The 55,552-nt window shown below is 60.1% G+C and carries 60 protein-coding genes; 39 read left to right on the forward strand and 21 right to left on the reverse strand.

What is annotated here, in order from left to right; genetic code table 11:
- Positions 1-674: HNH endonuclease family protein (locus FNU79_RS10165; protein WP_143720747.1), on the forward strand; the 674-nt coding region annotated here is incomplete at its 5' end.
- 61 nt (positions 675-735) lie between these two features.
- On the opposite strand, the gene purF is transcribed toward FNU79_RS10165, so the two are convergent.
- The 8 genes from purF to purC form a co-directional block, all read right to left on the reverse strand.
- A complete protein-coding gene (gene purF, locus FNU79_RS10170) occupies positions 736-2,190 on the reverse strand; it encodes an amidophosphoribosyltransferase (RefSeq protein WP_143720748.1) in 1,455 nt (484 codons plus the stop codon).
- 71 nt (positions 2,191-2,261) lie between these two features.
- A complete protein-coding gene (gene purL / locus FNU79_RS10175; RefSeq protein WP_143720749.1) occupies positions 2,262-4,520 on the reverse strand; it encodes a phosphoribosylformylglycinamidine synthase subunit PurL in 2,259 nt (752 codons plus the stop codon).
- A 32-nt stretch (positions 4,521-4,552) separates the two neighbouring features.
- Positions 4,553-5,668, reverse strand: coding sequence for a hypothetical protein (locus tag FNU79_RS10180; protein WP_143720750.1), 1,116 nt, complete (start codon positions 5,666-5,668; stop codon positions 4,553-4,555).
- A gap of 143 nt (positions 5,669-5,811) precedes the next feature.
- Entirely contained in the window at positions 5,812-6,279 is a 468-nt protein-coding gene (locus FNU79_RS10185; protein ID WP_143720751.1) for a DinB family protein, read from the reverse strand.
- The gene (gene purQ / locus FNU79_RS10190) at positions 6,276-6,944 is read right to left on the reverse strand and encodes a phosphoribosylformylglycinamidine synthase subunit PurQ (RefSeq protein WP_143720752.1); all 669 of its coding nucleotides are present in this window, start codon (positions 6,942-6,944) and stop codon (positions 6,276-6,278) included. Before purQ ends, FNU79_RS10185 begins: the two co-directional genes overlap by 4 nt.
- A gap of 10 nt (positions 6,945-6,954) precedes the next feature.
- Positions 6,955-7,341 carry a cupin domain-containing protein gene (locus tag FNU79_RS10195; RefSeq protein WP_143720753.1) on the reverse strand — a complete coding sequence of 129 codons (387 nt, stop codon included), beginning with the start codon at positions 7,339-7,341 and terminating at the stop codon, positions 6,955-6,957.
- A complete protein-coding gene (gene purS, locus FNU79_RS10200) occupies positions 7,338-7,616 on the reverse strand; it encodes a phosphoribosylformylglycinamidine synthase subunit PurS (RefSeq protein WP_124867081.1) in 279 nt (92 codons plus the stop codon). Before purS ends, FNU79_RS10195 begins: the two co-directional genes overlap by 4 nt.
- Positions 7,617-7,693: 77 nt before the next feature.
- On the reverse strand, positions 7,694-8,425 hold the full coding sequence (gene purC / locus FNU79_RS10205; protein ID WP_143720754.1) for a phosphoribosylaminoimidazolesuccinocarboxamide synthase: 732 nt from the start codon (positions 8,423-8,425) through the stop codon (positions 7,694-7,696).
- A 307-nt stretch (positions 8,426-8,732) separates the two neighbouring features.
- Here purC and trhO point away from each other — a divergent pair, with 307 nt between their 5' ends.
- From trhO to FNU79_RS10225, 4 genes are read left to right on the forward strand one after another with little or no spacing between them, the layout of a single operon-like run.
- Positions 8,733-9,707 carry an oxygen-dependent tRNA uridine(34) hydroxylase TrhO gene (gene trhO, locus FNU79_RS10210; RefSeq protein WP_143720755.1) on the forward strand — a complete coding sequence of 325 codons (975 nt, stop codon included), beginning with the start codon at positions 8,733-8,735 and terminating at the stop codon, positions 9,705-9,707.
- Positions 9,708-9,731: 24 nt separating this feature from the next.
- The gene (locus tag FNU79_RS10215; RefSeq protein ID WP_143720756.1) at positions 9,732-10,040 is read left to right on the forward strand and encodes a hypothetical protein; all 309 of its coding nucleotides are present in this window, start codon (positions 9,732-9,734) and stop codon (positions 10,038-10,040) included.
- On the forward strand, positions 10,037-10,876 hold the full coding sequence (locus FNU79_RS10220; RefSeq protein ID WP_124867085.1) for a metallophosphoesterase: 840 nt from the start codon (positions 10,037-10,039) through the stop codon (positions 10,874-10,876). Before FNU79_RS10215 ends, FNU79_RS10220 begins: the two co-directional genes overlap by 4 nt.
- 54 nt (positions 10,877-10,930) lie before the next feature.
- Positions 10,931-11,320 (forward strand): YbaN family protein, encoded by a 390-nt coding sequence (locus FNU79_RS10225; RefSeq protein WP_143720757.1) that lies wholly within the window; start codon positions 10,931-10,933, stop codon positions 11,318-11,320.
- Positions 11,321-11,329: 9 nt separating this feature from the next.
- On the opposite strand, the gene FNU79_RS10230 is transcribed toward FNU79_RS10225, so the two are convergent.
- On the reverse strand, positions 11,330-11,644 hold the full coding sequence (locus tag FNU79_RS10230) for a hypothetical protein (protein ID WP_143720758.1): 315 nt from the start codon (positions 11,642-11,644) through the stop codon (positions 11,330-11,332).
- Positions 11,645-11,736: 92 nt separating this feature from the next.
- On the opposite strand from FNU79_RS10230, the gene FNU79_RS10235 reads away from it, so the two are divergent.
- A complete protein-coding gene (locus FNU79_RS10235; RefSeq protein ID WP_143720759.1) occupies positions 11,737-12,018 on the forward strand; it encodes a hypothetical protein in 282 nt (93 codons plus the stop codon).
- A gap of 167 nt (positions 12,019-12,185) precedes the next feature.
- On the forward strand, positions 12,186-12,329 hold the full coding sequence (locus tag FNU79_RS19115) for a hypothetical protein (protein WP_185974678.1): 144 nt from the start codon (positions 12,186-12,188) through the stop codon (positions 12,327-12,329).
- Positions 12,330-12,332: 3 nt separating this feature from the next.
- Here FNU79_RS19115 and FNU79_RS10240 read toward each other — a convergent pair whose 3' ends face one another.
- The 3 genes from FNU79_RS10240 to FNU79_RS10250 form a co-directional block, all read right to left on the reverse strand.
- Complete coding sequence (locus FNU79_RS10240; RefSeq protein WP_225430013.1) at positions 12,333-12,899, reverse strand: nucleotidyltransferase family protein; 567 nt, start codon at positions 12,897-12,899, stop codon at positions 12,333-12,335.
- Between the two features lie 11 nt (positions 12,900-12,910).
- Entirely contained in the window at positions 12,911-15,079 is a 2,169-nt protein-coding gene (gene pnp / locus FNU79_RS10245; protein ID WP_143720760.1) for a polyribonucleotide nucleotidyltransferase, read from the reverse strand.
- Positions 15,080-15,183: 104 nt separating this feature from the next.
- Complete coding sequence (locus FNU79_RS10250) at positions 15,184-15,432, reverse strand: hypothetical protein (protein WP_143720761.1); 249 nt, start codon at positions 15,430-15,432, stop codon at positions 15,184-15,186.
- A gap of 147 nt (positions 15,433-15,579) precedes the next feature.
- Here FNU79_RS10250 and icd point away from each other — a divergent pair, with 147 nt between their 5' ends.
- The 3 genes from icd (at position 15,580) to FNU79_RS10265 (ending at position 18,869) form a co-directional block, all read left to right on the forward strand.
- Complete coding sequence (gene icd / locus FNU79_RS10255) at positions 15,580-16,827, forward strand: NADP-dependent isocitrate dehydrogenase (protein WP_143720762.1); 1,248 nt, start codon at positions 15,580-15,582, stop codon at positions 16,825-16,827.
- A 106-nt stretch (positions 16,828-16,933) separates the two neighbouring features.
- Positions 16,934-17,641 (forward strand): GNAT family N-acetyltransferase, encoded by a 708-nt coding sequence (locus tag FNU79_RS10260; protein WP_143720763.1) that lies wholly within the window; start codon positions 16,934-16,936, stop codon positions 17,639-17,641.
- A 4-nt stretch (positions 17,642-17,645) separates the two neighbouring features.
- Positions 17,646-18,869, forward strand: a complete 1,224-nt coding sequence (locus FNU79_RS10265) for an alanine--tRNA ligase-related protein (RefSeq protein ID WP_143720764.1) — start codon at positions 17,646-17,648, stop codon at positions 18,867-18,869.
- Between the two features lie 48 nt (positions 18,870-18,917).
- On the opposite strand, the gene FNU79_RS10270 is transcribed toward FNU79_RS10265, so the two are convergent.
- Together FNU79_RS10270 and FNU79_RS10275 are read right to left on the reverse strand one after the other, a co-directional pair.
- On the reverse strand, positions 18,918-19,358 hold the full coding sequence (locus tag FNU79_RS10270; protein WP_143720765.1) for a response regulator: 441 nt from the start codon (positions 19,356-19,358) through the stop codon (positions 18,918-18,920).
- A 47-nt stretch (positions 19,359-19,405) separates the two neighbouring features.
- Complete coding sequence (locus FNU79_RS10275) at positions 19,406-20,029, reverse strand: hypothetical protein (RefSeq protein ID WP_143720766.1); 624 nt, start codon at positions 20,027-20,029, stop codon at positions 19,406-19,408.
- A gap of 298 nt (positions 20,030-20,327) precedes the next feature.
- Here FNU79_RS10275 and FNU79_RS10280 point away from each other — a divergent pair, with 298 nt between their 5' ends.
- The 8 genes from FNU79_RS10280 (at position 20,328) to FNU79_RS10315 (ending at position 27,557) form a co-directional block, all read left to right on the forward strand.
- Positions 20,328-21,434 (forward strand): AI-2E family transporter, encoded by a 1,107-nt coding sequence (locus tag FNU79_RS10280; RefSeq protein WP_143720767.1) that lies wholly within the window; start codon positions 20,328-20,330, stop codon positions 21,432-21,434.
- 65 nt (positions 21,435-21,499) lie between these two features.
- Complete coding sequence (locus tag FNU79_RS10285) at positions 21,500-22,303, forward strand: [LysW]-aminoadipate kinase (RefSeq protein ID WP_143720768.1); 804 nt, start codon at positions 21,500-21,502, stop codon at positions 22,301-22,303.
- A gap of 40 nt (positions 22,304-22,343) precedes the next feature.
- On the forward strand, positions 22,344-22,709 hold the full coding sequence (locus FNU79_RS10290) for a YbjQ family protein (protein WP_225430014.1): 366 nt from the start codon (positions 22,344-22,346) through the stop codon (positions 22,707-22,709).
- Entirely contained in the window at positions 22,693-23,034 is a 342-nt protein-coding gene (locus FNU79_RS10295; RefSeq protein ID WP_318636140.1) for a hypothetical protein, read from the forward strand. The genes FNU79_RS10290 and FNU79_RS10295 overlap by 17 nt, the downstream gene beginning before the upstream one ends.
- A 121-nt stretch (positions 23,035-23,155) precedes the next feature.
- Positions 23,156-23,857 (forward strand): DUF4388 domain-containing protein, encoded by a 702-nt coding sequence (locus FNU79_RS10300; protein ID WP_404825787.1) that lies wholly within the window; start codon positions 23,156-23,158, stop codon positions 23,855-23,857.
- Positions 23,858-24,212: 355 nt separating this feature from the next.
- Entirely contained in the window at positions 24,213-25,079 is an 867-nt protein-coding gene (locus FNU79_RS10305) for a PRC and DUF2382 domain-containing protein (RefSeq protein ID WP_143720769.1), read from the forward strand.
- A 94-nt stretch (positions 25,080-25,173) separates the two neighbouring features.
- Positions 25,174-25,725, forward strand: a complete 552-nt coding sequence (locus FNU79_RS10310) for a YsnF/AvaK domain-containing protein (protein WP_143720770.1) — start codon at positions 25,174-25,176, stop codon at positions 25,723-25,725.
- Positions 25,726-25,970: 245 nt separating this feature from the next.
- Complete coding sequence (locus FNU79_RS10315; protein ID WP_143720771.1) at positions 25,971-27,557, forward strand: 2-isopropylmalate synthase; 1,587 nt, start codon at positions 25,971-25,973, stop codon at positions 27,555-27,557.
- A gap of 167 nt (positions 27,558-27,724) precedes the next feature.
- On the opposite strand, the gene FNU79_RS10320 is transcribed toward FNU79_RS10315, so the two are convergent.
- Both FNU79_RS10320 and FNU79_RS10325 read right to left on the reverse strand, forming a co-directional pair.
- Positions 27,725-28,213, reverse strand: coding sequence for a helix-turn-helix domain-containing protein (locus tag FNU79_RS10320; protein ID WP_143720772.1), 489 nt, complete (start codon positions 28,211-28,213; stop codon positions 27,725-27,727).
- The gene (locus FNU79_RS10325; RefSeq protein ID WP_143720773.1) at positions 28,210-28,521 is read right to left on the reverse strand and encodes a hypothetical protein; all 312 of its coding nucleotides are present in this window, start codon (positions 28,519-28,521) and stop codon (positions 28,210-28,212) included. The genes FNU79_RS10320 and FNU79_RS10325 overlap by 4 nt, the downstream gene beginning before the upstream one ends.
- A gap of 60 nt (positions 28,522-28,581) precedes the next feature.
- Between FNU79_RS10325 and FNU79_RS10330 the strand changes: the two genes are divergently transcribed.
- The 9 genes from FNU79_RS10330 to FNU79_RS10370 all read left to right on the forward strand — a co-directional run bounded on the left by FNU79_RS10330 (position 28,582) and on the right by FNU79_RS10370 (position 33,321).
- A complete protein-coding gene (locus FNU79_RS10330; protein WP_143720774.1) occupies positions 28,582-28,965 on the forward strand; it encodes a hypothetical protein in 384 nt (127 codons plus the stop codon).
- Positions 28,962-29,255 (forward strand): antibiotic biosynthesis monooxygenase family protein, encoded by a 294-nt coding sequence (locus tag FNU79_RS10335; RefSeq protein WP_143720775.1) that lies wholly within the window; start codon positions 28,962-28,964, stop codon positions 29,253-29,255. Before FNU79_RS10330 ends, FNU79_RS10335 begins: the two co-directional genes overlap by 4 nt.
- Before the next feature lie 16 nt (positions 29,256-29,271).
- Entirely contained in the window at positions 29,272-29,652 is a 381-nt protein-coding gene (locus FNU79_RS10340; protein ID WP_143720776.1) for a hypothetical protein, read from the forward strand.
- Positions 29,653-29,837: 185 nt separating this feature from the next.
- Entirely contained in the window at positions 29,838-30,203 is a 366-nt protein-coding gene (locus FNU79_RS10345; RefSeq protein WP_124867105.1) for a hypothetical protein, read from the forward strand.
- An 11-nt stretch (positions 30,204-30,214) separates the two neighbouring features.
- Positions 30,215-30,940, forward strand: a complete 726-nt coding sequence (locus FNU79_RS10350) for a metallophosphoesterase family protein (protein ID WP_143720777.1) — start codon at positions 30,215-30,217, stop codon at positions 30,938-30,940.
- Between the two features lie 8 nt (positions 30,941-30,948).
- Positions 30,949-31,308, forward strand: coding sequence for an arsenate reductase/protein-tyrosine-phosphatase family protein (locus FNU79_RS10355; RefSeq protein WP_185974679.1), 360 nt, complete (start codon positions 30,949-30,951; stop codon positions 31,306-31,308).
- 44 nt (positions 31,309-31,352) lie between these two features.
- Complete coding sequence (locus FNU79_RS10360) at positions 31,353-32,345, forward strand: lipocalin family protein (RefSeq protein WP_143720779.1); 993 nt, start codon at positions 31,353-31,355, stop codon at positions 32,343-32,345.
- 24 nt (positions 32,346-32,369) lie between these two features.
- Complete coding sequence (locus FNU79_RS10365) at positions 32,370-33,062, forward strand: aspartate/glutamate racemase family protein (protein ID WP_143720780.1); 693 nt, start codon at positions 32,370-32,372, stop codon at positions 33,060-33,062.
- Positions 33,063-33,117: 55 nt separating this feature from the next.
- Entirely contained in the window at positions 33,118-33,321 is a 204-nt protein-coding gene (locus FNU79_RS10370; RefSeq protein WP_143720781.1) for a hypothetical protein, read from the forward strand.
- Between the two features lie 89 nt (positions 33,322-33,410).
- On the opposite strand, the gene lysA is transcribed toward FNU79_RS10370, so the two are convergent.
- Positions 33,411-34,544, reverse strand: coding sequence for a diaminopimelate decarboxylase (lysA, locus tag FNU79_RS10375; RefSeq protein ID WP_143720782.1), 1,134 nt, complete (start codon positions 34,542-34,544; stop codon positions 33,411-33,413).
- A gap of 81 nt (positions 34,545-34,625) precedes the next feature.
- Between lysA and mnmA the strand changes: the two genes are divergently transcribed.
- Positions 34,626-35,750 (forward strand): tRNA 2-thiouridine(34) synthase MnmA, encoded by a 1,125-nt coding sequence (gene mnmA / locus FNU79_RS10380; protein ID WP_143720783.1) that lies wholly within the window; start codon positions 34,626-34,628, stop codon positions 35,748-35,750.
- A 679-nt stretch (positions 35,751-36,429) separates the two neighbouring features.
- Here the strand turns inward: mnmA and ftsY are convergent.
- Complete coding sequence (ftsY, locus tag FNU79_RS10385) at positions 36,430-37,419, reverse strand: signal recognition particle-docking protein FtsY (protein WP_143720784.1); 990 nt, start codon at positions 37,417-37,419, stop codon at positions 36,430-36,432.
- Between the two features lie 181 nt (positions 37,420-37,600).
- On the opposite strand from ftsY, the gene FNU79_RS10390 reads away from it, so the two are divergent.
- The 4 genes from FNU79_RS10390 (at position 37,601) to queA (ending at position 41,203) form a co-directional block, all read left to right on the forward strand.
- Positions 37,601-38,446 (forward strand): META domain-containing protein, encoded by an 846-nt coding sequence (locus FNU79_RS10390; RefSeq protein ID WP_143720785.1) that lies wholly within the window; start codon positions 37,601-37,603, stop codon positions 38,444-38,446.
- A gap of 101 nt (positions 38,447-38,547) precedes the next feature.
- Positions 38,548-39,291 (forward strand): AIM24 family protein, encoded by a 744-nt coding sequence (locus FNU79_RS10395; protein WP_206431588.1) that lies wholly within the window; start codon positions 38,548-38,550, stop codon positions 39,289-39,291.
- Between the two features lie 319 nt (positions 39,292-39,610).
- Positions 39,611-40,153: a LabA-like NYN domain-containing protein gene (locus FNU79_RS10400; RefSeq protein WP_143720786.1), complete on the forward strand. Its 543-nt coding sequence runs from the start codon at positions 39,611-39,613 to the stop codon at positions 40,151-40,153.
- A gap of 3 nt (positions 40,154-40,156) precedes the next feature.
- Positions 40,157-41,203, forward strand: coding sequence for a tRNA preQ1(34) S-adenosylmethionine ribosyltransferase-isomerase QueA (queA, locus tag FNU79_RS10405; RefSeq protein WP_225430016.1), 1,047 nt, complete (start codon positions 40,157-40,159; stop codon positions 41,201-41,203).
- 1 nt (position 41,204) lies between these two features.
- On the opposite strand, the gene FNU79_RS10410 is transcribed toward queA, so the two are convergent.
- Together FNU79_RS10410 and FNU79_RS10415 are read right to left on the reverse strand one after the other, a co-directional pair.
- A complete protein-coding gene (locus FNU79_RS10410) occupies positions 41,205-42,188 on the reverse strand; it encodes a GNAT family N-acetyltransferase (RefSeq protein WP_143720788.1) in 984 nt (327 codons plus the stop codon).
- A 67-nt stretch (positions 42,189-42,255) separates the two neighbouring features.
- A complete protein-coding gene (locus tag FNU79_RS10415; protein ID WP_143720789.1) occupies positions 42,256-44,505 on the reverse strand; it encodes an ATP-binding cassette domain-containing protein in 2,250 nt (749 codons plus the stop codon).
- Between the two features lie 155 nt (positions 44,506-44,660).
- Here FNU79_RS10415 and FNU79_RS10420 point away from each other — a divergent pair, with 155 nt between their 5' ends.
- Positions 44,661-46,709: a M3 family metallopeptidase gene (locus FNU79_RS10420; RefSeq protein WP_143720790.1), complete on the forward strand. Its 2,049-nt coding sequence runs from the start codon at positions 44,661-44,663 to the stop codon at positions 46,707-46,709.
- 99 nt (positions 46,710-46,808) lie between these two features.
- Positions 46,809-47,966 carry a sensor histidine kinase gene (locus FNU79_RS10425; protein ID WP_143720791.1) on the forward strand — a complete coding sequence of 386 codons (1,158 nt, stop codon included), beginning with the start codon at positions 46,809-46,811 and terminating at the stop codon, positions 47,964-47,966.
- A 6-nt stretch (positions 47,967-47,972) separates the two neighbouring features.
- Here the strand turns inward: FNU79_RS10425 and FNU79_RS10430 are convergent, their stop codons facing one another.
- Positions 47,973-48,173: a YwbE family protein gene (locus FNU79_RS10430; RefSeq protein WP_143720792.1), complete on the reverse strand. Its 201-nt coding sequence runs from the start codon at positions 48,171-48,173 to the stop codon at positions 47,973-47,975.
- A gap of 214 nt (positions 48,174-48,387) precedes the next feature.
- On the opposite strand from FNU79_RS10430, the gene FNU79_RS10435 reads away from it, so the two are divergent.
- The 5 genes from FNU79_RS10435 (at position 48,388) to FNU79_RS10455 (ending at position 55,506) form a co-directional block, all read left to right on the forward strand.
- Positions 48,388-51,519, forward strand: coding sequence for a DEAD/DEAH box helicase (locus FNU79_RS10435; RefSeq protein WP_143720793.1), 3,132 nt, complete (start codon positions 48,388-48,390; stop codon positions 51,517-51,519).
- 113 nt (positions 51,520-51,632) lie between these two features.
- Complete coding sequence (gene glmU, locus FNU79_RS10440) at positions 51,633-53,108, forward strand: bifunctional UDP-N-acetylglucosamine diphosphorylase/glucosamine-1-phosphate N-acetyltransferase GlmU (RefSeq protein ID WP_143720794.1); 1,476 nt, start codon at positions 51,633-51,635, stop codon at positions 53,106-53,108.
- A gap of 209 nt (positions 53,109-53,317) precedes the next feature.
- Entirely contained in the window at positions 53,318-53,485 is a 168-nt protein-coding gene (gene tatA, locus FNU79_RS10445) for a twin-arginine translocase TatA/TatE family subunit (RefSeq protein WP_404825786.1), read from the forward strand.
- 14 nt (positions 53,486-53,499) lie between these two features.
- Positions 53,500-54,273 (forward strand): twin-arginine translocase subunit TatC, encoded by a 774-nt coding sequence (gene tatC, locus FNU79_RS10450; protein WP_143720796.1) that lies wholly within the window; start codon positions 53,500-53,502, stop codon positions 54,271-54,273.
- Positions 54,274-54,375: 102 nt separating this feature from the next.
- Positions 54,376-55,506: a bifunctional 3-deoxy-7-phosphoheptulonate synthase/chorismate mutase gene (locus tag FNU79_RS10455; protein ID WP_143720797.1), complete on the forward strand. Its 1,131-nt coding sequence runs from the start codon at positions 54,376-54,378 to the stop codon at positions 55,504-55,506.
- Positions 55,507-55,552: the final 46 nt, after the last annotated feature.

Below are 55,552 nucleotides of genomic sequence, written 5' to 3' on the forward strand. Positions count from 1 at the left end.
AAGTCCACCGTGGAAACCGCCCGTCTGCGGGGTCAGGATCCCGTCGACGTCTTGATGTCCTTGCGCTGCTGACCTTCTACAAGCCGCTAATCAGATACATTAGTAAGATAGACGATCTAAGGAAATATCTACGGGGACTACAACTAGAGAATAGGGATCTATTTTACGAAAGGTTTGCTGAGTCCGTATTGAGTTCCAATTTTGGCATCGTTCACAAAACGAAATTGAGATATGTTCTCGGTAAAATGTCTCAATACGTAAATGAGAGTGCATATGGTAGCATAGGATCAGATTCAAAAATTTTTACATTTGTCAACACTGACGTTGAGATAGAACACATTCTCCCCATAAATCCAAGCAGCGTCGCTAGAAGAGAGTTTGGAGATACGAAGCGTATGGAACTTTATCAGCAGAAACTGGGTAATTTGGCACTAATTGAGAAGCCTATCAACGGTCACCTTGGCAATAAGCCATTCTCGAAGAAGAGACCAGTGTATACCGAATCTAAATTTCTCTTGACCAGAATACTTAGCGGTAATCACGATATTGGAAACACTCTTGTAACAAAAGCTCTCGCAGGTTTCAGTACTTTCGATACTTGGGATTCGGACTCTATAGATGAAAGGACAAACGAACTATTCGATTTGGCGAAAAAAGTATGGGAGATGGATTGATTTCTCGTATAATCTTCCTGTGTCCTAGTTCGTTCCTGATATTTGTAACGCTGGATAGTGCCTAGACTTCCAGCGCTAGCTTGTCGGTGTCGTTAAACAGCGGAATGCCCGCCGGATACTCGCCGTTGAAGCAGGCGAGGCACAATCCCGGCCCGCTGACGGCTTCCTTCAGCCCGCGCTCCGAGATGAAACACAGGCTGTCCGCGCCGATCAGCTCACGGATTTGCTCAATGCTGTGGGTACTGGCGACCAGCTCTTTGCGGGCGGCGGTGTCGATGCCGTAAAAGCAGGGGTGCTTGATCGGCGGGCTGCTCACCCGGAAGTGAACCTCGGTGGCTCCGGCCTCGCGCAGCAGATTGACGATCTGGCGGCTGGTGGTGCCGCGCACGATGGAGTCGTCAATCAGCACCACCCGCTTGCCGCGCACGGCGCTGGTGGGGGAGAGCTTCATCTTGACTTTCAGGTCCCGCGCTTCCTGGGTGGGCGCGAGGAAGGTGCGGCCCGCGTAGGGGTTTTTGTAGAGGCCGTAGTCAAAGGGAATACCGCTCTCGCGGGCGTAGCCAATCGCCGCGCCCATGCCCGAATCCGGCACCGGCACCACGATGTCGGCGTCCACCGGAAACTCGCGGGCGAGCTGCTCGCCCATGCGGATGCGGCTGGCGTGGGTGTCTACGCCGTCAAGTTGGCTGTCGCTGCGGGCAAAATAAATCCATTCGAACGAACAGGGCGTCGGGCGGGCCGGATGCACCATCAAGCTGTGCAGGCCGTTGTGATCGATCCAGACCAGTTCGCCGGGCAGTACGTCGCGCAGCAGCCTCGCCCCCACCGCGAACAGAGCGCACGGTTCGGAGGCGATCACGTAAGCGCCGATGCCTTCCGGGTGGTCGCGCTGGCCGATCACCAGAGGCCGCACGCCGTTGGGGTCGCGGAAGCCGATCAGGGCGGTGCGGCTCATCAGCACGCAGGCGTAGCCGCCTTCCAGTTGCTGCATGGCGGCGGCGGTGGCCTCGACCAGATCCATGTGCGATTCGCGGGCGATCAGGTTGAGCATCACCTCGGAGTCGTTGGTGGTGGCAAACAGAGCGCCTTCCATCAGCATCTGGTTGCGAACCTCACGGGCGTTCACGAAATTGCCGTTGTGCGCCAGCCCCAGAATGCCCTTGTTGGTGCGGGTGGTCAGCGGCTGGGCGTTGAAGCGCAGGTTGCTGCCGGTGGTCGAGTAGCGCACGTGCCCGATGCTGACGCGGGCATTGGCGAGTCGCACCGAATCCAGCCGCCGCTCGTCAAAAACTTGCGTGACCAGGCCCAGATCTTTCTCGACGTGGAATTTGTCGCCGTCGCTGACCGCGATGCCCGCCGCTTCCTGCCCCCGGTGCTGGAGGGCGAAGATGCCGAGATAGGTCATCCAGGCCAGGTCGAGCGGCTGAGGCGAGTACATGCCGAAGACGCCGCATTCGTCGTGGGGTTTGTCGTCGCCGTCGTAAAAGGCGAGTTCTGGGGAGTTATACAAAGTCATTCGTCAACTTTCCTTTGAGTGTTCTTCCCCAGAAATAAGGGTGACTCGGGCCAGACCAGAAAGCCCGCCACTCAGGCCAGCACAGCTTTCAGCGGATTTTCGTAGGCATCTCTCAAGTCAGAGAGGGTTGCGCTCAAGTTTACATTTTGCTCGGGGAGCAGAATGGTGACGCTCTCACCACCGCTGATGCCGAGGCGCACAAACGGCACGGCGAGTTCGGACAGCATCTCCTCAGCCTGAACTTGCTGCTCGGCACGGATCGCCACCACCACCCGGCTGTGTGCTTCGCCAAACAGCAGGGCGTCGGCGCGGGCTTCGGGGTGCTTGAGTTCGGCGTGCAGGCCAAGATTGCCAGCCATCGCCATTTCTGCCAAAGTCACGGCCAGCCCGCCCTCAGCACAGTCGTGGGCGGTGTCGGTCAGGCCCGCTCGAATCAGGGCCAGCACCCCGTCGATCACCTTTTGTTCCAGTGCCAAATTCAGTGGCGGCACCTGCCCCGCTTCCAAGCTGTGAATGGTTTCGAGGTATTGGCTGGCCCCGATAGAATCACCCAATTCGCCCAGCAGATACAGCATCTGCCCCTCGCCCTTCAGCCCCAGCGTGGCCCGCTGGCTGATGTCCGGCAGCACGCCCACCATGCCGATGGTCGGGGTGGGGTGGATGGCGACAGTGCGCTGTGTTCCATCTGGATTGGCTTCGACGTACTGGTTATACAGACTGACATTGCCGCCCGTGACCGGCGTATTCAGCGCCCGGCAAGCGTCGCCGATGCCCTGCACCGCCTGCTGCATCTGGTAATACACCTCGGGCCGGTGCGGGTTGCCGAAGTTGAGGTTGTCGGTGATCGCCAGCGGCGTGGCTCCCACGCAAGCCAGGTTGCGGGCGGCCTCGGCCACGGCGGCGGCGGCTCCCACATACGGATCAAGCTGCACAAAACGCGGATTGCAGTCGCTGGTGGCGGCCACGCCCATTGAGGAACCTTTGACGCGCATCACGGCGGCGTCGGCGGCTCCAGGCAGCACGACGGTATTGGTCATGACCTGCTGGTCGTAGCGCTCAAAAATTGGGCGCTTGCTGGCAATCGTGGGGTGCGAGAGCAGCTTGAGCAACACCTGCCCCAGATCGGTGGGCACCGGCACGCTGGTGAGGTCGCGTTCGCGGGCGGCTTTGATCGCTTCTGATTCCACGCCTTCGCGGGTGTATTTGGGCGCTTCGTTGAGCAGGGCCACCGGCAGGTCGCACACCACCTCGCCCTTCCACATCAGGCGGTAATTGTGGTGCTCTTCTACCTGCCCGATCTGCACCACGTCCAGTTCCCACTTGGCCAGCAGGTCATAGAGTTCCTGTTCGCGTCCCGGCACCGGCACCAGAATCATCCGCTCCTGCGACTCGGACAGGCACAGTTCCATCGGCACCATGCCGGTTTCGCGGGTGGGCACGTCGTCGAGGTTCATGGTGATGCCCAGGTTCGCCCGGTAAGCCATTTCGCAGGTCGAACTGACCAGACCCGCCGCGCCCATGTCCTGTACGCCCGCCACCACACCCGCCTCGATGGCCTCCAGCGTGGCTTCCAGCAGCAGTTTTTCCATAAAGGGGTCGCCCACCTGTACGGCGGGGCGGTCAGCTTGCGAGGCGTCACTTAAATCAGCCGAGGCGAACACCGCGCCGCCCAGCCCGTCGCGGCCCGTTTTGGAGCCGACGTAGACGATTACGTTGCCGACCTCGCCCATCGTGCCTTTTGCCAAATCTTCGTGGCGCAGCAGGCCGAGGGCCATCACGTTGACCAGCGGGTTTTCCTGGTAGCTGGGGTGAAAGGTGACCTCGCCGCCCACGGTGGGTACGCCAATGGCGTTGCCGTAGTGGGATATGCCTTCCACCACGCCGTTGACCAGAAACTTGGTGCGGGGGTTTTCGGGGTCGCCGAATCTGAGCGAATCCAGCACCGCGAAAGGCCGAGCGCCCATCGCGAAGATATCGCGCAGGATGCCGCCGACGCCCGTCGCCGCGCCCTGCACAGGTTCTACCGCTGAGGGGTGGTTGTGCGACTCCATCTTGAAGGCCACGCCCCAGCCCTCACCGATGTCCACCACGCCCGCGTTTTCGCCGGGGCCTTGTAGGACTTGCGGGCCAGTGGTGGGGAAGGCGGAAAAGAGGGGGCGCGAGTTTTTATAGCCGCAGTGCTCGCTCCACATCGCCCCGACGATGGCGGCTTCCAAGGCGTTAGGGTGGCGCTCCAGTTGAGAAACGAGCAGGTCGTACTCGCTGTCGGAGAGGCCGAAGGTGGCGGCGCGGGTGCGAAGGGAAGGGTTGGGGGTTTGGGTTTGGGTCATAAAAACTCCTAGCGGCAGAAATTGGGAATATATCAACCCAAGAAACCTTGAAATTCGGGACGACTTTTGTCCTTCATCATCTTTATGGATTGATGATACAAGTTTTGGTTCAGATTGATAATATTTTGCTCGTCTAAATCTACACTAGCCATTTTCTGGAACCATTGGGTCTGTGAAGCAATGAAGGCCAAAATTCTGGAAGATTTAAAGAACTCTTCGGCTAATGTCTCACCCAGAATATTTCCATCAGGAAAAATGGGTAGAATTACCCCGGAAAAATGCATGTATCTCTCTGAGTTTGTGCCGACGTTGTACAAATTTCTTCTAAATATTTCCATCATATGTACGCCATACGCTTGTAGCAATCTGGTACTACCAATAAGCTCTTCAAAATAATTTCTCATTGCCATTCCAGAAACCGACTTGTCTTCTTCCAAGTGGGTATAGATATAAGCTATCCATGCTACTCTGAAATGACTATAAATAGCTTCCTCGACCTCTTTTGAAGGTAGGGTAAAAAATTCTTTCATATTTATAATTGCGTTCGAAGCGAATAAATTGGCTGTAGAAAGCGTACCCCAGAGGATGATTTTTGTACGTGGCGAATCATCAGTTGCTGAGAAGGCCTCATCTTGTGCCAAAAAAAGAGAAAGTGGGGCATTGAAGAATGTTGCTTCGCGCGAAGTTGACTTTTGATTGGCCTGCTCCTGTTTGAACCATTCTTGCATGATATCTTTGTTTAGAATTCCTGCGCTTGCAATCACACCTATGGCATGCTCTATGCGGGCTTGAAATTCAACAGAGTTAACAAAAAACCTGCCGCCTAATGGCCTGTGGAATTCCAAGCTTTTTCTTAAAGAAATCACACTGCTCTCAATACAATAAAAGATGAGTGAATTGGAATCGTCTGTAAAATCTCTCAACTGGATACTAGCTTTCTCTACGTATTCGAGTCCACGAAAAACGAGTTTCGCTGGTTCTGGAGAGCTGGAACCTAGTCTCAAAAAGTAGTCATAATGTTCGCTCCCAAAGGTGTTGAATACAAACACCTTGGTAGAATCAGGTAGGCTGACTTCTTGGAGACCCGCATTTTGTGGATTGTTGGGATTCTCTTGACTTGTCACAAAAATAGCTTTGAGATTTTTCAAGAATGACATGTTGTCTCCGGCATCAGTTTCCCCCTAATTCTCCCAACTATTCATTGAACGTCAGGAACTTGATGGGTGTGGATTGGCGCAGGGCGAGGGCCGAAGCGAGGTGGGGGGCGTCCATCAGATTGGGAAAAGCAAGCTCAAGCCTTCTTCCCCAACTGCACTTGGCCCCGGTGATAGGCGATGTGCCGCAGGTGCATTCCCAGCGCGGCGAGGCGGGGGCGCTCGCCGTTCGGGGCGCTGGGCGAGAAGGCCATGCCGCTCAAATCGGTGTCGCTGGCCCCGCGCAGATAGACCACCGCCTGAGCGCCCACGCTGCCGAGTTGCGCCAGAATCGCCGCCTGATCAGCGTCTTCTTTGACAGGGGCAATTCCGTTCAAGTTTTGCGCCCAGGCCTGATCCTCCCAGCCCAAATAGTTGTAAGTGGGCGTTTTGTCCTCCATCATCGTCAGCCGCAGCCAGTCGGCAATGTGCAGCGCGTGCCAAGCCGGAGAGTGGCCGAGGCGAGCCGTGCTGAACATTTCAGCGGGCACGCTTTCCAAGGCGGCGCGAAAGGCGCTGAGCTCTATATCGTACTGATCGGCCAAAAAGTCTGGGAGGGTGCTCATTTGACCAGCACCGCTTTGAGACTGTGAAACAACCCCTGACCGTCCTCGCTGCCCAAAAGTGCTTCCACCGCCCGCTCGGGGTGCGGCATCATCCCCAGCACGTTGCCTTTTTCGCTGATGATTCCGGCGATGTCGTTCAGCGAGCCGTTGGGGTTGTCCAAGTAACGGAAGATGACCCGGCCTTCACTCTCCAGCCGCTCGATGGTGCCCGCGTCGGCGTAATAGTTGCCCTCACCGTGCGCGATGGGCATTTCTAAGGTCTGGCCCGGTGCATACGCCGAGGTGAAGGCGGTCTGGTTGTTATTTACCTGCAGGTGCACCGGTTTGCACAGAAAATGCAGATCGCGGTTGCGGCTGAGCGCTCCGGGCAGCAGTCCCGATTCGGTCAGCACCTGAAAGCCGTTGCAGATCCCCAGCACGTAGCCGCCGCGTTCGGCGTGCGCCTTGACGGCCCCCATGATCGGGCTGCGGGCAGCCACCGCGCCGCTGCGGAGGTGGTCGCCGTAGCTAAAGCCGCCGGGCAAAATCACCAGATCGGTGCCGCTGGGAAGGCCTTCTTCGGTGTGCCACACGAAACGGGCAGACGGATCGAGATTCATCTGAGCGGCGTGGAGCGCGTCGGCGTCGCAGTTGGAGCCGGGAAACTGAATCACGGCGGTTCTCATAGTAAATACCTCATAAGCGCTGCAACTCCTTCACGGTGCGCCCGCTCACGACGTTGCCGGTGTTGAGGGTGCTGGCTGGTTCAAACATCATGATCCAGGTTTCTTCCGTCTGGGCCACGGGCAAATGCTCCACGCCGCGCGGCACGACGATCAGTTCGCCTTCCTTGACGATCCGCTCGCCGTCTCTGAAGTTGAGTTGCAGCACACCTTTGATTACCATGAACAGCTCGTCTTCGTGCTCGTGGGCGTGCCACTCGAATTCGCCGCTGATGCGGGCAACTTTGACTTGCTGGCCGTTGAGGTCGGCCACCACTCTGGGCGACCAGTGCTCAGTGAACAGCCCGAACTTCTCATGCAAGTTGACAGTCTGGGGTAGTGTCGCGGCGGGCGTGCTCACGCTGGCTCCAGCGCCGCTTCTTCCAGCTCCCAGCGCACATTTTCCATCACCGGATTGCTCAGCACGTTTTCTGCCATGTCTTTTAAGCGGCTTTCCACCTCGCCGCGCTCGCCTTCGAGTTGCAGCTCAATGTATTTGCCGACCCGCACGCCGCTGACCTGCTGACCGAGGTGCGAGAGCGAGCGCTCAACCGTGCGCCCCTGCGGATCAAGGATGCTGGGCTTGAGAGTGACAAAGACTTTGGCTTGGTAGGTTTTGGTTTGATCTTGAGGCATGGAATTCCTTTGAAATGGGCGTGTGGCTTGCGACTTGTAAAAGAGAATGACGGGCCTGTTGCTCACGGCTCAGAGCTTTAACTCAGCACCCGCCGCAGCATCTCGCCATACGCTTCCTCGACCCCGCCCAGATCGCGCCGGAAGCGGTCTTTGTCCATCTTCTCGTTCGTCTCGGCGTCCCAGAAGCGGCAGGTGTCGGGGCTGATCTCGTCGGCCAGCACGATCTGACCGCTGGGCAACTTACCGAACTCCAGCTTGAAATCAATCAAGCGGACGCCGCGTTCCAAGAAAAACGGCGTCAAGAACGCGTTGACTTGCAGCGTCAATTCACGGATACGGGCCATGTCGCCCTCACTGGCCCACCCCAGCGCCACGGCGGTATCGGTGTTGATCAGCGGGTCGCCCAGCGCGTCGGATTTGTAGCAGTATTCCACCACGGGGCGCGAGAGCGGCGTGCCTTCCTCCAGTCCCAGCTTCTTGGCAAAACTGCCCGCCGCGACGTTGCGCGTAATCACTTCCACCGGCACAATCGTCACCGCCTTGACCAGTTGCTCTGTGTCGCTGAGCTTGGCGACAAAGTGGGTGGGAATACCCGCGCCTTCCAATTTCGGATACAGCGCGGCGGCGATAGCGTTGTTGGTGGCTCCTTTGCCCGCCCAACTGCCGCGCTTCTGGGCGTTGAAGGCGGTGGCCTCGTCTTTGTATTCCACCAAATACTGCTCGGGGTCGGCGGTGGCGTAGACCCGCTTGGCCTTGCCTTCGTACTTGAGTTCAGCTTTGGTGGAGGGATGCTGGTCGGGCTGGGTCATGGACGCTCCTGTCAGGACTGTGAATAAAAAACTTTGACTTCAAACTTGCGCCGGAAAATGGGAGCAGCGAGCGCTTCCGACTGGGGAAAGAGGCTCGCTGTATTGGCTGCTGAAGATACTGAATTGTTCGGGACGTTGCTGAATTGAAAACCTCTCAAGCCACTTTTTCAGGCTGGCGAGACGGGGGCCGCTGGAATAAAGGAAGAGCCGAACCAACACCGCTTCGGTATCCAGAGCAAAGCTTAACACCCGCGCGGCGGCTGCAGACGGCCTTGGGCGAGTCGGAGCCTTTATACTGGCGGTGCTTATGGCCTGCTCACCCGATTTTACCCCTCCCACTGCGCCGAAAGCGGACGTGTCGTCTGCCGATTTGGCCGCGCCTGCTTGGGTGGTGGCCGCGCTTTACCAGTTCAAAGCGGTGGAGAATCCCAGCGAATGGCGTCAGCACCTGCTTGGAGTGCTGGAGCCGCTGGGCCTGTGCGGCACGCTGCTGATTGCTCCCGAAGGCGTCAACGGCACGCTGGCCGGAACCCGTCAGGCCGTGACCCAGTTGCGAACCGAGTTGGCCAAGCTTGGCTTTGACGATTTGGAATACAAAGAATCGCTCAGTCAGCACAGGCCCTTTCGCTGCCTTAAGGTGCGTCTCAAGCGCGAAATCGTGACGCTGGGCTTCTACGTTGCGCCGCGTCAGCGGGTGGGCCGCTACGTAGAAGCCCAGGACTGGAACGCCCTGATGGCTGACCCCGACGTGCTGCTGATCGACACCCGCAACACCTACGAAATCAAAGCCGGAACGTTTGAGGGCGCAATTGATCCGCAGCTCAGCAGCTTCGGCGAGTTCCCGGCCTGGGCAGGGCAACACCTTGCCGGACAAGAGGGGCGCAAAATCGCCATGTTCTGCACTGGCGGCATTCGCTGCGAAAAGTCCACCAGTCTGCTGCTGGAACTCGGCTTTGAAGACGTTTATCACCTGAGGGGCGGCATTCTGAGTTACCTCGAACACGTTCCGGAGACAGAGAGCCGCTGGAACGGCGAGTGCTTTGTCTTTGACGAACGGGTCACCGTCGGGCACGGCCTCAAGGTCGGGGCGGGGGAGATGTGCCAGAGCTGCGGCTGGCCGCTGACGCCCCTTGACGCCCAGCACGCCGAGTTTGAGCGCGGGGTGAGCTGCCAGCACTGCTTTAAGCGCACCACTGAGCCGCAAAAAGCCAGCTTCCGGGAGCGTCAGCAGTGGTACGAGCGCCGAGCCGACGAAAACGGAGCAGTTGAAAGGCAGCCGTGAGACCAGGGGCACTACACTGAAGGTATGGTTTCTCTCTCTAATGCCTCACTTTTACTGGTCGTTGACCTGATCGACGAAGACACCGGCCTCGCCGAAGTGGAAGACGATCAGGGGCGCACCTACGCTTTTCCCGCCGCCTGGTTGCCCGAAGTTGCTGACGGCCAGGCCTACCGCGCGGTGGTGTCTGAGAGCGGCCTGACGTTCGTCGCCGAAGCGGGCGGCGCGGCGCTCTTACGCGAAAAAAGCAAGCAGACTTTGCTGGACTTCAGTGATGACTTCAGCGCCGAAAACCCTGACGCTGAAGACTCGACTGTCCCATCGGAACGGCCATGAGCGAAGTCGTCGTGATTCCCGATTTGCACGGGCGGCTCGATCTCCTCAGGGCCGCCGTGCGCGAATTTCCTGAGGCTCACTTTTTATCGCTGGGCGACGCTATAGATAGGGGGCCGCAGAGCTTGGCCACCGTGGATGAGCTGCTCAGGCTTCACGAGCAGGGCCGCGTCACCCTCCTGATGGGCAACCACGAGCGGATGGCCCAAGAGGGTCTGCGCTGGTACACCCAGTACACCGGCACGCACGACATGGGCAATTACCGCAAGGCCATGGAAGGCTACCAGTGGTGGATGCAGGCGGGTGGCGACACCATCCGCAAAGAAATGCCCAGCTACGCCGCCGAGTTTGGCGGCCCCACCTCGCTGACCCTCGAAAAGTTCCCGCCGAATCTGGCCCGCTACCTCGACTTGCTCAAGCGGGTGGTGTACGTCACCGCTGACGGCATCATCCATGATCAGGTGCCGGACGAACCGAGCGTCTTGGTGGCCCACGCCAGCCCGCCGGTCAGCCACCCGCAGTACCCCAACCCCGAGTCGGCGGCGCTGTGGCTGCGCCCTTTTGAAGGCCCGTTTGCGCTGCCGCCGCAGGTGGTCTACAGCGTTCACGGCCACACCCCCGTGCGCGTGCCCACCCGCATGGGCCGCCACCTCTACCTCGACATGGGCGCTTACGAAACGGGGCGGCTGGCGCTGCTTCCGCTGCAAGTCCACCAGGTCAAAGCGGTGACGGTGCTCAGCGGGCGCGGCGATCCGCTGCGGGCCAGCCGTTATCCGGCTTTCGGTGAAGCGCTGCCGACCCGCGTCGTGACGCTGGACAATGCGCCCACACGGCGCTGAGGAAAAGAGTGAGGGGACGGATTGCCGCTTCCCTTTGCGGTATGCTGGCAAGCCATGAAGCTCAGGCCGCCCCCCATCACCCGCCACCTGTGGCTCGGCCTGGGGTTTATCTTCACTGCTGTGGGCCTTGTCGGCACCGTCTTGCCGCTGCTGCCCGGCACCGGATTTCTGGTGCTGGCGGCCTGGTGTTTTTCGCGCAGCAGCCCCAAGTTTGAAGCGTGGCTGCTCGATTTGCCGCTGGCCGGTCAACTCATCCGCGATTACCGTGACGGCTTGGGCATGCCGCTGCGGGCTAAAATCGTGGCTTGCCTCAGCATCCTGCTGGCGGTGAGCCTGAGTCTGGGACGCATTCCGGTGCTGGTCGGTCAGGTGACTTGGGTGCTGATTGGCCTTTTCGGCATGTGGTACATCATCTGGCGGGTGCCGCTGCGGCGCGTGCCCTGATCATTTTCCTCACAGCACCGCTTCCATTCCCGACAAGCACTCCTGAGCAATGGCGCGGGCCAGCGGATCGCGGGTCGAGCGGGCGTAACTGACGCCAAGGTGCAGGTGCTCGTCGGCGGCGTCTGCGCCGATGATGGCCAGCGTTTGAAAAAAAGCCAGATGCACGTGAGAAAGCAGCACGTCGCGGGTGCGCTCCGGCGGCAGTACCCTCAAGGTCCCGAGCGCTTCGCTGAGCAGCTCCAGAGCCGCCTTGCTCTCACCTTCAATGGCCGCTTCCCGCCCCAATTGCAAGGAACGGGCTGCACTGAGATAAGCCGGACGCATGCTCGGCAGTCTAGCGCGGCCTGATGAAGTTGACACCGTATTGGCCGAACGTAAGATTTGCGTGAGGAGGTACGCGTTACCTTTGCCTCGGCATGAACAGTACGGTCACGATTTCTCTCCTGAGCAGTTTGACCCTTTTTCTGGGCTTGACCGCCTTGGCCCGTTGGCGGGTTTTGGGCCGCCGCCGTAACCTTGTCGGCGCAGCGTTGGCGCTGATCGGGGTGCTGGGCGCAGGCTGGCTGATGTTCAACGGCGCTGCCAACCTCGCGGTTCCCGCCGCCCTGATCGGCGTACTGGGCTACTTTTTTGGGCATGTCACCACGCCGCGCCCCACCGATCCTTCAAAAAGTAGCCCCTCGTCTCAACTTCCCTGAGGTTTGACGTTATTTCTGGAGTTTAAGCCATGCTCTCGACACCCCTCCTCGTTCTTCTGACTCTGGCAGGAATCACCGCGACCTTCACGAGCGGTTATCTGATCTTTTGACGCATCACATTCGGCCCAGACAGCCGCATTGATCCGGGGCTGATTCTCTGGCCGTTTATGGCAGTGGTTCTGGGAGACGTTGGAGCCGGTGCACTTCTTTTTGTCGTTCAAGCGCTGCTGTGGATGCCGATCAGTGTATTCGCCGCCGGTTATGTGGGCGTACAACTGGCTTTGCTGCGCCGCCGCTCCCGGCCCGGCTGAGCCTCAGCCCTCGGCCAGCCGCAGCCAGGGCCAGCGCCGCTGATAATCCGCCACTTTCGCCGCGTAGAGTTCGGGCGTGTGGTTGAGCGGATTGGGCCGCAAAATCCCCGCGCTGAGGTCGTCAAAGCCGTAGGGAGCGTACACTCCGCCTTCCGCGTCCATGCCCACGCAAGTGCAAAGCACCAAAAACTGCTTGATGCCCTCTCTTGCACTGCTAATGGGTGGGCGCGGGTGGCCGTACTTATCGCCAAACCACAGATGCACGCGGGCTTGGTTGCGTACTTCGATCAGCACGCCCAAGTCGGCATACAGCGCCTCGGCGCGGCGAATTACGGCGTCCTCGGCTTCGTAGCTGGTGTCTTCATCCCAGTAGAAGATGTCGTAATCGCGCAGCCCCTCGGCGGGCGGGCGGTTTGAGCGCACATTCCAAACCGTTTGAAACAGGCAGCCCGCCACCAAAAAGAGCTGCGGCACCGCCAACTCGCCCAGCCGCTCCAGTAGAGCGGCGTTGACCGGGTTGCTTAGCGCCGCCGCCTTAAATTCGGCCTCACCCATGTGAGTCGGGTTCATGCCGGTTGAGTTTAGCGTCTGGGTGGCCCGCGCCGTTCGCCGCCTTCGCGGGGCGCTCGGGCCTCACGCGGAGCAATTTTGCCTTCGAGTTCGGGGCGGATCAAATCGATCTTGCCCCGGTCGTCGATGCTCACGATCTTGACCCGCAATTTGTCGCCCACGTTCAGCGCGTCCTCGACGGCATTGATGCGCTCCTCGCTGATCTGCGAGATGTGCAGCATCCCGTCCTGGCCTGCGAATAAGTTGACGAACGCTCCGAACGGCGCGGTCTTGACTACGGTGCCGTCGAATTCCTCGCCGACTTTGGCGCTGCGGGTCACGGCCTCTATCTTTTCCTGCACCGCTTTGGCCGCTGCGCCGTCGCTGCTGAAAATGCGAATGGTGCCGTCTTCCTCGATGGTGACTTGTGCGCCCATCGCTTCGAGTTCGCGCACCTGTTTGCCGCCCGGCCCGATGACTTTGCCGATGAGTTCAGGATTGATCTTGATGCTGATGATGCGCGGCGCGGTGGGTGAGAGTTCGGGGCGTGGCGCCGCCAGCACTTCGGCCATCTTGCCCAGGATGTGCAGGCGGGCGTCTTTGGCCTGACTCAGCGCCTCACGCATGATCTGCGGGGTGATGCCCTGAATCTTGATGTCCATTTGTAAAGCGGTCACGCCCTGAGCGCTGCCGCAAACCTTGAAATCCATATCCCCCAGCGCGTCTTCCGAGCCGAGGATGTCGGTCAAGATCTTGTAGTTGCCGTCTTCCATGACCAAACCCATCGCCACGCCCGCCACCGGAGCGCTGATCGGCACGCCCGCGTCCATCAGCGCTAAGGTGCCCGCGCAGACGGTGGCCATGCTGCTGGAGCCGTTGCTTTCCAGCACCTCGCCCACCAAGCGGATCACGTAGGGGAAGGTCTCGAAACTGGGCAGCACCGCCCGAATGGCCCGCTTGGCGAGGTTGCCGTGGCCGATCTCGCGCCGCGACTGTCCGCCCATCCGCTTGACTTCGCCAGTGGAGTACGGCGGGAAGTTGTAGTGCAGCATGAACTTGTCGCCGGTTTCGGGAGTCAGATCATCAATGAGAATCTCGTCGCGCTCGGTGCCGAGGGTGGCCACGCCCAAGACTTGCGTTTCACCGCGTGTAAAAATAGCCGAGCCGTGAGCGCGGGGGAGAGGACGGGCCTCGATCCAGATGGGCCGGACGGTGCGGGTATTGCGTCCGTCGGCGCGGAGGTCTTCTTCCAGAATCAGGCGGCGGAGTTCCTGCTTTTCGACTTTGTAAAAGGCGTTTTTGAGGGCGGTAACCAGCGTGGCGGCTCCCTCAGCGGTGGCGTCGGGCACGCGGGCAGCGATCAGGCCATCTCGCAGCGCCTTGATCTTGGTGCCGCGCTCTTTTTTGCCGTTGGTCAGCAGGGCGTCGCGCAGGCCAGCGGCTTTGGCGTCGGCGGCCAGCGCGGGCAGCATCTCAGCGGCGGGGTCGGCGTCGGCGGTGAAGCTGAACTTCTCCTGACCCAGTTCGGTTCGCATCTGCTCGATCAGCGCAATCACCGGCTGCATCTGGGCGTGGGCGAACTCGATGGCCGACACCAGCACGTCCTCGTCCACGGTTTTTGCTCCGGCTTCGACCATCAAAATGGCGTCTTTGGTTCCGGCCACTACCAAGTCCATCGGGCTGTGCTCGAGCTGGCTGAGCGTCGGGTTGATGACGAACTGGCCGTCGATCTGTCCGACCCGCACGCAGGCGGTGGGGCCTTCCCAGGGAATATCCGAGATGCTCAGTGCCGCAGAAGCGCCGATTGGCCCCAGCACATCGGGGGTATTTTCACCGTCTGCCGAGATCACCGTGATGATGACTTGGGTCTCCTGGCGGTAGTTTTTGGGAAACAGCGGGCGAATCTGGCGGTCAGTGATGCGGGCCGACAAAATGGCTTTCTCGCCGGGCCGACCTTCGCGGCGGTGAAACGAGCCGGGAATCTTGCCCACGGCGTAGTGGCGCTCTTCAAATTCCACCGTCAGCGGCAAAAAGTCCAGCGTGCTGCGCTCGTCTCTGGCCTGCGCCGTGACCAGCAAGATGGTGTCGCCGTAGCGCACAGTGACCGAGCCGCTGACCAATTTGGCGAGCTTGCCGGTTTCAATGCTCAGTTCTTTGTCGCCGAGCATGGTGGTAAATGTTCTGGGGGTTTTAGAAGTCATTGCTTTAAGTCTAGCGCGGTGAGACTGGAAAAATGAGACGCTGAACGGGGAATAAAAAAAGCCGCCCCTCACTGCGGAGAAGCGGCTTAAAGATGCAGAACGTTTTAGTGCCCGTCGCCGTCGGTGCTTTCGCGTTTGCCTTCGTTGTAGTTGGCGTGCGCTTCGGCGTTGTGGACTTCAGCTTTGGCCCGGTCTTCCATGGCCTTGGCTTTGTCACCGGCGTTGTCCAAGGTGCTTCCACCTACGTGGCTGGCAGCTTCATGTCCGGCGGCGCGTAAACGGTCAGCGCCCTCGTTGACTTTGGCCTTGGCGGAATCTAAAAAGTTCTCGGCGGCAGATTTATCATCACTCATCGTTGAGTACCTCCTGCGAAGTTGGATTCCCTAAAATTTGGGTGATCTTCACTTTGCCACTCGGCGCTCCCGTTCGTATGAGGGGGCCGTAAGGACAGCTTGAACAAGCGGGGGACGGCCGCAGACTGCGCTAAGGTGGGGAGCGATATGACACAAAATACACACGTAAAGCGGCCCACCCAAGGCGAGAAGATTTCGATGCAAGGCGGAAAACTGATCGTACCCGATCAGCCGATCATTCCCTTCGTGGAAGGCGACGGCACCGGCCCCGACATCTGGCGGGCCAGCGTGCGGGTGCTGGACGCCGCCGTAGAGAAGGCTTACGGCGCTCAGCGCAAGATCGAGTGGATGGAAGTCTACGCCGGAGAAAAAGCCGTTAACACTTACGGTGAAGGCGTCTGGCTTCCCGAAGAAACGCTAGAGATGTTCCGCGAATATCTGTTCGGCATCAAAGGCCCATTGACCACGCCGGTGGGCGGCGGCATTCGCAGCATCAACGTGGCGCTGCGCCAGGAACTCGACCTCTACGCCTGCGTGCGCCCCGTTCAGTACTTCAAAGGCGTGCCCAGCCCGGTCAAGCGCCCCGAAGACGTGGACATGATCATCTTCCGCGAGAACACCGAGGACATCTACGCCGGTATCGAGTACAAAGACGGCACCCCTGAGCGCGACAAGCTCCTCAAATTCCTGCTCGAAGAAATGGGCGTCACCGCCATCCGCTTCCCCGACACGGTGGGCCTCGGCATCAAGCCGGTGTCGCGTGAAGGCACTGAGCGCCTCGTTCGCGCCGCCATCCAGTACGCCATTGACAACGACAAAAAGAGCGTGGCGCTGGTTCACAAGGGCAACATCATGAAGTTCACTGAGGGAGCCTTCCGCGATTGGGGCTACGACCTCGCCAAGCGCGAATTTGGCGGCGTGGAAATCGACGGTGGGCCTTGGCAGAAATTGCCCGGCGGCATCATCATCAAAGACGTGATCGCTGACAACTTTCTCCAGCAGATTTTGCTGCGCCCCACTGACTATGACGTGATTGCCACCCTGAACCTCAACGGCGATTACCTCAGTGACGCGCTGGCCGCGCAGGTCGGCGGCATCGGCATCGCGCCGGGAGCCAACATCAATTACGAAACCGGCCACGCCATCTTCGAGGCGACTCACGGCACCGCGCCCAAGTACGCCGGAAAAGACGTCATCAACCCCAGCTCAGTGATCTTGTCGGGCGAAATGATGCTGCGCTACATGGGCTGGACCGAAGCCGCTGACTTGATTCTCAACTCGCTGACCAAAACCATCGGTGAGAAGACCGTGACCTACGACTTTGCCCGCAACCTGGAAGGCGCGAACGAAGTCAAGACCAGCGCCTTTGCCGACGCTTTGATCGCCAATATGTAAGTTTCTGAATCCCAAGAAAGCCGGGGCCAAGCGCTCCGGCTTTCTTGTTGCTTGAGTGTGTAGTCAAGGCTTGTCCTCAGCTTGGGTTCGCCGTAAGGTGTGCGGCGTGAAAGCCGCCGAGTCACCAGACAAGCACCCGCTGGACAACCCGGTTTGGCACGCCCTGACCGGGCCGCAAAAAGGTTTTGCCCTTCAAGCTGGCCCGATGCGCTGGTATCCGCCGGACGTCGCGCCCTTCTGCGCTTTTGAGGAGCGCAATGAAGCGGCGCTCGAACTGGCTTTGGCCGATCCGCAGCTGGCTTCTCGTTCCGTGGTGCTGTTCCGGCCCCAGCTTGAACCGGCCCCTCTCGGTTGGACGCTGACGCATCACAGCAGCGCCGTGCAGATGATCTGCCCCGACGATTCACGCTTGATCAGTCCTGACATTCAGACCGCCACACTCACCTCCGCCGATGTCCCCGACATCTTGGCGCTGGTCAAGCTGACTAAGCCCGGCCCGTTTAGATCGCGCACCACCGAGCTGGGGGAGTATTTCGGCGTGCGGGAAGCGGGGCAACTGGTGGCGCTGAGCGGCGAACGGCTGCGGCTGGGCGGCTTTACTGAGGTCAGCGCGGTGTCGACCCACCCCGACTGGCGCGGGCGCGGCTTTGCGGGCGCGTTGGTCAGTCAGGTGGCCCGCAAAGCCTTCAGCGAAGGTCAAACGCCGTTTTTGCATGTGATGGAAGGCAACGCCGGAGCCATCCGCCTGTATCAGTCGCTGGGCTTCGTGGAACGCGCCCGCATTCACCTGTCGGTGTGGGCCGCTCTAAACTAGCGCCATGATTTTGCCGATTCCCACCCAGCCGCTGTATTACGCTTCTCCCAGCCAACTGCACTTCAGCGCCCTCGTCACCGAAGTGAAGGGGCAGCAGGTGGCCCTGTCTGCCACCGCATTTTACCCCGAAGGCGGCGGGCAAAATGCCGACACCGGCTGGCTGGCGTGGAACGGCGGCGAAGCGCAGATTCTGGACACCCAGAAAGACAAAGCCGACAAAACCAGCGGCGTGATTTGGCACACCTTCAGCGGAGATACGCCGCCGGTCGGCGCGGAAGTGCGCGGCGAGGTGGACGCCCAGTCGCGCTGGCGCAGTATGCAGCGCCACAGCGCCGAGCATCTGCTGGCGCAGGCGTTTTTTCGGCTCGATCTCAGCTTCGCAGTGGCGGCGGTCAGCATGCGGAGCGCCGAATGCACCATCGATTTGCAGGGCCAGCCCACCGAAACCGACGCACGGGCAGCTGAAACGCTGCTGCGAGAAACGTTGGGCCGACGCCAACTCCAGCTGCGCAATATCGAAGTGCCGGAAGCCGAACTGGGGGACTATCCGCTGCGCCGCACCACTAAAGTGAGTGGCAAAGTGCGCCTGGTCATCTTTGAAGACGCTCCCCTTGAGGGCGAAGTGGGTCAGTTTTTTGACGTGAGCGCTTGCGGCGGCCTGCATGTGCCCTGGGCGGCGATGGCCTTGCCGGTGGCGATCTTGCGAACCGAGCGCATCAAAGGTGACCTGACCCGCGTGGTGTTCGTGGCGGGCGAGGAAGCCGCCGAATTTCTGGGCCGCACCTACCAAGCGTCTAAGGCGTTGGCTGCTACCTTCAGTGCTGGCCCGAGTGATCTCACCGACCGAGTGGAAGCGCTGCGCCGCGCCGCTCAGGAGCAAAGTGTTCAGCTCGCCGCCGCGCAAACGGCCTTGATCGGCCATGACGTTGCCGCTGCGCCCGCTGAGCAAATTGGAGCTGTGATTTTGCGCGTTTTGAACATCACCGATCCGGCCCTGATTCCAATGGCGCTGAGCGCCACCCCCAGCGGTGAAGTCCTGTTGGTGACAACGCCAAGTGGAAGAGTAGGCCTCGGCAGCGCTTCTGGCGTCCACGTGGGCGAGCTGCTGCGCTCAGCTTTTGTCAAAGTCGGCGGCAAGGGCGGAGGCAAACCCGGAGCCGCTCAGGGCCAGACCGAAAACGTGGCGGGCGTGGTGGCAGCGGTGCGGGAGCTGCTGAGCCAAGCGTAAGGTGGTGGCCCAGTGACGGCGGCTCAGTAGCAGCAGTTCAGCGCTTATTCAGCGTGGCGGCAGCCGAACCGTGTTGAGCATGTACTGACCGAGCGCCCGAATCGCGCTGTAAAACTCATCAAACTCCACCGGCTTGACGATGTAACTGCTGGCGTGGCTCTGGTAACTCCGCATGATGTCTTCCTCGGCCTGCGAGGTGGTCAGCACCACCACCGGAATAGTTCGCAGGTCAGGGTCGGCTTTAAGTTCGGCCAGCACTTCGAGGCCGTTTTTGCGCGGCATATTGATGTCCAGCAAAATCACGTCGGGGCGCGGCATGTCGGCGTAGTGCTGCTCACGGCGCAGCATTTGCAAAGCCTCCACGCCGTCGCGGGCGACATGCAGCTCGGTGGGCAGTTGCGCTTCCCAGAAGGCTTCCTGAGTCAGCAGCACGTCCGGTTCGTTGTCCTCAACCAGTAAAATTTGAATGGGAGTAGTATGAGGAGGCATCTTCACACAGTCTAAAGGTTTTAAGCTTCCCGTAGTGAAGGGCTTACTCACGGGGTCGCCCCACCTTGAAATGGCAGAGAGCGCAAAGCCAGTTGAAGCGGCGCAGCACGGTAAGCACCGGCGAGGGCGGCGATCTCAAGGCCGCGTGAACTGGGCTGCGGTTCGGCATGGACGCCCGCTTTTCCCGTCAGGCCCAAGCTGTAGAGCGTGCCCAAGATTTCTGGGCGGCACGACAAATCAACGCCGCTGGCTTGCCAGTGATCCAGCGTTTGGCGCAGTCTGGCGGCCACCAGATACGGCGCGGCCAGCGGGTCGAGCAAAAAGCGAATCTGCTCTTGCTGGCCGGCGGGCAAAGGGAGGAAGCCGCTACGGGCCACTTCCTGCAAGGTGCCGAGCTTCATCTGGGCTAGCCCCAGGCTGTGGGTGGTCAGCGGGCGGCGGGTCAGCCACGCGGCGAAGCGTTGCAGGCGGCCTGCTGGGCGCGGCGGCAGCGCCACCAGCACCTTCATCAAGGCGTTTTGCAGGGTGTCGGCCATGTCCCAGCGGGCGGCTTCATCCGCCAAAATGGCATCGATCAGTCCGGCGTCCACCTGGAAGCGGATAGCGGCCCGCTGAACCGCGTTGGCCGTGTCATGGCGAGGGGCCTGAAGGTTGAGCGCGGCAGTGGTCATGGCCTTAGCTTGCCGCTGTCCCGTTCAGATTGCGTCATTCAAAAGCCAAGATTTGGTGCAGGCTCCCAGGCTCCGTGAGCAGAGCCAGCGCCCCGTTTTGACCGAGGTTTGAGCGCCGCAAATAATAGTGAGCCTGACCAGTTAAACTGAGCCTCAGATCAACCTTGAACGCTTTGAATCCGGCCGGAATGATCGCTGGCCCGTGCCGCATAGTCATTCGGCTTCTCTGAGTGCCAGTCGTTGGGGAGAAAAATATGCCGTTGCTGCTTAGCCACTTCAGGTCTTCGGATCACCGCGTATGACGCCCACCCGCAGCATTCCCGGTCTGCTCTCGGTTCTCTGGCGGCTGCCGTGGTTGCGGCTGCTCGTTTACTTGGCGCTGGTGGCGCTGGTCGTGGTGCTGGCGCGGCTGCTCGCCAGCGTCGTCGTGACGGCCCTGATCGCTTACGCCCTGGCGTTTGTGGTGCATCCGGTGCTGGCGTGGCTGGAAAAGCGCAGAGTCAAACGGACGCTCGGTGTGCTGCTGGTGGTGGTCTTTTTGCTGTCGGTGGTTTCGCTGCTGTCTTGGACGGTGCTTTCGCAGGTGGTCAGTCTCATCGGTGAGTTGCCGGCGCTGGCGGCCCGCCTGCCCGACTTGATCGGCGGGCTGCTCAAGCGCCTGAGCAGCGTGCCGGGCCTGGAAAGCGCTCAGAAGCAGTTCTCTGTGTTCCTGACCCAAGAAGCCCAGCAGCTCAGAAACAACTTGGGGCCGACCTTCCAGCGCCTGCTGACTTCGGGCGGCACCGTGCTGGGCGGGGTGGTCAGCGTGGTGGGTTGGCTCGGCCAAGGCGTGCTGGTGCTGATTTTGAGCGTTTATTTCATGCTCGATTACGAGCGGGTGGGTCACGGATTTCTGCGCATCTTGCCGCTGGCGTGGCAGCCCACTGCCCTTCAGCTCTCGGAAGACGTGGCGCTGGCGTTTGGCGGCTACCTGCGCGGCCAGCTCCTGATCGGCCTGGCGGTGGGCGCACTGGTGGCGCTGGGCCTGATCCTTCTGGGCATTCCCAACGCCCTGGCCATCGGCCTGCTGGCGGCGGTGCTGGACATCGTGCCGTATCTGGGGCCGGTGGTTTCGGCGCTGCCCGCCGTGCTGCTGGCCCTGCCCAGCGGCTGGGTCACGGTGCTGCTGGTGGTGGGGGTGTTTATCGTCGCCAATCAGATCGAGGGAAACCTCTTGTCGCCGTTCATCATGGGCAAGACCACCAATCTCAGCCCGGCGGCGGTGCTGCTGGCCATTTTGGCGGGGCTGACGCTCGGGGGCTTGGTCGGCGCGGTGCTGGCCATTCCCACTGTGACGCTGCTGTGGCGCTGGACTCTGCGTTACTGGCTGCCCAGCGCGGCTTACAACTCGCCCCCCAAAGCCTGAGTGCTAGGCCCGCCGCTGGCCTGTCTGTCGGCTGTGCTAGCCTCGCCTGCATGACGGGTGAAGGCATGATTGTAGTGAAAGTGGGCGGCAGCGCCGGAATTGATTACGGCGCGGTGTGCGCCGATATCGCCAACCTCTGGAAGAGTGGGCAAAAGCTGGTGCTGGTTCACGGCGGCAGCGGCGAGACCAACCGCGTGGCCGAGGCGCTGGGCCACCCGCCCAAGTTCGTGACCAGTCCCAGCGGTTACACCTCGCGCTTCACCGACCGCCAAACGCTTGAAATCTTCGAGATGGTTTACTGCGGCAAGATTAACAAAGGCATCGTGGAGAGGTTGCAGCGCCTCGGCGTCAACGCGGTGGGCCTCAGCGGCTTGGACGGGCGGATTTTTGAAGGCAAGCATAAGGACAGCGTGCGCTCGGTGGAGGGCGGCAAAGTCAAAGTTTTGCGCGGCGACCACACCGGCACGGTGGAAAAAGTCAACACCGGGCTGATTGAACTGCTGCTGGGTGCCGGTTATTTGCCCGTTCTAACTCCGCCCGCTGTCAGCTATGAAGGCGTGGCCATCAACGTGGACGGCGACCGGGCGGCGGCGGCACTGGCGGTGGCTCTCAAAGCGTCGACGATGCTGCTGCTCTCCAACGTGCCGGGCCTGCTACGCGATTATCCCGACGAGGCCAGTTTGATCCGCACCATTGCGGCCAGTGACGTGGAGTCGTACCTCGAATTTGCCCAAGACCGCATGAAAAAGAAAGTGCTGGGCGCGGCGGAAGCGGTGAAAGGGGGGGTGGGAAGAGTTATTTTTGGTGACGCCCGCGCCGGAGAGCCGGTCAGCGCGGCCCTGGCCGGAGCCGGAACGGTGGTGCAGTGAAAGCGGCAGCTTCTCGGCACCTTCGGCCGTATCAAGGGCTATGACTTACGGTAGAGCTCAGGGCCACGTCCACGCCAGCGAAATCATCGTCACCACCACCAACGACCTTGAAGGCTTCCGGGTCATCAAGCACTTGGGAATGGTGCGCGGCCTGACGGTGCGTTCGCGTAGCGTGCTGGGCAGCCTCGGCGCGTCGCTCCAAACCATTCTCGGCGGCAATATCACGCTGTATACCGAGCTGGCCGAAAAAGCCCGCGAAGAAGCCTACGACCTGATGCTTCAGCACGCTGCCGAGCGCGGCGCGAACGCGGTGCTGGCGATGCGCTACGACGCCAACGAAATCAGCGACGGCGTGACCGAAGTGCTGGCTTACGGCTCGGCGGTGGTGATTGAACCGCGCTCCTGACGCTGCACCGATGACGCCCAGCGATTTGCTCACCTTTTTGTTTCGGCGTGGCGGCCAGGAATACGCCGTGCAACTCGTCTCGCCGCAGAGCAAGCCGTCAAAAGCAAAGCCCAGCAAGAAGCCCCCAGCCGCACCAACCATTCAAGAGCAGCCCCTGTACCGCCTGATCCTGCGCGGCGAAGAAGTGCAGGCCACCGGTCCGTCGGGGCAAACCCGCCAGCTTTCGCGGCAGGCTTTTTTGGAGGTGTTCGGCGCTTACCATTTTGCTGGGGCTGAGCCGACGGGTGTTCTGAGCGACTTGGGGCCGCTGTTCGGCGCGGGCTGACCCGCTGCCCGGCGGGCTTTGTCGGAAAAGTCAACGCTGAGCCGCCGGAAGATGTTAAGCTCTTGGTTAAGGTGACGCAAACGTGATACAAGGTCTTTTTTCGGACGTGCCTCTTATAGGAGTGTTGTCTTTGCTTCACGAAACGGGGCAAACCGGCGTGCTGGATGTGAACGCCGAGTTGCCCTTCACGGTGGCCTTCGCACACGGCGAAGTGGTGGAGGGCGGCATCCTCGACTGGACAGGTTTGGACGCCCTGCATTCCAGCCCGATGCTGCCCGAAAGCGGCAGCTTTTCGTACATGCGCCGCGACGTGCGGGGCAGCGTGATCGCGCCGTTCGAGAAGTTCACGACCGACTGGGCACGCGTCAGTGACGAGTGGGCGCAAATCGGCACCATTATCAGCAGCCCCAGCGTGGTGCTGACCGGGCCACTGCCGCTTTACGACCAAGAAAAGGGCCGCAGCGTCCGCGCCGCCGCCCGTGACGCGGGCTTGCCGCTCTTTGATGTGGCCTCCCGCGCTGCCGACGCCGTGAGCTCAGGCAAGTTGCGCCCGACAGGCCGCTACGCTTGGTATGGTCTGCGCCTCAATCACCAGGGCCAGCGCCAAACTGCTTTGGCCCGCGCCCTCGACGGCAATGTCAATTTGGGCGAAGTGGTCGAGCGCGGGTTTTCGGCCAGCGAGGTACGCGCTTACCTGCTCGCTGAAATTCGCTTGGGTCTGCGTTTTTCGGGGAGCGGCTGGGTGCTGCGCGACCTGGTTTGGGAAACCAAACATGAAGCGGCGGTCACGACGACCACTGCCAGCAACGATTTCATGTTTTGAGTGCCGGGTGAGGCCAAAGAAGTTTCAAGACGTAGACGGGTTCGCCCCCAGACCCCACGTGTTGCAACAGTCTTAAAGAGATTCACAGTGCTAAGAGACCGTCATCTCAGCTTGATTTAAGCTCAGATGACGGTCTCTTGAGCATCTTCTGAAGGTTCAACAAGCGTCAGATGAGCGGCGTCTCAGCAATGCTCCGGTGGGAATCGCCACACTGTTTGAGTACGACTTCGAGCAGGGATATCAAATTACTCAAACGGTCTGAGTGTCAAAGAAAGAGGGCAGTTTATGTGCTTCTTTTTAGCCTTTGCCGTTTGCTTTGATCCTGTTCTTACCCTTTGCTTTAAGGAGATGACTTATGACTCAGAACAATATGAATTTGATCCGTTTATCTGACCTTTCGCGCGACCAGAGCTACAACTTGAAAGGCGCGGATGTTTACGACCCGACCGGCTACACCGCTTACGGCGTGGGCGGCGACAAGGTCGGCACCATCCGTGACGCTTTGGTGCAGGCCGACACGGGCCGCATCCAGTACTTCATCGTGGACGCGGGCGGCTGGTTCAGCTCCAAAGAAGTGCTGGTGCCAGTCGGCCACAGCCGCTTGGAAAATGACGGCGTGTACTTCGATGACCTGACCAAAGCTCAAGTGGGCGATCTGCGCGAGTACAACGTCAACGACAGCTACACCAACGATCACCAAGAGTCCGACGAGCGCGTCTTGCGCGGTGTCGAGCAGGGCAGTGCCGCCGCCACCGACACGGCAGCGCGCACCGCTTACCAGGACAAAGCCTACCGCACCCCCGACAAGCTGCAACTGATGGAAGAGCGCTTGGTGGTCAACAAAGACCGCTTCAAGGCGGGCAGCGTAGAAATCAGCAAGCACGTCGAGACCCGTCAGGAAAATGTCAATGTGGCTTTGCAGCGTGAGGAAGTCGTCATCGAGCGCCGCACCGTGACCGACTCGACTCCGGTTGAGGGCGCAGTGCTGGGCGCAGGCAGCCAGGCCGTGAACATCGACCTCGAAGCCGAGCGGGCCAACGTGACCAAGCAGGCTTACGTCACCGAGGAAATCGGCATCGGCAAACGCACCGTGACCGACAACCAAACGGTCAGTGAGACGGTGGGCCGCGAAGTGCTGGACGTCAACAAGACCGGCGACGTACGCTTAGAGAACGGCGACCAGACCATGACTGATCTCAAGTCCGACAACAAAAAGATTTAAGAACAAATGTCAAACGCCGGGGCGGGGGAGCAGTTTCCCTGCCCTGTTTTGATGTTTTAGGGTGTGAGTCGGCCCGACCAGATGAGGAGCAGAGATGAGTAGACCAGAGGATGGAGTGGATCTCAAAAAGTCGCCGCAAGCTGAACAAGGGCGCGGATTAGACGAAGCTCAGCAAGTGACGATCCGCGAAGTGCGTGCGCCCAGAGAAGTGGCCAACCTGACGCTGTACGAAGAACGCGCTCAAGTGGCCGTCGAGCGTGTATCAGGACGGCAAATCACCTTACAGAAACGGGTCATCGAAGAGGAAGTGCAGATTCCGGTGACGCTGCGGCGCGAGGTGCTGGAACTTACCACCGCATTGGAAGGCGGCACAGTCAAGCTCAACGGCGAGTTGCTCGAACCCGGCAAGACCTACCAAATCACCCTCACTGAAGAGCGCCCTGTCGTGGCCCGTGAAGTGTACGCAGTCGAGCAAGTCGAGATTCGCAAAGAGTGGATCAGTGAAGTGCATCAGCAGACCCTGACCTTGGGCCGGGAAGTGCTGGACATCGGCGGCGCAGCCGATTTGATCCGTGAGCAGCAAGCCGGTGAGCGCCTGCCGGAGACGGCCCCGCCGTTCGAGTTGCCCGACGACCTCAAAAGCTGAGTTGACTCCCGCTCAGTTGACCCCCTGCCGCCGAGCGTGTAGCATGGCGGCAATGCAAGCAGTTCAGCGGGGCCAATTTCTATCTAGCCGACTTCTTCTTGGCGTGCTTCCGGTTGGAACGCGGCGCTAAGCTTTTGCGGCCCCTTTCCCCGGAGTGAATCTCACTTTCGGGGCTTTTTTTGGTTGCGTTGCCGTTTTTTCCGTTTCTCCCTGCTTTCTTTGCTGCCCCATGAGGAGCCACTGCCATGACCCAGCCCGAATCAGCCAACCTGCGCCGTATCCACATCTTTGACACCACCCTGCGGGACGGCGAGCAGTCGCCGGGCGTGGCGCTGAACCACAACCAGAAAATCGAGATCGCCCACTCGCTGGCCCGCCTGAACGTGGACGTGATCGAGGCGGGCTTTCCGATTACCTCGGACGGCGACTTCGAATGCGTTTCGCGCATCTCGCGGGAAGTGCGCGGGCCGATTATCTGTGCTCTGGCACGCACTGCCCGCGCCGATATCGAGCGGGCCGCGCAAGCGCTGGAAGCCGCCGATAAAAGCCGCATCCACGTGTTTACCAGCGCCAGCGCGGTGCAGATGCAGCACATGCTGCGCAAGACGCCTGAGCAGGTCATCGAGTCGTCGATTGCGGCGGTCAAGTTGGCCTGCCAGTACACCCGCGACGTGGAATTTAGCGGTCAGGACGTCATGCGGGCCGACTTTGATTTCGTGATCCAGCTTTACCTCGCCGCGATTGAGGCGGGCGCAACCGTTATCAATATTCCCGATACGGTGGGCTACGGCACGCCCGGTGGGTACGGCGCACTGATTGCCCGCGTACGCGACGAGATCGTGCAGGGCCGCAACGTTGAAATCAGTACCCACTGCCACGACGACCTGGGCATGGCAACGGCCAACAGCTTGGCGGCCGTCGAAAACGGAGCGACCCAGATCGAATGCACCATCAACGGCATCGGGGAGCGGGCCGGAAACACCGCGCTGGAAGAAGTGGTAATGGCGATTCACACCCGCCGCGACCATTATCAAGCCGAAACCGGGATTCGCACCCGCGAGCTCTACCGGGTCTCCAAGTTGGTCAGCCGCCTGACCGGGATGCCAGTGCCGCCTAACAAGGCCGTGATTGGCGACAATGCTTTCGCGCACGAATCCGGTATTCACCAAGACGGCGTGCTCAAGCACAAGGAAACCTACGAGATCATGAACGCCGAGCTGGTGGGCCGCGAGGCCGCCGTTATGGTGATGGGCAAACACTCGGGCCGTGCCGCCTTCCGCAAAGCGCTGGCCGATCTGGGCTATGACACCGACGGCCACAGTGATCACGGCTTTAACGATGAAGCGCTGAACGCTTTGTTCGTGCGTTTCAAGGAGCTGGCTGACCGCAAAGGCCAGATTTATTCTGACGATCTCCACGCTTTGGTGGGCAGCAGCGTAGAGACCTCTGAGACCTTCAAATTGGAGCGCTTTCAGATTGCCATGGGCACCGACATGCAGCCGCTGGCTTACGTCAGGTTGCAAACGCCCGACGGGGTGCGCGAGGCTACCGCCACCGGAGACGGCTCGGTGGAAGCTATTTTTCACGCTATCAATGCCGCCACCAGCATTGCCCCTGCCTTGGAGGTCTACCGCGTGCAGGCCGTGACCAAAGGCGCTGAAGCGCTGGGCGAGGTCAGCGTGAGCGCCCGCTACGGCGAGATGACTGTCAGCGGCAACGACGTGGCCTCCGACGTGGTGGAAGCCAGCGCTCGGGCGTGGCTGCGGGTGATCAATCACATCGTGGCCGGGCAGACCAAAGAGAAGTCGGCGGTGACGGCAGAAACGCCCTGAAAGTCTGAGCTTCGAGAAAGAGGGGGCCGCGAATGGGTGCGGCTCCTTTCTCATTGATTAGCCTTTTTGGATGTATTTCATCAGGAGTGCATTCCACTCATGGCCAATGTAGATTACAGTCACATTGTATATACTTACTGACTACTTCTCTATGGTGAATGATCTAGCTAACTTGCCCTCAGTTTAAAATGGATTTCTAGCTCACTTTCCAATGCTTCTGCAATTTTGGTAAGTGTTGCGGTGCTGTGCTGATAATAACTTGGATCAAGCCAGCGGGCGACGGCTGAAGGCGCAACGCCCAATTTGCGGGCAAGGTCAGCCGGTCTGAGTTTGCGGGCCAGCAGCGCACGCCGGATTTCCAATGAAACGGGGCTGGGTGCGGGTAACGGTGCGAGCTCGGCGTAGTTCATGATCTGCCGCACCTCTGGATTTGGGTTCTGCGCTTCGAAGGCCAGTCCCGCCACCGACAGACGGCGGGCCACGTCTACGGTGTATGCTTGAAAGTCAGGTTCGTGCAGATCAATTTTGGCGGGAACGTCAAGAATACTGAGCGTTGCGCCGTTTTTGAGGGTGTAGATGTGGGTGCGTTGGTCGTCGTTGAGGGTGTCGTTTGGCATGGCGTCCTCCTTGGGTTGGCTCTTGGGGGTGAGGTTCATAAAATCATGCTGGTAATGACCAGATAGTTACCGCGCCAACCGACTTTGACACGCAAAGTCCCCCGTTCTACGGTCTGCTCAAAATTGATTCCTGCCGCGCGGCCTTGCTCGTTATTGGGGAAGTCTTTACTGACATGATCGTAAAAACTTATGGCGTCTAAAGCTTCGTCTTCGGTCAGTGCGTCGTTGAAGAGTTCATTAAGAGCGTGGCGGCTGAAGAGGAGTTGTCCTTGGTCTAAAGCGCGGTGGATCTGCTCAATTTCCCAGTCCAGAACCGCTTCGGTGGTGAAATCGAAAGCGGCGTTCATTGAGTAAATGGTAACAAATTTGTGAACAAATTTCAAGAATACACGGCTTATACTCAGCGCATGAAGCCGCCCTCTCTGCTCTCCCGGCTACTGATCGTGCTTGGCCTCGTTGCCCTGTTGCTGTTTGATCTGCTGGTTTGGCAACATCACCGCCTCAGCGACTTACCGCTGTGGATCTGGGGAGCCCTGGGTTTAAGTCTGGTCATACTTGTCTCTCAGTGGCCACAGCATTCAAACTTTGCTGGGTTGCGGCGCGTACCATTGGGCTGGCGCGGGGGCATGACGGTAGGTCTATTCATCTTTTTCTTTTACCTCGCTGATCATCCTTTGCCGAGTCCACACTGGGGCTTCGCATTGGCTGCGGGGCTCTTCACAGGTTTGGCTTCAGGCTATTTTAGGAACCAGAGCGCTTCAGCCCAAGCCATTCAAAGGGAAAATCCATGATCCAGGAACTCGCCCTTCTCCACATTCGCCCCAACCAGACTGCCGAGTTTGAGGCGGCGTTTGCCGAGGCCCAAGCTATCATCAGTTCGATGCCTGGCTATGTTCGCCACGAGTTACAAGTCTGCTTAGAGGATGACCACAAGTACGCTTTGTTCGTTTGGTGGGAAACGCTGGAAGACCATACCGAAGGCTTTCGTGGCAGCTCCGAATATCAGCAGTGGCGAGCGCTGCTGCACCACTTTTACGACCCGTTCCCTACGGTGGAGCATTACAAACAGGTTTTCCTGTGAGGGAGGAAAATAGCGTATGAAGCTTTGGCCCCGTTTATTGGCCGTTTGTGCCTTACCGGCTGTCAGTCTGCTGTTCGCCACGCAAGGCCAACTCGGGCGCGTGGGTGAGTTGCCGCTGTGGTACTGGGCGATTTGCATTTTGCTGGCGGCTTCGTTGCTGTATCAGGCCATCTGGCAACCTCTGAACTCCTTGCAAGGCCGTAGAAGAGGCGTCCTCTTTGGCTCATGGTTCGGCGTTTACATGTTCCTGATGAGCCTTTCCGGTCAGGCTCTCAAGCCGCAGCCGGAATGGGGAGGTTCCCTTTTGACCGGCTTAATCGCGGGCCTGATGATGGGCTGGGTTTATAGCTATGGCGGAGCAAACCGCAACAGGCCGCAACACGGTAAGCGAGGCTGAATCTTTACAGCTCACGGACCGTGGTAGCGAGTGAGTAAAACCGTTGGCCGAGTGCTCCAGCAATAAAATGACCAATCTTCAAGTTCGCTGAACTCTGCCGCGTCGTCGTGCTGTAGCCGCCAGCGACCACCACAAAGGGCAAATGAACAGGGTAAGCCACAGCCTCAGCCGCTAGACTGCTTTTTATGACTCCACTTCTCCGTATCGCTCTCATCGCTGCCGTCATCATGGCAGCGCTCAATATTTTCTTCGCGGCGGGCCAGTTCGGCGGCTTGAGCGCTTTGCCGCTGTGGTTTTATTTGGGGCAATTCTTGCTGTTTCCGGCTTTCATCTTCAACGTTCAGCTGTTTCCGCAGGCCAGCAACACACCCGATTTCGCCCGGCGGGTGGGCCTCTACGCGCTGGGATGGGCGCTGCCGTTCGGTGTCTACAAGCTCAGTCAGGACATGCTCTCGCCCGCCTTCAGCCTCGGCGTCAGCTTGATGACCTTGCTGGTGACTTGCTTGCTGTTCGGCGTGGTGATGTCTTTTTTGCGCCGGCCCCAGCAGTAAACGGGTAAGCCATGAGACTCGCCATTCTCTCCGATGTTCACGGTAACGCCTTTGCTCTAGAAGCGGTGCTGAGCGACATCAGAGCCGCTGCTCCTGACGCCCTCTATAACTTGGGCGATACCGTCTGGGGTGCGGCTGATCCGGCGCGGGCTTGGCAATGGCAAGCTGAATTTGCACCGCCCAGCGTACGCGGCAACACTGACGAGGTAATCGCCAGAATGCGGAAGGCCAGCAGCCACAAAGCTGAAATGCGTGACTGGCTTCTCGCTCAGTTGCCGTCAGAAGTACCTGCTGTATTGGCTCAGTTGCCCACCTTGCTAGACGTGGCTGGCGGTGAAGTGCGCCTCGCTCACGGTAGCCCCCGCAGTCCTTGGGAAGCATTGCTGCTCACCGAAACAGACGATGATGAGCAGGAGACGCACGCCACTTCCGCTGAAATTCGGGAACGTTTGGATGGTTTTAAGGGTAAACTCTGCATCGTCGGCCACACCCACCGCGAAATGCTGAGGGCCGTAGACGGCATCACGGTGGTCAATACTGGCCCCGTTTTGCGCCAGAAAGACGGCTCGCCGCTGGCCCGTTGGGTGCTGCTGACTCGCCGCAATGGAAGCTGGAATGTGGAGTTTAGGCGGGTGGCTTATGACGTCGGCGCGGCGGTGAAGTGGGTAAGGGAGAACGCGCCTGCGCCGTTTGCCGCCAACGAAATCCCGTGGCTGGAGCGCGGGTGTGAGCCTTGACACAACAGTTGGATCGTCCTTTGCGCGTGGTCTTTGTCTGTACCCAAAACAAGCTCCGCAGCCCCACCGCCGAAGCGGTCTTCCGTGACGTGCCGGAGTGGCAAGTCGTTTCGGCAGGCACCGACAAACGCGCCGAAACTCCGCTGACCCGCGACCTGCTGGAATGGGCCGACGTGGCCGTTTGTATGCAAAAGCAGCACCGCGACTGGATTCGCTCCAAATTGAAGGGCGCGTTGCCCGATGACCGAATCCTCATACTGGGCATACCCGACGATTACGAGTTCATGGACGCTGATCTGGTGTTGCTGCTCAACAAGCTGGTGCCGAGTCGGTTGGAAAAAGTGAAGCCAAAAGAGGACCAAGCGTAGCTTCCCGCGCAGTTTTTCCCCGCGCCCGCTGCTTAAAGTAAGCCATGAAACGCTTGCTTTGGCTGGCCCCGATGGTTCTGACCGCCTGCGTGCCCCGCGCCGCCGCTTTTGATCCGGCCAAGATGCCTGATCCCGCCGCCTTGGGGCCGAACAACGCAGCTACCGAGTGGTGGTATGTCTCCGGCTACCTGCCCGACACCAAGCAGGCTTTTCACTGGGCGCAGTTCAAGGTCAATTACAAAGGCATTCCCTATTTCGCTTCGCATCTGGCCATGACCGATTTGACCACTGACAAAGTCACCTTTCTGGAACAGGGCCAGCAAGACGCCAAGTTCTCGTTCCCGCCGCTGAAAGCCAGTCAGGGCGACTGGACATTGACTCAAAGTGCCAACGCGCCCGCCGCGCCTTTCAAGCTGGACGCTGGGCCGCTCCAACTCACCTTGACGCCGCAAAAAGGGCCGGTGGTGCATCCGCCCGGCTACTCCGGCACGCCCGAAACGGGCCAGCTGTATTACCAGAGCGTGACCCGCCTTGCCGTCAGCGGCACGATTGAGGGTCAGCCCGCCAGCGGCACAGCTTGGTTCGACCACCAATGGGGCGACCAGCAACCGGGCCGCGACTCGCTGTGGGACTGGTTCGGCGTGCACCTCTCGGACGGCTCGGATTTGATGCTCTACCGCGTCAAGAAGCTGGACGGCACCGTCGTGCAACTGGCCGGTTCGGAAGTCGGCCCGGACGGGGTGGCCCGCGCCGTCGGCAACGTCACCATGACGCCGCAGCGAACGTGGGTTTCACCGTCTGGGCGCAGCTACACACTCGATTGGAAAGTCAGTTCAGACCGGGGCGACTTGACGCTGAGCGCCGTCAACGACAGTCAGGAGTTGCTCTCCAAGACGACGTCAATCGCTTACTGGGAAGGACCGATCACCGGCGGCGGCACCTGGGGCGGGGCCGCCGTCAAGGTCGAAGGCATGGGCGAATTTGTCGGCGGCGTGCTGACCAAAGCCGAGGGCGGACTGTTCGGATCAAAGGAATAAGGGCCAGCTGATAAGCTCAGCGCCATGAAGCTACTCGGCATCATCGGCGGCATGTCCTGGACATCGACAGCAGAGTATTACCGCCTTCTCAACAGCGAAGTGGCCCGGCAGCGCGGCGGCCTTCACTCGGCGCGGCTGCTGATTCACAGCGTTGACTTTGCCCAGATCGCAGCCCTGCAAACAAGCGGGCAGTGGCACGAAGCGGGTGAACTGCTGGCCGAGGTGGCACGCGGCTTAGAGCGGGCCGGCGCGGACGGCGTGTTGCTGGCGACCAACACCATGCACAAAGTCGCGCCCCAGATCGAGGCGGCCATCTCGTTGCCGTTTTTCCATATTGCCGACTCGGTGGGCCGTCGCCTTCAGGAAGCGGGCGTGAAGCGGGCCGGTCTGCTGGGTACCGCTTTTACGATGGAGCAGGACTTTTACAAAGACCGCCTGCACCGGCAGTATGGCTTAGAGGTGTTGGTGCCAGACGAAGCGGGGCGTGCAGATGTTCACCGAATCATTTTCGATGAGCTGTGCCAAAACGTCATCACCGACGAGTCGCGCCAGATTTACCGCCGCCAGATGGCCGAGTTGGTCGGGCGCGGAGCGCAGGCCATCATCTTGGGCTGCACCGAAATCACCTTATTGGTCGGCGCGGGTGATGTCAGCGTGCCGGTCTTTGACACGTCGGCGATTCACGTCGAGGATGCCGCACGGTTCATGCTGGGTTAAGCCGCGTTGCCCAAACCTCCATCCGGGCAACGCCGGCTTGCCTTAGGGTTTGGGCATGAATCCAGATCAAACCGACCAATCTAGAATTGATCAGCCCAGCGGCGAAATCGTGCAGTCCAGCTTGCCGGAGCAGCACCCAGACGTGGTGGAGGTGCCTGAAAGCGACCCCCAAAACGAGACGCCCACCGACACCGCCGCCAAGTTGCAGCAGCATGCCGCCAGCGCCACCGAACTGATTCCCAGTGACGAAGACGGCTGAGTCCGGCATCTAAGTCGTCAAAGAAAAAGAGCGTTTGGGAGGACTGGCTGAGTGTGCTTCTAACTTAGCCAGCCCTTTTCACAAATGCTTTAAAGTTCCGCCGCCCAAATCGCCTCTGGGCTTTCACGATGCCGGATGACTTGCCACGCGCCGTCCCACAGCACTTCGGCGGGGCGCGGACGGCTCAGATAATTGCTGCTCATGGCCGCGCCATAAGCGCCCGCTTCCAGCAGAGCCAGCACGCCGCCGCGCTGTGGTGTGGGGAGCGGCACGTCGTGGGCCAAGACATCACCGCTTTCGCAGGCGGGGCCAGCCAGGTCATACGGCTTGGTCTGGTCGCCTTGCCACAGCGCTCTAATCGGCTGAACCGCGCCGTAGAGCATGGGCCGAATCAGCTCGGTCATGCCAGCGTCCAGCAAAACAAAATTGCGGCCTGTCTGCTTGCTTCCCACCACGGTGCTTAGCAGCACGCCCGCTCCCGCCACCAAGTATCGGCCCGGCTCGGCCCACAGCTGTGCGCCGAACACCTCAGCCGCTTGCCGAGCTTGTCCGGCGATGCCGTGCAGGTCAGCGTCCAAGCTCCACCCGCCGCCCACGTCCAGCACTTCCAATTCACCCACGCTGGGGCGCAACTCACTGAGTTTGGCGAAGGCCGCCGCGAAGTCGCCCGCGTCGCGGATGGCGCTGCCGATATGCACATGCAGGCCGCGTGCGGTGTGGCCCGCCGCTTTCAGTGCGTCTAGTACGGCGGGAACCTCGCTGAGCGGCACGCCGAATTTGCTGCTCCCCGCGCCGGTGGCGAGGTGGTCGTGGGTGCTGACGTTCAGCGCCGGATTGACCCTGACGAGCGCCCTTGAACTTGGCGGCAACAGCGCGACTTCCTCGCCCCGGTCCACTATAAAGGTCGCGCCCAAACGGCCACCTTCGGCGTATTCCTCATCCGATTTGGCGGGGCCGTTGACCAGAATGTGTTCGCCGGACGCGCCCGCCTTGACTGCCCGCGCCAGTTCCCCGGCGCTGACACATTCAAAGCCCACGCCCGCCGAGCAAAAGCGCCGCAGCAAACTGAGATTCGGATTGGCTTTCATGGCATAAAAAATTCGGGTGTCGGTGAAGGCTGCCCGCACACCTGCCAGCGCGGCGTCCAACTCGGCGGCGTCGTAGACATACAGCGGCGTGCCGAAGCGCTGGGCGGCTTCCAAAAGTTGGGTGTCGTTGAGCATGCCGCACAGTGTAGCCAGTGGCGGCGTCACTGTCGCTCAACTCACCCCAACCTGTCAGCCATCCTGTTACACTTCAAAGTTATGACGGCTACGGCAAAACGGACAACTCAGGGCATCAAGCCGGGCGGACGGGTGCTGTGCGCCATGTCCGGCGGCGTGGACAGCAGCGTAAGCGCCGCGCTGCTTAAAGAACAGGGCTTTGCGGTGATCGGCGCGATGATGCGTTTCTGGCCCGACGACAAACGCAGCGACACCTTCGACACCTGCTGCTCACCCGACGCCGCCTACGAAGCCCGCCGCGTGGCCGAGCAAGTCGGCGTGCCCTTTTACCTGCTGGACTACCGCGAGCAGTTTCAGCGCCACATCGTCGGCCCCTTTCTGGCCGAATACGCGGCTGGGCGCACGCCGAATCCCTGCGTCAATTGCAACACCAAAGTCAAATTCGACGAGCTGGTCAAAAAGGCCAAGATGCTCGGCTGCGATTATGTGGCAACCGGCCACTATGTCAAACGCGTCGAGGAAGAAAGCGGCGCAGTGGCTTTTCACCGGGGCGACGACCCGCGCAAAGACCAGACCTACTTTTTGTGGGGCACGCCGCGCGACGCTTTGCCGTACATCCTTTTTCCGGTGGGCGAAATGGAAAAGCCCCGCGTGCGCGAGATTGCCGAGCAGCACGGCTTACTGACCGCCAAAAAGCCCGAAAGTCAGAATATCTGCTTCGTGCCGGGCACTGTCAAAGACTTCGTGGCCGAATACGTGCCCCAAAAGCTCGGCCAGATGCGCGACATCCGTACGGGCGAAGTGGTGGGCGAACACCTCGGTACCCAGTTTTACACCTTGGGCCAGAAGAAAGGGCTGGGCCTGTTTCAGTCGCACCTCGTCCGGCACGTGGTTTACCTGGACGTAGACAGCAACACCGTCTGGGTCGGTGAATACGAGGACTGCTTGTGGAAAGGGCTAAAGGCGCTGACGCCCAATTACCTGATCGACCTCACCGACTTGCCGAGTGAAGTGGACGTGCAGGTGCGCTACCGTGCCGTGCCGGTCAAGGCCCGCGTGCTGGACGCTGACGAACACGGCTTTGAATTGGAATTTGACGAACCCCAGTTTGCGGTGGCTCCCGGCCAGAGCGCCGTGCTGTACGCGGGGCCCAAGCTGCTGGGCGGCGGGCTGATTGCCGATCACGTGCGGGTTTTGCCTGTTTGATTTGCGTTTGGGTTAGCGCTTTGGCTTCTTTGCTTTCGCGTTAGCTGCCCCCTCCCCGGTGGTGAGGGGGAGTGAGTCGCTGCGCTCGACACTGTGTCTGCGCGGCGTGACTTGTGGGCATTTCCTCCCGCGTTCTCCACGGCTGGGGCTTCGGTTGCGTTCTGACCGCCACGTTCTGTATCTGTTTAGCTCGGAATGTTGGAAGGGGAAGGTTGACTCCAAAAAGAGAATGAATCAGGTTTTCTGTTCCCCACCCTTGAGAGGGAGGCTGGGTGGGGGTGAACTGCAAAAGCCCTCTCAGCGTCAATTTTTGGCCATCGCTTTTTTAAAATCTGCATCAATCGCCAGCACAACTACATAAGGATTACCTTCTTCATTCTTGAATGATCTGAGCGCATCCTTTTGGTCAAGTTCGAGTGTCCTAGATAAGTATTCTAGGAAATGCTGGTACTTCAGAATGTTTCCAAAATTCTGGCTCTCGGCTTTGTCATGTGACTTGATATGATGATGAGTGAAAGCAAATTGGCAGCCATCCAGAAAGGCAATTGCTTATTCATAGCTGCCATCAAGCGCATATAAATATGGCCTTTCCATAAGAGTTTCAAAAAAATCGACCGATCTCGTTTCTTCTGGCAGACTCGTCAGTTCTCCGCAATAATGCTAGGCTAGTTGTTTAATTTCAGTCTTCCCGATTCAGCACGCCTTTACCCAATTCCTCTTTTGGAATATTCACGTCAAAAAGCGCTTGGACAAATTCACGGCTGTCGAACGGTTGCAAATCTTCCTGGCCCTCGCCCACGCCAATGAACTTGATCGGCACGCCGAGTTCGCGCACGATCGGCACCACGATGCCGCCTTTGGAGGTGCCGTCTAATTTGGTGACGATCACGCCGGTCAGCGTGATGGCTTCGTGGAACTTCTTGGCTTGCTGGAGGCCGTTTTGTCCGGTCACGGCGTCAAGCACCAGCCAGATTTCGTGCGGCTCGCCGGGGTCGGCTTTGTCGATGACGCGGCGCACTTTTTTGAGTTCTTCCATCAAGTTGTGCTTGTTGTGCAGGCGTCCAGCGGTGTCCACGAACAGCAGATCAAAGTCTCTGGCTTTGCGGGCGTTCGCGCCGTCGTAAGCCACCGCCGCCGGGTCGCCGCCGTCCACGCCCTGCACCACCGGAATGCCCAGCCGCTCGCCCCAGACGCCGAGTTGCGCTCCAGCGGCGGCGCGGAAGGTGTCGCCCGCCGCGAACATCACCCGCTTGCCGCGCGATTGGTAGTAGCGGCCCAGCTTGGCGATGGTGGTGGTCTTGCCCACGCCGTTGACGCCGATCACCATAATGACCTTGCCTTGTGGATCAACTGTGCTGCGCTTGGCGTCAGGGTTAAAGCCGAATTTGCGAAACTGTGCCCGCTTGGCGTCGGGTTCGAGTTGCAAGGTCATGGCTTCCATCAACGCTTCTTGGAGGTTGGATTTGGAGCTGTTCTTGACATCTTCCAAGATTTCTTCGGTGGCGGCGCGGCCCACGTCGGCAGCGATCAGGGCGTATTCGAGGTCTTCGAGCGTTTCAATGCGGTTGGTGAACACGTCTTTGAGATCGGTGCCCAGAAAACCGGAGGATTGGTTGAGCTGCTGACGGGTCTTGCTCAGGCCGTCACGCAGGCGATTAAGCCATGACATGCCGTCAGTCTAGCGTCCCGGTTGCGGGCAAAACAGGAGCGGTGTCGAGCAGGAGGGGGCAGTAGGGGATTGACCGCTCCCGCCGCTTATCAAGCTGAGATCATCGGTTGGAGCCAAAGATGAGGACTCTCACACCCCTTCGGTCATCTGCCCGTCACCTGGATTGGGCAAACTGAGGCCTATGACCCGTACCCGTTTCCTGTTTCCGCTGCTGGCCCTGGCGCTCGGTACGTCCAGCTTCGTGGCCGCCGCGCCCACACCGCTGACCGGCACCTTCGCTCAAGCTGCACCGGCCACCCCAACAACTGCCGCGCCCGACAACAGCGTGCCGATTGGCGGCTACAGTCTGGTGTCACTCACTGAAAATGGCCAAACCACTGCTCCGGGCAGCGCCGCCGTGCGCCCCACCCTCGACTTCGACGGCAAACGGGTGTCGGGTTCCAGTGGCTGCAACAGCTTTGGCGCTTCGTATGTGGCCCGCCAAAAAGTCCTGCGCTTTGGCGCTCTGGCCAGCACGCTGCGGGCCTGTCCCGATTATGTCGACGGCCTGGAAGCTCAGTTTCTTAAACTTCTGCGCGGCGTCAACCGCTTCGAACTCAGCGGAATGAGCGGCAACCAAACCCTGACTCTCTTTTCGGGCAGCAACGACCGGATGGTGTTCGCGCAAAACATCGGCGCAGGCGAGGTGGCCAGCGTGGGCATTCGCAGCAAATACGACGGCACTTGGACGCTGAATCGCCCGCCCGCCGGACTGCGACTGTCAAGCGACACCCGCCCGACGCAGTTTACGCTTAAGGGCTCGGACATCAGCGGCTTTGACGGCTGCAATCAGTTCAGCGGCAAGCTCAATATCTCCAGTGGCCGCTTGACGTTTGTTGGCCCCGTGATGTCCACTAAAGTCTTTTGCCCGCCGCAGGAAGCCAACCTCGTGCCGCTGCTGACGGTGGGCGCTGCCGCCGCCGTGCAGGGCAAGACCCTGACCCTGACCGATGTCAACGGCGGTCAGTGGGTGCTGAGCAAGCCGTAAAACCAACCTCTTTACCAATCGTCTAAACGGGCCGCGTCTTTGATATCGCGGCTCTTAGTTTGCTTTCATAACCCTGTTAACATCACAATCTAGACTCGGCTATGATTCCCGACTTGCCCAACCCTGCCGAGATAGACGGCGAAGCCAGAAGCGGCATGAGTTACCGGATTTTCGGCACCATCCAGCCCACTTTGATCGTGGATATGGACAGCCGTCACGGGATGTTCAGCGACGCGGGCGGCATGTCGTGGATGAGCGCCACCGTCGAGATGAACACCGGCCTCAACAGCGGCGGTGGGGGCGGACTGCTGTCGGGTTTGGCGCGGATGGTCGGCGGCGGCACGCTGTTTTTGGTGCAGTTCACCACCCGCAGCGAAGGCCAGATCGCGTTTGCCACCGACTTTCCCGGCAAGATCGTGCCGCTCGATCTGGCGGCGGGCGAGAGCATCATCATGCACAAGCACGCTTTTTTGGCGGCGGAAGCGGGCGTTACCTTGGCCGTGACCTTCACCCGCCGCTTTGGTGCGGGCTTGGTCGGCGGTGACGGTTTCGTGCTGCAAAGCGTGACCGGCCCCGGCATGGCTTTTGCCGAGCTGGACGGCGACGCCATCGAATACCACCTCAGCGCGGGCGAAATCCTGCTGGTCGAACCCGGCCACGTTGCCATGTTCGATCAGAGCGTCACCTTCGACGTGCAGATGGTCAAGGGACTGCGCAATATCATCTTTTCCGGTGAGGCGCTGTTTTTTGCTCGACTGAGCGGGCCGGGGCGGGTCTGGCTCAACAGCATGTCGGCCAGCAAAGTGGCTCACCGGATCGGGGAATATTTGCCTAAGGGCAGCTAAACACAACAACGTTTATCTTTATGGAGACCGAGCGGAGCGGGCAGGCCCGAGAGGTGCTGTTTTGCCCAAGGAGCGGGCAGGCGTCCTTGTGGGCGTCCGCTCTGCCCAAGCCGCGAAATCTCGAAACGGCAGGGTGGCCGTGCTCAGTGTGGGGTTTAACACTTTGTCTGGAGCCGAGTTGCGCCCAAACTGCTGGGCGGACTAGGATATAAGCGCGTTCTTCTTTTGTGCAGTGCCCCTTTTGTGTTTCCCGATCCTTCTCACCTTTGTTGTCCGCTCGGCCGCGCCGTTTTTGGCCAAGTCAGACGTTTGGAGATGTGTGCAATATATCGTTCATAAACCGAGAATTGGCCTTTTTATCGACACTCAAAACCTCTACCACTCGGCCCGGGACCTTGCCGAGCGCACCGTCAACTTTGAAACGCTCCTCGACATCGCTGCCCGTGACCGCGAACTGGTTCACGCCATCGCTTATACCGTAGAAAAAGATGGTGACAGCACGTCTAGGCCCTTCATCTACAAGCTTTCGGCACTGGGTTACAAGGTTCGGCGTATGACGCTGAGTCTGCACCACGTCACCGAAACCGGCAAGGCCATCTGGGAAGGCAACTGGGATATGGGTATGGTGGCCGATATGGTGCGGCTCTCGGATTATTTGGACATCATGGTGTTGGGCAGTGGCGACGGCGACTTCACCGACATCGTGGAACTCCTGCAAGAACGCGGCAAACGGGTCGAAGTGATCGCCTTCCGCGAGCATACCGCCCAAAAATTGATCGACGCCGCCGATAGATTCATTCATTTGCCCGACGTCGAAGAAGCGTTGATGCCCGCCCGCCTTCCCAAGCCCGCTCTACCTTAAATCGTGTCCACGCTTCGTGACGCTGACGCGGTGCTGGCGCGGCTGAATTTCGACTTGCCGCCCGAGCGTATTGCCCAAACCGGGGCCGAGCCGCGTGACAGCAGCAAACTGATGGTGGTGGGCGCGGAGATTCAGCACTGCATTTTCAGCGAGTTGCCCGACTTGCTGCGCTCCGGTGACGTGTTGGTGTTCAACCAGTCGCGGGTGATTCCGGCCCGTGTGATGGCCCGCAAGCCTGTAGTCAATGGGCAGGGTGGCGGTCAAATCGAAGTCTTGCTGCTGCGCGAAGAAGAGACGAATCTTTGGAGCGCTTACCTCAAGCCCGCCCGCCGCGCCGGGAACGAGTTGTATTTGGGCGAACACAGAGCAGAAGTCGTCGGCGTGCTGGACGACGGCGCACGGTTGCTGCGCTTCGAATCCGATCTCAAGCCGCACCTGGATGAGATTGGGCGCTTGCCTTTGCCGCCCTACATTCACGCGGGCGAAGACGATTCGGTATGGCGTGAGCGCTACCAGACTGTCTATGCCCGCGTGAATGGCAGCGTGGCCGCGCCGACAGCGGGCCTGCATTTCACGCCGGAGCTGTTGGCCCGCTTGGACGAGCGCGGCATTGAACGCGCTTATGTGACGCTGCACGTCGGGGCCGGAACTTTCAAGCCGATTCAGGGTTCGGTGGCCGACCACACCATGCACGCCGAGCGCTATTCGGTGAGCACCGAGACGGCCCAGATCATCAACCGTGCTAAAGCCGGGGGGCAGCGGGTGGTGGCGGTGGGAACGACGACGGTTCGCACATTAGAGAGCGCTTGGGACGGCCAACAGGTTCAGCCGGGCGAGGGCGATACCCGCATTTTCATCACGCCGGGTACGCCGGTCAACGTGCCCGATCTGCTGATTACCAATTTGCATTTGCCGGGTAGCACCCTGCTCCTGCTCGTCTCGGCGTTCGCGGGTGAGCAGCGCATCAAAGCGGCTTACGACGCAGCTTTAGCGGGCGATTACCGCTTCTACAGCTTGGGTGACGCGATGCTGCTGGAAAATCAGCGCTGATTCAGGCTCTCATTTCCCGCCGTAACCCCACCCGCGCCCGCTCCCTGACAAACCCCATTCGCTCATTGATCGCCAGCATCGGCGTATTTCCGGTGTGGTTGGTGGTGTTGGCCGCCCCGTAGCCCCGCGCTTTGGCCTGCGCCGCCGCCGTGAGTTTGAGCAGCCAACCCCCGCCGAGGCCGCGCCACTCGCGGCGCACGCCGGTCAAGCCCTGGTGGAGGGTGCTTAATTTTGAAGGGTCAGGCCGGTACAACTCACTGACGCCGATCCATTCTCCCTCGGGGCTGAGCAGCATGAAAAACCCCCGCACGTCAAACTCGGGCGCGTCCAGAATGCGGCTTTTCCACGTCTCAAACGGCCAAGGCGTGATCGGCTCGGCAAACGGCACTTCCGAGAGAAGGTGAATCATCAAAGTGTAGAGGCGGCGCTGCTCACTTTCGCTGCTTAGATCGGCCACTTCAGAAATTGGCAATGCCCTCAGCCCCGCTCGCCTGGCCCGCTCGGTGTGGTGCTGGAAATCAGTGGGGGAGAAGGTCTGCAAATCCAGCGTGCTGGTCCACATCCGCTCGTATTCGGCAAAGCCCTGCGCTTCAAGAAAGGCCATCTGCCACTCGCCTTCCCGCACGGTGGCCAGCACCACTTGCGCGTCTGGCGGCAACTGAGTCTCGGCGCGGCTCAGCAAGGCTTGGGGGAGCTCGCCGCCTTGCCAATCAGGATGCACGCTGAGGCTCAGGGCGTACCAACCGGCTTTGTCGTGCGACCTCGGCACTTGCGTCTCGGCCACGCCAACCAGTTGACCGTCCACGTGGGCCAGCGTCAGCGCGTGGTGTTGCCCAGCGGAGCGTTGTTCGTCGAAGCGGCGAAGGTGGTCGGCAGTTTCGTTCTTGTTTTCGGCCAGCCCCAGGAACGCAGCCAACTCGCCGTACAGTTGGTCACTCAGGAGCGGCTGAGGGTGCAGGACTTCCCAGATCACGTCAGATTCCATAGCCCAGTCTGCCGAATTTGGATGGCGGCGGCATCTGCCATTTGGCGCAGCAGACCTAAGCTGCCCCTCAAATGAACTGCCCCGTCAAGCTCCGCTCACAGGCCTTCAAGCCGCTCGGCGGCCCTTCATACAGCACCTCGCCGCCCGCGCTGCCGCCTTCGGGGCCGAGGTCGATGATCCAATCGGCCTGCCGAATCACGTCCAAATGATGCTCGATCAGAATCACCGTGTTGCCGCTGTCCACCAAGCGGTCAATCAAGCGCATCAGCATTCCGATGTCCGATAAATGCAGGCCGGTGGTGGGTTCGTCCATCACGTAGACACTGCCTTTTTTGTGCAGTTCGCCCGCCAGCTTGAGGCGCTGGCCCTCGCCGCCCGATACGGTGCTGAGCGGCTGCCCCAGTTTCAAATAACTCAGGCCCACATCGTTCATGGCCTGAATGACCGAGCGCACCTTCTTTTCGGTAAAAAAGGCCAGCGCTTCCTCGGCGGTCATCTCCAGCACGTCAGCAATCGACTTTCCGCGCAGGTGGTAGGTCAGTACCTCCTCCTTAAAGCGCTTGCCCTCGCAGACTTCACACACCGAGGTCATGCCTTCCATAAAAGCCAGATCGGTGTAAATCACGCCCAAGCCGCTGCATTCGGGGCAACTGCCCTCACTGTTGAAGCTGAACAGCGACGGGCTGACTTTGTTGGCGGCGGCAAACGCTTTGCGGATGTCGTCCATGATGCCGGTGTACGTCGCCGGAGCCGAGCGGCTGTTGGCGGTTACGCGCGACTGATCGATCACCACCGCGCCCAAGTGCTGCGTCAAAAATACCTCGTTGATCAGCGAACTCTTGCCCGAACCGGCCACGCCCGTGATGACGCTCAGCACGCCCGTCGGAATGTTCACCGTCACGTTTTTGAGGTTGTGCAGGTTGGCGTCTTTGATACTCAGGTTGCCTGTGGGTTGGCGCACCTTCTCTTTGACTGGCAAGTGCTGGCTCAAAAATTGTCCGGTCAGCGTGTCGGCGTGCTGAAGGTCGGCGTAACTGCCCTCGAACACCACCTGCCCGCCGTGTGTGCCTGCTCCCGGCCCGATGTCGACGATATGGTCGGCCACCGCGATCACGTCGGGGTCGTGCTCTACCACCAGCACGGTGTTGCCTTTGTCGCGCAATTTTTGCAGCAGGCCGTTGAGGCGGGCCACGTCTCTTGCGTGCAGGCCTACGCTGGGTTCGTCGAGGATATACAGCATCTCGGTCAGGCTGTTGCCGAGGTGCCGGATCATCTTGAGGCGTTGCGACTCGCCGCCCGACAGCGTGGATGTCTCGCGGCTCAGGCTCAAATACCCCAGTCCGATGTCGCAGAGGTGTTGCAAGCGTTCGACCAGTTTACCCGCCACCCGCGCCGCCGCTGGGTCACTCAAGGTCTTCAAAAACTGAATGAGTTCGCCAATTTCCAAATCCGACAACTCGGCGATGTTGCGCCCGTCTATTCGGCAAGCCAGCGCTGCTTCGTTCAGCCGTGCGCCGTGACACACTGGACACGTCTGCGAGGTGGTAAATGCCTCGAACACCGCTTTGCTGCGGGCCGACATGGCTGCCGCGTCTTTTTTGAGGTACATGCGGGCAAAGCGCTCGATCAGGCCCTCATATTTCAAGTTGAAATCGGTGAAGGCGACTTTGTGATTGTCCGCGCCGTACAGCAAAAGCTTCAATTCTTCGGGGCTGTACTCGTCAACCGGTTTGTCATTGTCAAAAAATCCGGACTGCGCGTAAGTCTTCCAAGTCCAGTGGCTCCCGACCTTGAAATCGGGATGCAAAATCGCGCCGCCGTTCAGCGACAAAGAGCGGTCTAGAAACCTCTCCAAGTCAAGCTGGGTGATTTTGCCGATGCCCTCGCATTCGGGGCACATACCCTGCGGCGTGTTGAAAGAAAAAGCGAAAGCTGGCCCGGCGGAGGGCTGCCCGAAGCGCGAAAAAAGGAGTCTCAGCGGCGCGGCGATGTCGGTGTAGGTGCCGGCTGTGGATCGCGAGCCGCCGCCGACCCGCTTCTGGTCAATGATAATCGGGGCGTTGAGGTGCTCGATTCGGTCGACGTCGGCCTGGCCGTAGTGCGGCAAAAAGCCCTGCACGAAAGCGGTAAACGTTTCGTTGAGCTGGCGCTGCGCCTCGGCGGCAACCGTGTCGAACACCAGCGACGACTTGCCGGAACCCGATACGCCGATAAACACCGTGATTTTATTTTTGGGAATGCGCAGCGAAATGTCTTTGAGGTTGTTTTCACGTGCGCCGTAAATTTCGATGAAGTCGCGAGTGGGTTGGATGGTCATGGTTGGCCTCCTAGACTTCAGATTCCCTGAAAAGAAGATGAAAATTGTTTAGGGTGAGCTTTAATTTCTCTTCATGTCTTTCCTTCTGAAGAAACCCTCAAGGTGGATATTCCGGTTTGTTTTGTCTCTTAGTTGACGCTGTTTATACTCGCTGCATGACTCAATCCAGCCCTATCAAGACAGACAATCCTCTGCTCAACCTCGGTTTTGAAATTCCCTTTGACCGAATTAAGCCCGAACACGCTGAACCGGCGGTAGACATCTTGATCGCCAAGTGCCGCGAGGATTTGGAGCGGGCCGCTCAGGCCCCCAAGCGCCAGTTCGCGGGCTTTTTACAGGAACTCGACACCTTGGGCCAGCAACTCGCGGCGGTGCAAACGGTGGTCGGCCACCTCAACGGCGTCATTTCCAGCGACGAGTGGCGGGCGGCCAACGAAGCGATCTTGCCCAAAGTCAGCGCCTTTTTCACCGAGTTGGGTCTGCATCCGGGGTTGTGGGCGGCCATGAAGGCTTATCAGCAGGGTGCGGACGCTCAGCAGCTCAGCTCCGAATGGACGCGCTTTTTGACTTTAGAGGTGGACGCCTTTCGCCGCAACGGAGCCGACTTGGGCGACGCGGGCAAGCAGCGCCTGACCGAAATCAATGTCAGCTTGGCTGAAATCACCAACCAGTACGGCAAAAATGTAATGGACGGCATCAAAGCCTACGAGTTGTACGTCGGCCCAGAGCGCATGGCGGGCGTGCCGCAGCGCCTCAAAGACGCCACTGCCGCAGACGCCGAAGCGCACGGGAAGGCCGGAATGCACCGCCTGACCCTCCACACGCCGGTGTACGGCCCCGTCATCACTTACGCCGATGACCGCAGCCTGCGCGAAGAACTGATGCGGGCCAATAACCTAGTGGGCGTCGGTGAAGGGCGCGATAACCGCGAACTGTTGCCGCAGATTTTGCGCCTGCGCCGTGAACGGGCCGCGTTGCTGGGCTTTGAGAACTTTGCCGACCTAGTGACCGCTGATCGGATGTCCGGCAGCGCTCAGGCGGCCATCCAATTTGAGCACGATTTAGAAGGGCGCACCCGCCCCTTTTTTGACGAGGAAAACCGCGAGCTGCTGGCTTATTACCGTCAAAAAGCTGGCGAGGACGCACCGGAAATGGCGGCCTGGGACGCTTCTTACTGGGCCGAGAAATTGCGTCAGGAGCGCTACGACTTCGACGCCGAAGTGCTGCGCCCCTACTTTCCGATGGAGCAGGTGCTCTCGGGCATGTTCGAGATTACCCGGCGGGTCTTCGGCATCACGGTCAAGGAAGCGCAGGCGGCGGGCTGGCATGAAGAAGTCAAGTACTACGACATCTTCAATGAAGCCGGAGAGCACATCGCCAGCTTTTACACCGATTGGTTCCCCCGTGACAGCAAACGTGGCGGCGCGTGGATGAACGCCCTGTATACCGGCGGCCCCCGCGAAGACGGTTTCGCTCCGCATTTGGGCCTGATGTGCGGCAACCTCAACCCGCCGAGCGGTGATACGCCTTCACTGCTGAGTCTGGGCGAGGTGGAAACGGTCTTTCACGAGTTCGGCCACCTGCTCCACCACGCCCTTGCCCGCGTGCCGGTGCAGTCGCTGAGCGGCACCAAAGTGGCCTGGGATTTCGTGGAATTGCCCTCGCAGATCATGGAAAACTGGGTCTGGACGCCGGAAGGCCTTGAGCTGATCGCCAAGCATTACCAAACTGGCGAAGGCTTGCCGGACGCGCTCTACCAAAAGATGCTGGCCGCCCGCAATTTCCGCGCCGGGGGGATGGCGATGCGGCAGTACAGCTTTGCCACGGTTGATCTGGCGCTGCACGTCGAGTACGACGAAGCGCAGGGCGATCCGCTGGACTTTGCCCGCACCTTGATGAACCGCTACACCTTTTTGCCGCTGCCGGAAAGCAACTTCATAACCCAGTTCGGTCACCTGTTCTCCAGTCCGGTGGGCTATGCGGGCGGCTATTACAGCTACAAGTGGGCCGAAGTGCTCGACGCCGACGCCTTTTCCCGCTTCGAAAACGAAGGCGTCTTCAACCGGCAAACCGGGCGCGAATACGTGGATAAGCTGCTTTCACGCGGCGGCAGCGTGGAGCCCGCTCAGCTTTACCGCGACTTTATGGGGCGCGACCCCGACCCTGAAGCGCTGCTGCGGCGCAGTGGACTGAGCAAACAGTGAGCCAATAAGTCTGAGCCAGAACTGACCGGGTGGGAAGAATGGGGGTGTTCAGTTTTTGTGACACTCCCGCCTTCACTTCTGACGCTATGATGAGCAGCAATGGCGAATGTCGTAAAGCCTGCCGTGCTGGTCGCGGCTTCCACTTCCTCGCGGGCAGCGGCGCTTTTTGGCCACCTGCCTCAAGCCGACGTCTATCATTCGCCAGACGCCGACACGCTGCTGCGCGAAACACGCCTGCGCCCGCCGGACGTGCTGGTGCTGTATACCGACTTGCCCTCCAGCGTCGCGCTGAGCGAGGTGCTGGGCATCTTGAAGAGCCGCGAAGACCTCGCCAACACCCGCTTTCTGGCGGTGGGGAGTCAGGGCCTGGGCGCACTGCTCAGCGCCGGGGCCGACGCCCTGATGAGCGACAGCACCGCGCCGGAAGCGCTGGCCTTTTTGATCAGCACGTTGCTGGGCCGGGTGCGCCAGCAACGCGAACTGGCTGAGCGCAACCTGGGCCTGCTCAAGAAGCTCGACGCCTGGGAGCATGAGGAGCGGGTGCGCGACCAACTCGTTCACATGCTGGTTCACGATCTCAAAAACCCTATCGCGGCGGTGATGGGCCTGCTCGAAATCGTGGAAGAAGATGAGCGGCTGCCCCAGGACATGAAAGAACTGGTGCATTTGTCGCGGGAAGAAACCCAGCACCTCTTGCACCTGTCGGTCAATATGCTCGATGTCCGCAAGATTCAGGCGGGCAAGATGAACCTCGACTTCGAGCTGATGTTTTCGCCGATGTACACCGAAGTGATCGACTTGGCGCGGGGCGACGTGGGCGCGGGCCTGCGCGAGCGCCGCCTGACCATTGACGTTGCGCCCAACTTGTCGCCAGCGCGGGCCGATCCGGGGATTTTGCGCCGCATTTTTGCCAATTTGCTGAGCAATGCCATGAAGCACACCACCAAAGACGGCAAAATTGAAGTGCGGATTCTCAAGGTCGCCGAAGACGTGCAGTTCACCATCCGCGACAACGGTGAGGGCATTCCCGCCGATGACATTCCTAACTTGTTCGCCGCCTTCGAGCAGTCGCGCCTGACCCTACATGGCCGCTTTGACACCGGCATGGGCCTCGCGTTTTGCAAGCTGGCGATTGAAGGGCACGGCGGGCGCATCTGGGTGGAATCGGTGCGGGGCAAGGGATCGACCTTCACCTTCATTTTGCCGCTGGCCCGCGACGAGGAAGACGACGACGATTTCGCAGAACTGGTGTCGTAACCGCCGCTAGCTCTGCGCTGGCACGAGCGCTTGCACCCTGCCGACCACTCCCGAAGTCAGGCGAACCTTGATGCCGTGCGGGTGGCTGGCCGAGTTGGTCAGTAGCGCCGCCACCACCCCGCGAGTGAGCTGCCCGCTGGCCTGGTGGTGCTTTTGAATCACGTCCACGGTCAGGCCGGGGCGGATGAGGGAGCGGGGCGGAGTCATGGGGTTAGTATAGCTGGTTTTTGAATTTCAGCCCCTCAACGTAATGACCCGCATCCGCTTGCCGCGCTTTGCCGCTTTGCTGGGGATGAGCACTGCCACAGCTTGGCGACGTGCTTGAGGCGGGTTTCGGTGTCGGTGTCTTGCCCCCGAGTCCCAAGGTAACCTTTTTAAGACTTGCCACTTTCACCCCGCACCCAGACGCTAAACTGCTCTGATGACTCTCGCCGTGCCCTCGCTCTCCAAGCTGCTGCCGACGGTGCCGGTGGGCAATCTGATCTTGCTGCCGCAGGTGGCCCGCGCCGCGCTGTTTGCCGCCCACGCTGGTCCCGCCGTGCTGCTGACCACCCCCGACCGCCTGCCGCTTTACGAAGGCGCGGGCAAGCTCGGCGCACCCATCAGCGTCAATCCAGGTCTGCGCGAGTGGGACGACAGAAAAGAACATGTGGTGCTGGACATCCAGACGGCGATGGACCTGTTTCCGTCCAGGCCCGAGGACCACGCCCTGACCTTCAAAGTGGGCCGCCAGTACCCGCGTGAGGAACTGCTCTCGCGTCTGGAAAAACTCGGCTACGAGCGTCTGATCGATGGCCGCCTGGACGAGATTGGCTTCATTCTGCGCGGCGACACGCTGGATCTGTATTTGACGGCTAATCCGCAAGAAGACCAGATCGCCGCCCTTAGAGCTGAGTTTTTTGGCGACGAATTAGACACTTTGCGCGAGCTGAGCCAAGACGGCTTTCCCGGCGAAAAGATGCCGCAGTTCACGCTGGCCCCCACCACCGAATACCTCAGCGAGGTCAAGTGGGACGCCACCCGCTTAGAACTCCTCGCCGGACGAATCTTTCTGGACGCGCCGGAGTTTTACGCTTCCACACTTGGCCCGATGACCGACGTGCTGTGGGCGCACCTCCTGACCCGCGAAGTCAGCAGCTTTGGCCGCGCTCCGCTGATTCTGGAAGACTTCACGCTCGATCTGGTGACGCTGCCGTATTACCGCGCCCGTCTCGGTGAACTGGCCCGTGACGTGGACGAATGGCGGGCGGCGGGCTACCGGGTGCTGCTGCTGGTGCGCCATGACCGAACCGCCACCTATCTGGCCGAAAAACTGCTGGGCAACAAGGAACCCAAATGGCTGAACCTGCCCCGTCTGGAAGCGGGCGAACTCGGGTTTCTGCGCTCCAGCGGCGAGGGCGGCTTTGTCTTGGAGCAGGCCCGCATGGTCGTCCTAACCGAGGATTTGATCTACGGTTTTCAGGGCGGCAGTGCTCTAAGGGGCAAGAAACTCAGCGGCAAACCCGTCACCGACGCGCTGGGCCTGGCGGTGGGCGATTACCTGATTCACCCCGAACACGGCATCGGCCAGTTTCAGGGCCTGCAAACCCGTACGGTGCTGGGCGTCACCCGCGATTACCTCAACATCAGTTACAAAAATGAAGCGTCGCTGGCCGTGCCGATTGAACTGCTGCCCACCCTGCGCCGCCACCCCGGCACCACCGACGACCCGCCCGCGCTGAGCAGCCTAGATAAAAGCGCCTGGGCTAAGGCCAAAGAACGCGCCCGCAAGAACGCCGAGGAGGTCGCCAGTAAGCTGCTGGTGCAGTACGCCGCCCGTCAGGTCACCCCCGGCAACAGCTTCGCGCCCAACCCCGAGTGGGAAAGCCAGATTGAAAAGAACTTTGAATTCGAGCTGACGGCAGACCAGAAGACGGCTCTCAAAGAAACACTCAAAGACCTGGAAGCCCCCAACCCGGCTGACCGCCTGATCTCCGGCGACGTGGGCTTCGGCAAAACCGAAGTGGCGCTGCGGGCCGCTCACCGCGTCATCGGAGCGGGGATGCAGGTGGCGGTGCTGGTGCCCACCACGTTGCTGGCCGAGCAGCACACCTCGGTCTTCGTGGAGCGCTTCAAGGACTTGCCGGTGCGGGTGGAAGGGCTGTCGCGCTTTACCGGCGACAAGCAGGCCAAAGCGATTCTGGGCGATCTGGCGCAGGGCAAGGTGGACCTCATTATCGGCACCCACCGCCTGCTGTCCAGCGACATCGTATTCAAGAACTTGGGCCTGATTATTGTGGACGAGGAACACCGTTTCGGTGTGTCGCAGAAAGAAAAACTGCGGGCCATGCGTGGTCTCCCCGAAATCAGCAAAGAAGGCAAAATCGAGATTCCGGAAGGCGTGAAGGCGATTGACACGCTGGCACTGTCGGCCACCCCGATTCCGCGCACGCTGTATATGAGCATGGTGGGATTGCGCGATATGTCCAGCATTCAAACGCCGCCAAAGGGCCGCAAACCCATTCAAACCATCCTCGCCCCTTTCGATCCGGTGACGGTGCGCGACGCCATCGTCTCTGAGATTGAGCGCGGCGGCAAAGTCTTCTACATTCATGACCGCATCGCCAGCATCGGCGCACGCAGCCTGTATCTGCGTAATCTGGTGCCGGAAGCTCGCATCGGCGTGGCGCACGGGCGCATGAACGAAGAGGAACTCGAAGAAATCATGCTCGGCTTTGAAGAGGGCGCGTTCGATGTGTTGGTGTCCACCACCATCGTAGAAACGGGCCTGGACATTCCAGAAGCCAACACCATTCTGATTGAGCGGGCCGACCGCTTGGGTCTGGCGCAGCTTTACCAGTTGCGCGGGCGGGTCGGGCGGCGCAGCACCGACGCTTACGCCTACCTGTTCTTCCCACCTCGCATGACCGAGAACGCCTCGCGGCGGCTGTGGGCCATTGCCGACCTTCAAGACCTGGGCAGCGGGCACCTGCTGGCCGAAAAAGATATGGAAATTCGCGGCGTCGGCAACATTCTGGGCGAGGAGCAGCACGGGCACGTGCAGGCCGTCAGCATCGACGTATACACCGAGATGCTGGCCGAAGCGGTCGCCAAGCTCAAGGGTGAGCCGCTCAAGGCTGCACCGACGGTCAGCGTTGACTTGCCGATCAGCGCCCGCCTCGACGCCGGATATTTCGGCAACGACGAGGAAGCCCGCATCAGCACTTATGGGCGGCTTTCGGAAGCCCGCACCTTGCAGGCCATCAGCCGTGTCGAGCGCGATCTCCGCAAGAAATTTGGCCCGCCCAGCCCCGAAGTCCAGAATTTCATCGACCTCGCCAAGCTGCGGCTGACCTCGCTGGCAAGGCGGGTGTTGAGCATCGGAGAAACCATGACTGATCTGCAAATTACCTTCGCCTACAAGGCGCTGGATTACGATGCGGGCGGCCTCAAGAAGTTCCCATACAAAACCGAAGTGACCACCTTCCCGCCGTCGCTCAAGATTCAGAAACGCGGCATCAGGGTGGATGATTACGCCAGAACGCTCATTGACGTGCTGGGGTATTTCGGGTGAGTGGAGTCGACACACTGTACCGCTGCGCTGATTAATTGACACCTGCCAGATGCAGCCTTCCAAGCGGCCCTGACCCGTAGGCCACGCCGAGCGGGTAGACTGCTTGACAATCCATGACCCTAACCCAATCTAAAGATTTGATTGCTCCCGATGCTGCCCAGCGCCCGCTTGACGTGGTGGTGCTGGCCGCCGGAGCCGGAACCCGAATGCGCTCGGCCCTGCCCAAAATGCTGCATGAAGTGTGTGGCCGCCCGATGGTCGCTTGGGCCGTCAAAGCTGCCCGCGACGTGGGGGCACGCGACATCGTGGTGGTCACGGGTCACGGTGCAGATCAGGTGGAAGCTGCCCTCGCTGGGCCGGAGGTGCGCTTTGCTCGGCAGGGTGAGCAGCTCGGCACCGGACATGCCTTCCTGCTGGGCGCGGCCAAACTGCGCGGCGACGCCGACGTGCTGGTGCTCTACGGCGACAGCCCGATGCTGAGCGTGAAGACGTTGAACGCCCTGCGCCGTGTTCATCTAGAGGAGCAAAACGCTTTGACCGTGTTGACCAGCCGCCTGGCCGACGCCACCGGTTACGGGCGCATCGTGCGCGGCGAGAGCGGTGACGTGGAGCGCATCGTGGAGCAAAAAGCTGCCACGCCCGAGGAACTGCGTCTCACCGAGTTCAACTCCGGGGTCTACTTGATGGACGCCCGCGCTCCCGAACTCGCCGCTCAGATCGGCAACGACAACGCCGCGCAGGAGTACTACCTGACCGATTTGCTGGCCCTCTACCACCAGCAGGGTGCGAGGGTGGCTGCCTACTGCATTCCCGACCCCAGCGAAGTGATGGGAGCCAATGACCGCGTGCAGCTCGCTGAACTCGCCCGCTTGATGCAGCGGCGCATCAACGAGCGCCACATGCGGGCGGGTGTGACCCTGCGCGACCCGGCCACCGCTTACATCGAAGACGCCGTCACCATCGCCCCCGATGTCATTCTCGAACCCGGCGTGGTGCTACGCGGCCAAACTGACATCGGCACGGGAGCGGTAGTTGGCGCGTACAGCAGCCTGACGGATACCCAACTCTCTGCCCGCGTCCAGATCAGGCCTCACAGCGTCCTTGAGGGAGCGCGGGTTGGTGAAGGCAGCGACGTGGGGCCGTTTGCCCGTCTGCGTGCCGGTGCGGTGCTCGATACGGGCGTGCATATCGGCAACTTTGTGGAAGTCAAAAACAGTCACCTCGCGGCGGGCGTCAAAGCGGGCCACTTGGCTTATTTGGGCGACGCCAGCATTGGAGCCGAGAGCAACATCGGAGCCGGAACCATCACTGCCAACTTCGACGGCGTAAACAAGCACCGTACCCAGATCGGCGCGGGGGTCTTTATCGGCAGTAACGCCACCCTGATCGCTCCCGTGACTCTGGGAGACGCGGCGTTTGTGGCGGGCGGCAGCACCGTCAACGCCGACGTGCCGGAAGGAGCGATGGCGGTGGGGCGCGGCACCCAGCGCAACATCGGAGGCTGGAGCCTGCGCTACTGGAAAAGGATGGAGCGTCAGGTGGCCCAGAAATTGCCCTGGCTCTCGGCCTGGCTCTCGCGGCAAGATTAGAAAGGCGCTCAGGTGGCTTAGAAAGGGGCCGTGAACCTTCAAGGCTCCTTTATGTTCGGGCACTACGCTCAGGGCGTTACATCTGACCTGCCCCCAGGCGCGTATAACCTAGAGAAGCACCTCTAAGCCCCCTGCCGAGTTCAACTTTGCTCCACCTGACCTTCTCACTGAATCACGCGCTAAGCGTTTAAAGGAGTTTTATGGGCCCAATGGAAGTCATTTTAATTGTAGTGGTCGTCGTTTTGCTTTTTGGAGCTAAGAAGATTCCTGAGATTGCCAAGGGCCTCGGCCAGGGCATCAAGGAATTCAAGTCCACCAGCAAAGACACCACCACGGACACCACCGTAGTGACCCCGCGCCGCGACAGCGACGTCTAAACAAGGCGCGGGCCATGACCAAACTCAATGCCGGTGCCAGCGCTCCGATTTTTGATCACCTCGAAGAGTTGCGCCGCCGCATCATCTACAGCTTGCTGTTTTTGGTGGTCGGAGCGGGCATCGCTTGGACGAAGGTGCCGCAGATCATCTTGCTGCTCAAAGAACCGCTGACCTACACCAATCTCTACAAAGCGGACAAGCTCCAACTCGTCGCCACCGGCCTGACTGAGCAGCTCATTTTCAGCTTTACCATCGCCTTGTGGGCAGGACTGGCCATATCTTTGCCGTTCATTCTTCATCAAATCTGGCTGTTTATCGCACCGGGCCTGTATCCGAGTGAGCGCAAATATGCTGGCCCCTTTATTGTCGGTGCGGGCCTGAGCTTTCTGGCGGGCGGAGCGTTTTGCTATTACATGATCTTGCCGCCGATGGTTAAGTTTCTGGTGGATTTCTTGGGCGGTACCGTCGGCGCGATCTTCTCGATTGGTCAGTACATGGGCCAGATCATCACGCTGCTGATCTCGTTCGGGCTCTGCTTTGAAATCCCGATTCTGGCCGTCATCCTGACCCGCATCGGCATCGTCAACCATGTCATGCTCCGGAAAATGTGGAAGTACGCATTCATGGCCTGCCTGATTCTGGCCGCCATCATCACCCCGACGCCCGACCCGATCAATATGAGTATCGCCGCCGCGCCACTGTATTTGCTTTACGAGATTGGCGTGCTGCTCTCGCGGGTCTTCCGGGTTCGTCCAAACGAGGCTTTGGAGTCGGGCAATCCCACTTGAGAGCGGTTATCTCGTACCCTCGCCGTAAACTTATCTAGAAAAACTTGTCAATTGACTAGTGCGCCCCGCATCTTGGTGGGGCGCACTTTTTAGACTAGACAGATGAACCACAACGATTTACCGGTGCCGGATGCCAGCAGCCAAAATCTGCCGAGTATTGAAGATCTACGTGCTCAGATCGACAGCATCAATGACGATTTGATTCGCCTGATTTCGCGCCGCGCCCAACTCGCTGCCGAGATCGGCCATATCAAGACTTTGGAAGGCCGCCCGCACCACTACGACCCGGCCCGCGAAGAGCGGCAGCTCAAATATATCGAGGAAGTCAACCCCGGCCCCTTCACGGCAGCGGCGCTCAAGTCCATTTTCAAAGAGATCTTCCGGGCCAGCCTCGACTTGGAAGAAGCCAACGACAAAAAGCAGTTGCTGGTCAGCCGCAAGCAGCAAAGCGCCGATACCGTTCTGGACATCAAGGGCGTGCGAATCGGCGGAAACGGGCCGCCTATTATCATCGCCGGGCCGTGCAGCATTGAGGGCGAGGAGCAGATGGAAAGCACCGCCGCTTTCTTGGCGGCCAAAGGCGTCAAGATTTTGCGCGGCGGTGCTTATAAGCCGCGCACCAGTCCCTACGGCTTTCAGGGCATGGGCGTCGACGGCCTGATTCTGGGCGCTGGCGCGGCCCGCGAGCAGGGAATGCTGTTTGTCACCGAGGTGATGGATACCCGTGACGTAGAAGTGGTTGCAGAATACGCCGACATCTTGCAAATCGGCTCGCGGAACATGCACAACTTTGCTCTACTGCGTGAAGTGGGCCGCAGCGGAATGCCGGTGCTGCTTAAGCGCGGGTTTGCCGCCACCATCGAGGAGTGGCTCTACGCCGCTGAGTACATTCTGGCTGAGGGCAACAAGCAAGTCATTTTGTGTGAGCGCGGCATTCGCACCTTCGAGAAATGGACGCGCAATACCCTCGATCTCTCGGCGGTGGCGCTGGCCAAGCAAGAAACCCACCTGCCGGTCTTCGTGGACGTGACCCACGCGGCGGGGCGGCGCGACCTACTGATTCCGCTGGCCAAAGCTGCTCTGGCGGTAGGCGCAGACGGCCTACACGTCGAGGTCCACCCCAGTCCCGCCACTGCCCTCTCCGATAACGAGCAGCAACTCGACTTCGCGGGCTACGAAGCCTTTGACGCCGCCATCAAGCCGCTGATGGGTGTTTTGAGCGTCAAGGGCTAAGTAGAGAATGGGGGAGAGAGGAGAGGGCGCTTCTCTCTCTTGGCTG

This window comes from Deinococcus detaillensis (genome assembly GCF_007280555.1).
Lineage (GTDB): Bacteria > Deinococcota > Deinococci > Deinococcales > Deinococcaceae > Deinococcus > Deinococcus detaillensis.

Coding starts and splice junctions, on each gene's coding strand:
- FNU79_RS10415 (WP_143720789.1), bottom strand. CDS start 44,505: ATGACCATCCAACCCACTCGCGACTTCATCGAAATTTACGGCGCACGT.
- FNU79_RS10275 (WP_143720766.1), bottom strand. CDS start 20,029: ATGACCACTGCCGCGCTCAACCTTCAGGCCCCTCGCCATGACACGGCC.
- FNU79_RS10410 (WP_143720788.1), bottom strand. CDS start 42,188: ATGGAATCTGACGTGATCTGGGAAGTCCTGCACCCTCAGCCGCTCCTG.
- FNU79_RS10215 (WP_143720756.1), top strand. CDS start 9,732: ATGGTTTCTCTCTCTAATGCCTCACTTTTACTGGTCGTTGACCTGATC.
- FNU79_RS10390 (WP_143720785.1), top strand. CDS start 37,601: ATGACCCGTACCCGTTTCCTGTTTCCGCTGCTGGCCCTGGCGCTCGGT.
- FNU79_RS10310 (WP_143720770.1), top strand. CDS start 25,174: ATGAGTAGACCAGAGGATGGAGTGGATCTCAAAAAGTCGCCGCAAGCT.
- FNU79_RS10425 (WP_143720791.1), top strand. CDS start 46,809: ATGGCGAATGTCGTAAAGCCTGCCGTGCTGGTCGCGGCTTCCACTTCC.
- FNU79_RS10235 (WP_143720759.1), top strand. CDS start 11,737: ATGAACAGTACGGTCACGATTTCTCTCCTGAGCAGTTTGACCCTTTTT.
- FNU79_RS10290 (WP_225430014.1), top strand. CDS start 22,344: ATGACTTACGGTAGAGCTCAGGGCCACGTCCACGCCAGCGAAATCATC.
- FNU79_RS10325 (WP_143720773.1), bottom strand. CDS start 28,521: ATGAACGCCGCTTTCGATTTCACCACCGAAGCGGTTCTGGACTGGGAA.
- FNU79_RS10315 (WP_143720771.1), top strand. CDS start 25,971: ATGACCCAGCCCGAATCAGCCAACCTGCGCCGTATCCACATCTTTGAC.
- FNU79_RS10225 (WP_143720757.1), top strand. CDS start 10,931: ATGAAGCTCAGGCCGCCCCCCATCACCCGCCACCTGTGGCTCGGCCTG.
- FNU79_RS10285 (WP_143720768.1), top strand. CDS start 21,500: ATGATTGTAGTGAAAGTGGGCGGCAGCGCCGGAATTGATTACGGCGCG.
- FNU79_RS10305 (WP_143720769.1), top strand. CDS start 24,213: ATGACTCAGAACAATATGAATTTGATCCGTTTATCTGACCTTTCGCGC.
- purQ (WP_143720752.1), bottom strand. CDS start 6,944: ATGAGAACCGCCGTGATTCAGTTTCCCGGCTCCAACTGCGACGCCGAC.
- FNU79_RS10455 (WP_143720797.1), top strand. CDS start 54,376: ATGAACCACAACGATTTACCGGTGCCGGATGCCAGCAGCCAAAATCTG.
- FNU79_RS10345 (WP_124867105.1), top strand. CDS start 29,838: ATGACTCCACTTCTCCGTATCGCTCTCATCGCTGCCGTCATCATGGCA.
- pnp (WP_143720760.1), bottom strand. CDS start 15,079: ATGACTTCTAAAACCCCCAGAACATTTACCACCATGCTCGGCGACAAA.
- FNU79_RS10335 (WP_143720775.1), top strand. CDS start 28,962: ATGATCCAGGAACTCGCCCTTCTCCACATTCGCCCCAACCAGACTGCC.
- FNU79_RS10340 (WP_143720776.1), top strand. CDS start 29,272: ATGAAGCTTTGGCCCCGTTTATTGGCCGTTTGTGCCTTACCGGCTGTC.
- FNU79_RS10430 (WP_143720792.1), bottom strand. CDS start 48,173: ATGACTCCGCCCCGCTCCCTCATCCGCCCCGGCCTGACCGTGGACGTG.
- FNU79_RS10360 (WP_143720779.1), top strand. CDS start 31,353: ATGAAACGCTTGCTTTGGCTGGCCCCGATGGTTCTGACCGCCTGCGTG.
- tatC (WP_143720796.1), top strand. CDS start 53,500: ATGACCAAACTCAATGCCGGTGCCAGCGCTCCGATTTTTGATCACCTC.
- ftsY (WP_143720784.1), bottom strand. CDS start 37,419: ATGTCATGGCTTAATCGCCTGCGTGACGGCCTGAGCAAGACCCGTCAG.
- FNU79_RS10330 (WP_143720774.1), top strand. CDS start 28,582: ATGAAGCCGCCCTCTCTGCTCTCCCGGCTACTGATCGTGCTTGGCCTC.
- mnmA (WP_143720783.1), top strand. CDS start 34,626: ATGACGGCTACGGCAAAACGGACAACTCAGGGCATCAAGCCGGGCGGA.
- FNU79_RS10435 (WP_143720793.1), top strand. CDS start 48,388: ATGACTCTCGCCGTGCCCTCGCTCTCCAAGCTGCTGCCGACGGTGCCG.
- FNU79_RS10370 (WP_143720781.1), top strand. CDS start 33,118: ATGAATCCAGATCAAACCGACCAATCTAGAATTGATCAGCCCAGCGGC.
- FNU79_RS10240 (WP_225430013.1), bottom strand. CDS start 12,899: ATGAACCCGACTCACATGGGTGAGGCCGAATTTAAGGCGGCGGCGCTA.
- purF (WP_143720748.1), bottom strand. CDS start 2,190: ATGACTTTGTATAACTCCCCAGAACTCGCCTTTTACGACGGCGACGAC.
- FNU79_RS10220 (WP_124867085.1), top strand. CDS start 10,037: ATGAGCGAAGTCGTCGTGATTCCCGATTTGCACGGGCGGCTCGATCTC.
- glmU (WP_143720794.1), top strand. CDS start 51,633: ATGACCCTAACCCAATCTAAAGATTTGATTGCTCCCGATGCTGCCCAG.
- FNU79_RS10265 (WP_143720764.1), top strand. CDS start 17,646: ATGATTTTGCCGATTCCCACCCAGCCGCTGTATTACGCTTCTCCCAGC.
- tatA (WP_404825786.1), top strand. CDS start 53,318: ATGGAAGTCATTTTAATTGTAGTGGTCGTCGTTTTGCTTTTTGGAGCT.
- FNU79_RS10365 (WP_143720780.1), top strand. CDS start 32,370: ATGAAGCTACTCGGCATCATCGGCGGCATGTCCTGGACATCGACAGCA.
- FNU79_RS10270 (WP_143720765.1), bottom strand. CDS start 19,358: ATGCCTCCTCATACTACTCCCATTCAAATTTTACTGGTTGAGGACAAC.
- FNU79_RS10280 (WP_143720767.1), top strand. CDS start 20,328: ATGACGCCCACCCGCAGCATTCCCGGTCTGCTCTCGGTTCTCTGGCGG.
- FNU79_RS10350 (WP_143720777.1), top strand. CDS start 30,215: ATGAGACTCGCCATTCTCTCCGATGTTCACGGTAACGCCTTTGCTCTA.
- trhO (WP_143720755.1), top strand. CDS start 8,733: ATGGCCTGCTCACCCGATTTTACCCCTCCCACTGCGCCGAAAGCGGAC.
- FNU79_RS10420 (WP_143720790.1), top strand. CDS start 44,661: ATGACTCAATCCAGCCCTATCAAGACAGACAATCCTCTGCTCAACCTC.
- FNU79_RS10230 (WP_143720758.1), bottom strand. CDS start 11,644: ATGCGTCCGGCTTATCTCAGTGCAGCCCGTTCCTTGCAATTGGGGCGG.
- purC (WP_143720754.1), bottom strand. CDS start 8,425: ATGACCCAGCCCGACCAGCATCCCTCCACCAAAGCTGAACTCAAGTAC.
- lysA (WP_143720782.1), bottom strand. CDS start 34,544: ATGCTCAACGACACCCAACTTTTGGAAGCCGCCCAGCGCTTCGGCACG.
- FNU79_RS10185 (WP_143720751.1), bottom strand. CDS start 6,279: ATGAGCACCCTCCCAGACTTTTTGGCCGATCAGTACGATATAGAGCTC.
- purL (WP_143720749.1), bottom strand. CDS start 4,520: ATGACCCAAACCCAAACCCCCAACCCTTCCCTTCGCACCCGCGCCGCC.
- FNU79_RS10320 (WP_143720772.1), bottom strand. CDS start 28,213: ATGAACCTCACCCCCAAGAGCCAACCCAAGGAGGACGCCATGCCAAAC.
- icd (WP_143720762.1), top strand. CDS start 15,580: ATGACACAAAATACACACGTAAAGCGGCCCACCCAAGGCGAGAAGATT.
- FNU79_RS19115 (WP_185974678.1), top strand. CDS start 12,186: ATGGCAGTGGTTCTGGGAGACGTTGGAGCCGGTGCACTTCTTTTTGTC.
- FNU79_RS10395 (WP_206431588.1), top strand. CDS start 38,548: ATGATTCCCGACTTGCCCAACCCTGCCGAGATAGACGGCGAAGCCAGA.
- FNU79_RS10250 (WP_143720761.1), bottom strand. CDS start 15,432: ATGAGTGATGATAAATCTGCCGCCGAGAACTTTTTAGATTCCGCCAAG.
- purS (WP_124867081.1), bottom strand. CDS start 7,616: ATGCCTCAAGATCAAACCAAAACCTACCAAGCCAAAGTCTTTGTCACT.